Source organism: Pseudomonas mandelii (genome assembly GCF_024138395.1).
GTDB lineage: Bacteria > Pseudomonadota > Gammaproteobacteria > Pseudomonadales > Pseudomonadaceae > Aquipseudomonas > Aquipseudomonas mandelii_E.
This window is the reverse complement of the sequence record NZ_JAMYDU010000006.1, coordinates 171,437-228,495: the sequence shown is the minus strand read 5'-3', so window position 1 is coordinate 228,495 and position 57,059 is coordinate 171,437. Positions and strand designations below refer to the sequence as shown.

Genomic DNA, 57,059 nt, shown 5'->3' with positions numbered 1-57,059 from the left:
AGGACTACGCCCAGCTCGTCGCACTTGACCTTGGCATCCAGCATGTCCAGGGTAGGAATGCCTTCAGTGATGCAAACGATCAGCTTGATGCCGCCGAAGGCTGCTTCCAGGATGGAGTCCTTGCAGAAAGGAGCTGGAACGTAGATCACGCTGGCGGTGGCGCCAGTGGCAGCTACAGCGTCTTTCACGGTGTTGAACACTGGCAGACCCAGGTGCTCGGTGCCGCCTTTGCCTGGAGTTACACCACCAACCATCTTGGTGCCGTACTCGATGGCTTGCTGGGTGTGGAAACTACCTTGCGAACCGGTAATGCCCTGGCAGATAACTTTGGTGTCTTTATTGATCAGGACGCTCATTATTTGCCCTCCGCAGCTTTAACGACTTGTTGAGCAGCGTCGGTCAGGCTGGTAGCAGCGATGATGTTCAAACCGCTTTCTGCCAGTACTTTAGCGCCCAGCTCAGCGTTGTTGCCTTCAAGGCGAACAACAACCGGGATTTTCACGCCGACTTCTTTCACAGCGCCGATGATGCCTTCAGCAATCATGTCGCAACGAACGATGCCGCCGAAGATGTTGACCAATACTGCAGCGACGTTAGTGTCGGACAGGATGATCTTGAACGCTTCGGTAACGCGTTCTTTGGTAGCACCGCCGCCCACGTCGAGGAAGTTGGCTGGTTTGCCGCCATGCAGGTTGACGATGTCCATGGTACCCATGGCCAGGCCAGCACCGTTGACCATGCAGCCGATGTTGCCTTCCAGTGCTACGTAGTTCAGTTCGAACTTGGCAGCGTGCGCTTCGCGCGGATCGTCTTGCGACGGATCGTGGAAAGTCTTCAGCTTAGGCTGACGGTACATGGCGTTGGCGTCGATGTTGATCTTGGCATCGAGGCAATGCAGATCGCCGTCAGCCTTGATCACCAGCGGGTTCACTTCCAGCAGAGCCAGGTCGTGATCCTTGAACAGCTTGGCCAGACCTACGAAGATCTTGGCGAACTGAGCAACTTGCTTGCCTTCCAGACCCAGCTGGAATGCCAGCTCGCGACCCTGGAATGGCTGAGCGCCAACCAGTGGATCGATAGTGGCCTTGAGAATTTTCTCAGGGGTGTCGTGAGCGATTTTCTCGATGTCCACGCCACCTTCGGTGGAAGCCATGAACACGATGCGACGGCTCGAACGGTCAACGACAGCGCCCAGGTACAGCTCTTTAGCGATATCAGTGCACGACTCAACCAGGATCTTGGTGACTGGCTGACCATTGGCATCAGTCTGGTAAGTCACCAGACGCTTGCCCAACCACTGTTGAGCGAATGCTTTGGCGTCTTCTTTGCTGCGAACCAGCTTTACGCCGCCCGCTTTACCGCGACCACCAGCGTGGACCTGGGCTTTGACAACCCACTCGGTGCCGCCGATTTTGTCGCAAGCTTCTGCTGCTGCTTCCGGGGTGTCTACTGCGTAACCGGTCGAAACTGGCAGGCCGTATTCAGCGAACAGCTGCTTACCCTGATACTCGTGAAGATTCATGCTTATTACCGTCTTCGTTAGGTACTGCGCATTCGGTGCTGCACTTGTTCAAGTGCCGCACCACCTGTGACTGCTGCTTGCGTAACCTTTCCGGACAACCGGTGCAGCTACGCAAGACTGCGTCCAGCGGATATTCCGCGGTGAGTCTTGCATGCAAGGCTCACGACGGGCCATACCGCCGTGGTTTCTTATTGTCTTAACGCTTCTTGCGGTTGGCGATGTGGATGGCGCCGCCATTCACAGCCAAAGCTGCTTCGTGCAAGGCTTCAGACAGGGTCGGATGGGAGAAAACCATCATGCCCAGGTCTTCAGCGCTGGTGCCGAACTCCATACCGATCGCGCCCTGCTGAACCAGTTCTGCAGCGCTCGGGCCAATCACGTGGACGCCCAATACGCGGTCAGTCTTGGCATCGGCAATGACTTTCACGAAACCGCCGGTGTCGTTGGCTGCCATGGCACGGCCACTGGCTGCGAACGGGAAGGTGCCAACGTTAACTTCAACGCCTTCAGCCTTCAAGGTCTGCTCGGTTTTGCCGACCCACGCGATTTCCGGGTGAGTATAAATAACTGACGGGATCAAATCATAGTTCATCTGGGCTTTGTGGCCCTTGATGCGCTCAACGACCATGATGCCCTCTTCCGAGGCTTTGTGTGCCAGCATCATGCCGCGAACCACGTCACCGATGGCGTAAACGCCCGGTACGGTGGTGGCGCAGTGATCGTCAACGTGCACGAAACCGCGCTCGTCCAGGGTCACGCCGCAATCGGCAGCCAGCAGATCAGTGGTCACCGGACGGCGACCAACGGCTACGATCAGCTTGTCGAAAGTGATGTTCTGTTCGCCGTTGGCATCGGTGTAGTTCACAACGACTTCGTCGCCGTTCACTTTGGAACCGGTAACGCGAGCACCCAACTTGATGTCCAGACCTTGTTTGGTCAGGGTTTTCAGCGCTTCCTTGGAAACGGCGGCGTCAGCGGCCATCAGGAAGGTGTCCAGCGCTTCGAGAACGGTAACTTCTGCGCCCAGACGGGACCAGACCGAACCCAGTTCCAGGCCGATCACGCCAGCGCCAATCACGCCCAGACGTTTTGGAACCGATTGGAATTCCAGAGCGCCAGTGGAGTCGACGATCACATTCTGGTCGACCGGAGCCGGTGGAATGTCGATCGGACGCGAACCTGGAGCCAGAATCACGTTCTCGGCTTCAATGATTTCTACCGAACCGTCAGGCTTGGTGACTTCGACTTTCTTGCCGGCCAGCAATTTGCCGTGGCCCTGGATCGAGGTCACACCGTTAGCCTTGAACAGGGTGGCAACACCCGAGGTCAGGCCTTTGACGATGGTGGATTTGCGGCCGACCATCGCTGCCACGTCCATGGTCACGCCAGCGTGGTTGATACCGTGGATCGCGAAGCCTTCTTTGGCTTCCTTGTATTTCCAGGAGCTGTCCAGCAGCGCCTTGGATGGAATGCAGCCGACGTTCAGGCAAGTACCGCCGAGGGCCAGTTTGCCTTCCTTGTCGGTGTATTTCTCGATGCAGGCAGTGGAGAGGCCCAGTTGCGCTGCTTTAATGGCAGCCACGTAGCCGCCAGGGCCCGCGCCAATCACTACCACGTCGAATTTCTGAGTCATGTGTCATTCCTTCTCGAATCAAACCGGACGATCCCTTTTGAGGACCGTCGTGGGACGAAGCTGGTCATTACAGAAGAGCCGCTCATCACTGAACGGCCCGTGCAACGAAATCAGATATCCAGCAGCAAACGAGCCGGGTCTTCCAGCAGGTTCTTGATGGTAACCAGGAAGGTCACAGCTTCTTTGCCGTCGATCAAACGGTGATCGTAGGACAGAGCGAGGTACATCATCGGACGGATAACGACTTGACCGTTGATCGCCATAGGACGCTGCAGAATGTTGTGCATGCCCAGGATGGCCGCTTGTGGCGGGTTGACGATCGGGGTCGACATCATCGAACCGAAGGTACCACCGTTGGTGATGGTGAACGTACCACCGGTCATTTCGTCCATCGACAGCTTGCCGTCACGAGCCTTCTTGCCAAAGGTGGCGATGCCGCCTTCGATTTCAGCCAGGCTCATCAGTTCGGCGTTACGCAGAACCGGTACAACCAGGCCGCGGTCGCTGGAAACAGCAACACCGACGTCAGCGTAGCCGTGATAAACGATGTCAGCACCGTCGATCGACGCGTTGACAGCCGGGAAGCGTTTCAGCGCTTCGGTGGCAGCCTTGACGAAGAACGACATGAAGCCCAGGCGCACGCCGTTGTGGGACTTCTCGAACAGATCCTTGTACTTCGAACGCAGGGCCATGACTTCGGTCATGTCGACTTCGTTGAAAGTGGTCAGCATCGCCATGTTCGATTGAGCTTCAACCAGACGCTTGGCAACGGTGGCGCGCACGCGGGTCATCGGTACGCGTTTTTCTACGCGATCACCGGCAGCGAATACCGGGGCAGCGGCAGCAGGTGCAGCAGCCTTGGCAGGTGCGGCAGCCGGCGCGGCTTTCTTGGCGGCAACAGCTGCTACCACGTCTTCCTTGGTCACACGACCGCCTTTGCCAGTGCCGGCAACGGAAGCGATGTTGATGCCGTTTTCTTCAGCCAGCTTGCGAGCAGCCGGTGCAGCAACAGGATCTTCTTCGCCCGCTTCGGCTGGAGCAGCGGCAGCAGGTGCAGCAGCGGCGGCTGGAGCAGCGGCAGCAGCACTGCCCTCACCGATGGAGCCCAGAACTTCGTCGGACAGAACGGTGTCGCCTTCGTTCTTGACGATAGCGCCCAGCACGCCGTCAGCGGTAGCCAACACTTCCAGTACGACTTTGTCGGTTTCGATGTCGACGATCAGTTCGTCACGCTTGACGGCGTCGCCCGGTTTTTTGTGCCAAGTGGCAACGGTGCCATCGGCAACCGATTCCGGGAAAGTGGGGGCTTTGATTTCGATAGCCATTATCTGTGAGTCCTTAAATTCGGTTTCAGGTGCGCGAAGGCGTTAAACAGTAAAGGCGTCTTGCAGCAGTTGTTCCTGCTGCTCAGCGTGCATCGATGCGTAACCACAAGCAGGTGCAGCAGAAGCATCACGGCCCGCGTACTCAAGTACGAGAGACTTGTCGTGATTGCCAACGATGCGGCGCATGTGGTGTTGGCTGCAGTACCAGGCACCCTGGTTCATCGGCTCTTCCTGACACCAAACGATATGTTTGAGGTTGGTGTACGGAGCCAGGACTTCGTTCAAGTCGTCCTCAGGGAATGGGTACAGCTGCTCGATACGCACGATGGCGATGTCATCACGACCTTCGGCACGGCGTTTTTCCAGCAGGTCGTAGTAGACCTTGCCGCTACACAGAACAACGCGCTCGACCTTTTTCGGGTCCAGGGCATCGATTTCCGGGATAACAGTCTGGAACGAACCTTCGGCCAGATCTTCCAGGGTCGAGATGGCCAGTTTGTGACGCAGCAGCGACTTCGGAGTCAGAACGATCAACGGCTTGCGCAGCGGGCGAATCACCTGACGACGCAGCAAGTGGTAGATCTGAGCCGGCGTAGTCGGCACGGCTACCTGAATATTGTGCTCGGCGCACAGCTGCAGGTAACGCTCCAGACGAGCCGAAGAGTGCTCCGGACCCTGACCTTCATAACCGTGCGGCAGCAGCATGGTCAGACCGCAGAGACGACCCCACTTGTGCTCGCCACTGGTGATGAACTGGTCGATGACCACTTGGGCACCGTTGGCGAAGTCGCCGAACTGGGCTTCCCAGATCACCAGCGCCTCAGGCGTGGTGGTCGAGTAACCGTATTCGAACGCCAGCACGGCTTCTTCGGACAGGAACGAATCGTACAGGTCGAAACGTGGCTGGCCCTTGTACAGGTTTTGCAGAGGGACGTAGGTACCCGCGTCTTTCTGGTTGTGCAAGACAGCGTGACGGTGCGAGAACGTACCGCGACCGATGTCCTGACCCGTCATGCGAATCGGGTGACCTTCGAACGCCAGGGTCGCGTACGCCATGGTTTCGGCGTAACCCCAGTTGATCGGCAGGCCGCCGGCTTGCATTTTCTGACGGTCTTCGTAGATTTTCGAGACCTGGCGCTGAACCACGAAGCCTTCCGGAATTTCCAGCAGCTTGGCGGACAGTTCCTGCAAGGTTTTCAGATCGAAGCGAGTGTCATGACGCGCAGTCCAGGCGTGGCCCAGATACGGACGCCAGTCCACGAACAACTCTTTGTTCGGCTCTTTGACCAGGCTTTTTACTACGTGCAGACCGTTGTCCAGCGCATTGCGGTATTCGTCGACTTTCGCCTGAACACGCTCTGCGTCCAGCACACCGCCCTGGGTCAGACGATCGGCATACAGCTCACGGGTGGTGCGCTGTTTGGTGATCTGCTGATACATGATTGGCTGGGTGCCGCTAGGCTCGTCGGCCTCGTTGTGGCCGCGACGACGGTAGCAGACCAGGTCGATGACCACGTCACGCTTGAACTGCATGCGGTAGTCGATGGCCAGTTGGGTCACGAACAATACGGCTTCCGGATCATCACCATTTACATGGAGGATCGGCGCCTGGATCATCTTCGCAACGTCGGTCGCGTACTCGGTGGAGCGCGAGTCCAGCGGGTTGCTGATGGTGAAACCGACCTGGTTGTTGATCACGATGTGCACGGTGCCGCCGGTCTTGAAACCGCGGGTCTGCGACATCTGGAAGGTTTCCATCACCACACCCTGACCGGCGAATGCCGCGTCACCGTGGATGGAGATCGGCAGAACCTTCTCACCGGTAGGGTCGTTACGACGATCCTGACGGGCGCGAACCGAACCCTCGACCACCGGGGAAACGATTTCCAGGTGGGACGGGTTGAACGCCATGGCCAGGTGAACCTCACCGCCGGTGGTCATCACGTTGGACGAGAAGCCCTGGTGATATTTAACGTCACCGGAACCCAGCTCGACCTTCTTCTTGCCTTCGAACTCGTCGAACAGCTCGCGCGGGTTCTTGCCGAAGGTGTTGACCAGTACGTTCAGACGACCACGGTGGGCCATGCCGATGACGATTTCCTTGGTGCCGTAGGACCCGGAACGCTGGATCAACTCGTCGAGCATCGGAATCAGGCTCTCGCCGCCTTCCAGACCGAAACGCTTGGTACCCGGGTATTTGGTCCCGAGGTATTTTTCAAGACCTTCGCCGGCGGTGACGCGTTCGAGCAGGTGGCCCTTGATGTCGGCGGAGTACGTCGGACGGCCGCGCACGCTTTCCAGACGCTGCTGGAACCACTGGCGCTGCTCGGAATCGGTGATATGCGTAAATTCAGCGCCGATGGTGCGGCAATATGTCTGCTGCAACGCTTCGTGAATTTCGCGTAGGCTCGCCTCCTCTTTGCCGATGAACAGGTCGCCGGCACGGAAGGTCGTATCAAGATCGGCATTGGTCAAGCCGTAATGATTGATCGACAGGTCTGCAGGTGCAGGACGCTGCCACAGCCCCAGCGGGTCAAGCTGGGCTGCCTGGTGGCCACGCATACGGTAGGCCTGGATCAATCGCAGCACTTCAACTTGCTTCTTCTCGTGCTCACTGCTCACGCTGCCGGCGGAAACCGGTTGGGCGCGGCGCTGGTTCTTTGCCAGCAAGACGAAATGATCGCGAATTGTGGAGTGCGAAACATCAGTGGCAGGGTTGCCGTCAGCAGGCAACTTCTGGAAGTAGGTGCGCCATTCTTCTGGCACAGCGTTAGGGTCGTGCAGGTAGAGCTCGTAGAGCTCTTCCACATAGGCAGCGTTACTACCGGATAGGTAGGCGCTGTTCCACATGCGCTGCATCACGCTTTCTTGCATGCTTGGTCACCCTCGGTTAGGGGAACACCACCGGCGTCGACACCGAGCAAACTTGCAGAAGTCCGAATGCAGCGACTAAAACAAGCCACTTAGGATCACGCTGATAGTCCGGGTACCAGCCCGGATGCCCCTGCTTGTCTCATTTCTTCAAAATAAGAGCGGCAGCCTTTTAAGCTGCTGCCCAGGTTAAAACTACGGCGCCGGTTGAAGCCTGCGCCGCAGCATCTACGGTATTGCGGTCCTACGGGTACAGCAGCTGAATCACACGCCGCTTTGCAGCAACATGTTACGGATGTGACCGATAGCCCTAGTCGGGTTCAGGCCTTTCGGACATACGTTGACGCAGTTCATGATGCTCCGGCAGCGGAATACGCTGAACGGGTCATCCAGCGCAGCCAGACGTTCGGACGTCTTGGTGTCGCGGCTGTCGGCCAGGAAGCGGTACGCTTGCAGCAGGGCAGCTGGACCCAGGAACTTGTCCGGGTTCCACCAGAAGGACGGGCACGAAGTCGAGCAGCAAGCGCACAGGATGCACTCGTACAGACCGTCGAGTTTTTCACGCTCTTCAGGGGACTGCAGACGCTCGATGGCCGGAGCCGGCGTGTCGTTCTGCAGGTATGGCTTAACCTTTTCGTATTGCTTGTAGAAGATGCTCATATCGACGACCAAGTCACGGATAACCGGCAAACCTGGCAGAGGACGAACGATCAACTTGTTACCTTTTACAACGGCAGACAGCGGCGTAACGCACGCCAGGCCGTTCTTGCCGTTGATGTTCATGCCGTCGGAACCGCAAACACCTTCACGGCAAGAGCGACGATAGGAGAAACCTTCGTCCTGCTCTTTGATCAGGGCCAGCACGTCCAGCACCATCAGGTCTTTACCACCGGTATCAACCTGGAATTCCTGCATGAACGGCGCAGCGTCCTGATCAGGGTTGTAACGATAAACACTGACTTTCAACATGGCGGCCACCCTTAATAAGTCCGAATCTTGGGTTCAAAAGTCGGGACAGTTTTCGGCGAGAAGTTCACGGCACGCTTGGTAACGCGCTTGTCACCCGGGAAGTACAGGGTGTGGCACAGCCAGTTTTCGTCGTCACGGTCTTCGAAATCTTCACGGGCGTGAGCACCGCGGGACTCTTTACGCACTTCTGCAGCAATGGCGGTAGCTTCGGCCACTTCCAGCAGGTTCTGCAGTTCCAGCGCTTCGATACGCGCGGTGTTGAACGCCTGGCTCTTGTCATTGATCTTGACGTTGGCAATACGGCCACGCAGATCAGCCAGCTGAGCAATACCCTTCTGCATGTATTCGCCGGTGCGGAACACACCGAAGTAGTTCTGCATGCAGTTTTGCAGCTCGCGACGCAGGGTTGCGACGTCTTCACCTTCAGTACGCTCGTTCAGAGCGGACAGGCGTGCCAGAGCAGCTTCGATGTCGGCGTCGGTAGCGTCGTCGTATTCGATACCGTCGGTCAGCGCTTTTTCCAGGTGCAGGCCGGCAGCACGGCCGAATACCACCAGGTCGAGCAGCGAGTTGCCGCCCAGACGGTTGGCACCGTGAACCGATACGCAAGCCACTTCACCGACCGCGAACAGGCCTGGAATGATGGTGTCTACGCCGTCGGCGTCCTGAGTGATCGCCTGGCCATGAATGTTGGTGGCAACGCCGCCCATCATATAGTGGCAGGTCGGAACGACCGGAACCGGAGCGACCACCGGGTCGACGTGTGCGAAAGTCTTCGACAATTCGCAGATGCCTGGCAGGCGGCTGTGCAGCACTTCCTCGCCCAGGTGGTCGAGTTTGAGCATTACGTGGTCGCCATTCGGACCGCAACCGTTGCCGGCGATGATTTCTTTAACCATCGAACGGGCAACAACGTCACGACCGGCAAGGTCTTTGGCGTTCGGAGCATAACGCTCCATGAAACGCTCGCCGTGCTTGTTGATCAGGTAACCACCTTCACCACGGCAACCTTCAGTAACCAGTACACCGGCGCCGGCAATGCCGGTCGGGTGGAACTGCCACATTTCGATGTCTTGTACCGGTACGCCGGCACGCAGCGCCATACCAACGCCGTCACCGGTGTTGATCAGGGCGTTGGTGGTCGAAGCGTAGATACGACCTGCACCGCCGGTAGCCAGTACGGTGGCCTTGGCACGGATGTAGGTGGTTTCGCCAGTTTCGATGCAGATGGCAATCACGCCAACGAACTCGCCTTCGCCGTTCTTCACCAGATCGACAGCGTAGTACTCGTTCAGGAACACGGTACCGGCTTTCAGGTTGCCCTGATAAAGGGTATGCAGCAGCGCGTGACCGGTACGGTCGGAAGCGGCGCAGGTACGGGCGGCCTGGCCACCTTTACCGTAGTCCTTGGACTGACCACCGAACGGACGCTGATAGATACGACCTTGTTCGGTACGCGAGAATGGCATACCCATGTGGTCCAACTCGTATACGGCGGCAGGACCTTCCTGACACATGTATTCGATAGCGTCCTGGTCACCGATGTAGTCGGAACCCTTGACGGTATCGTACATGTGCCAGCGCCAGTCATCGTTCGGATCGGCAGACGCGATGGCGCAGGTGATGCCGCCCTGGGCCGATACGGTGTGCGAACGAGTCGGGAAAACCTTGGTGATCACGGCAGTCTTGTGACCGCCCTGCGCCAGTTGCAGCGCTGCGCGCATGCCGGCACCGCCACCACCAATGATGATGGCGTCGAAAGAAATCGTTGGAATGTTAGCCATGAATCAGATACCCCAGAGAATCTGCACACCCCAGACGAAGTAAGCGAACATCGCAACGCCGCATACTGCCTGGAAAAGGAAACGTACTGCAGTCGCGGACTTGCCCAGCGCCATTGGCGTCAGGTAGTCAGTCGCGATGGTCCACATGCCGACCCAGGCGTGAGCGCCGAGGGCTACAAGGGCCAGCAGACTGAAGATACGCATCCCGTTGTGGGCGAACAGGGCATGCCATTGGTCGTAGCCAATGCCTGGATTCGCAACGAGGTATCCGATCAGGAAGATGAAATAAGCCGCGAGAACGACCGCAGACACACGCTGTGCCATCCAGTCATAGAGGCCCGAACGCGAAAGGTTCGTAACGCTGGTTACCATATCCAAACTCCTGCCAGAACGATCAACACCGCAGACACGGCGATAATGATTTTCGAGCCCAGCGTGCCGCCTTCCAGCGTCTCACCGATGCCCATATCCATGATCAAATGGCGCACACCAGCTACCAGGTGATATAGAAGAGCGGACAGGAGGCCCCATGCTACGAACTTGGCCAGCGGACTGGTCAAGCATGCCTTCACGTCGGCAAAACCTTCCTCGGAACCCAGAGACTTGCCCAATGCATACAGCATGAAGCCAAGGCCCAGGAAGAGGATGATGCCGGAAACACGGTGAAGAAACGACGTAACGCCGGTGATGGGGAGTTTGATGGTCCTTAGGTCTAGGTTTACAGGTCGTTGGCTTTTCACGGCTTTTTTTTCACACTGAAGAGCCCCTAACAATCAGGGCAAAGTTGTTGGGGAGTGCACTGGTCAGGTAACCACCACCCAGGGATGCGACCCCCAATAAAGCAGGCCCAAAAGCCCCTGGCGGTCGGTGGCCGAGTATAGACAGTTAGGCTACTAATGACAACGCGTTCACCTTCCCCTAATAGCTGATTGCACAAGCGGGATAAAAGGCGTAAATGGCAGTCAATTTCGAGGAAAAAGTCCGGTTAAAGCCTTCTGGAGCAAGACTTTAGGCAAATTGACATTCGAATTTATCTCACTATAGTGGTGCGGGCCCTGCGTGGGGGGTCTGTCTGATGATTTCAAGCATAAATAGGAGGCCACATGGCTGACAAAAAAGCGCAGTTGATCATCGAGGGCGCAGCCCCCGTCGAGCTGCCCATTTTAACCGGCACCGTTGGTCCCGATGTTATCGACGTTCGGGGCCTGACGGCCACGGGCCGTTTCACCTTTGACCCTGGTTTCATGTCGACTGCCTCCTGCGAGTCGAAGATCACCTATATCGACGGCGACAACGGCATTCTGCTGCACCGCGGCTACCCGATCGAACAGCTGGCTGAAAAGTCGGACTACCTGGAAACCTGCTATCTGCTGCTCAACGGCGAATTGCCGACCGCAGAACAGAAGGCCCAGTTCGTCGGCACCGTGAAGAACCACACCATGGTTCACGAGCAGTTGAAGACCTTCTTCAACGGCTTCCGTCGCGACGCCCACCCGATGGCCGTCATGTGCGGCGTAGTGGGCGCCCTCTCGGCTTTCTACCACGACTCCCTCGACATCAATAACCCGCAGCATCGCGAAATCTCCGCGATCCGCCTGGTTGCCAAGATGCCGACCCTGGCCGCAATGGTTTACAAGTACTCCATGGGCCAACCCATGATGTACCCGCGCAACGATTTGTCGTACGCGGAAAACTTCCTGCACATGATGTTCAACACCCCGTGCGAGATCAAACCGATCAGCCCGGTACTCGCCAAGGCCATGGACCGGATTTTCATCCTCCATGCCGACCACGAGCAGAACGCATCGACCTCTACCGTGCGTCTGGCCGGTTCGTCGGGTGCCAACCCGTTCGCCTGTATCGCCGCCGGTATCGCTGCACTGTGGGGCCCTGCCCACGGCGGTGCGAACGAAGCTGTTCTGACCATGCTGGACGAGATTGGCGATGTTTCGAACATCGACACGTATATCGCCAAGGCCAAGGACAAGAACGATCCGTTCAAATTGATGGGCTTCGGTCACCGGGTTTACAAAAACCGCGACCCACGCGCCACCGTCATGAAGCAGACCTGCGACGAAGTACTGAAAGAACTGGGCATCACCAACGATCCGCAACTCGAACTGGCCATGCGCCTGGAAGAGATCGCCCTGACTGACCCGTACTTCATCGAACGCTCGCTGTACCCGAACGTCGATTTCTACTCGGGGATTATCCTCAAGGCGATCGGTATTCCGACCAGTATGTTCACCGTGATCTTCGCCCTGGCGCGGACTGTCGGCTGGATTTCCCACTGGAAGGAAATGCTCTCCAGCCCGTACAAGATTGGCCGCCCACGTCAGTTGTACACTGGCTATGAGTCGCGCGATATCATCAAGCTGGAAGATCGCGAATAAGAGCTGTCTTGCGATAATGTCTTGAGCTGTACCGGATACGGCCTCTATGTAGATAGGGGCCGTTTTTGTTTGTGGGCCTTGCGTGCCCCTCCCGGCTCTTTGGTCGTGTACATATCCATTTCTGCGGTCATGGCTTCTATTGGTTTCGCTTTTACAGCGAGTCACTTTCGAAAAGCGCGAAAGTAACCAAAGCGCTTTTGCCCCTGTCGTTCGGTGCCTCGCCTAGGCTCGGCATGCCCTCGCTCCGGCCCTGCTCCGTGGGCCCGCCGCGATCGGCCATCCATGGCCGTGCGCGGCTAACCCGGCATCCATGCCGGGTTGCCCACTGCGCAGAACCTCCACTCGGCCTCTCGAGGGGGCGGTGCATCAAGATCAAAAGCTGCAGGCGAGCTAACGCTCGGCCTGTTGAGTGGTGAAAAGCGCTGTCGTACGCCGATCTATTGTGGGAGCTGGCTTGCCTGCGATGGCAATCTGTCAGCCGACCCATCTTCGCCGGATGTACCCAACCCAACGGTGGGAGCGGGCTTGCTCGCGAAGCTGTTGATCTTGCCGTTGCCGTGGCTTTGGCTTTGGCTTTGGCTTTTGATCTTGATCTGCCGCCCCTTTCCCAGAGGCCGAACGCAGGTATTGCGTAGGGGGCACCGCGGCAAGGATGCCGCGGTAGCCGCCCCCGGCCATGGATGGCCGATGGCGGCGGGCCCCCGGAGCAATGCCGGAGTGAGGGCATGCCGAGCCTGGGCGAGGCACCGAATGGCGGGGCAAAGCCTTTTGGTTCCTTTTCGGCGTTTGGAAAAGGGACTCGCTGTAAGAGCGAAACCGCCAGCGGCCGTGACCGCAGAAACGGATATGTACACGATCAAAAATACCGGTCGGCTATCAAGACGCCTTCGCGGGCAAGCCTCGCTCCTACAAGGGGCGATAACCGCCCAATAAAAAATGCCCCGATCTCTCGACCAGGGCATTTTGTGTAGCTCAGCTTATATATAGAAACTCAAAGCCTCAGTGCGAAACCGCCCCACTCGCCCCCAACCCGGTCTGCGAACGAACAAACTGCGGGAAGAACAGCGCACGTTCGTTCACACCCTCGGCTGACTTATCGGTGATCGAGAAGAACCAGATCCCGACAAACGCAATGGCCATGGAGAACAGCGCCGGGTATTCATACGGGAAGATCGCCTTCTCGTGACCCATGATCTGTACCCAGATGGTTGGCCCAAGCACCATCAAGCCAACAGCACTGACCAGACCCAGCCATCCGCCGATCATCGCACCGCGAGTCGTCAGCTTCTTCCAGTACATGGAAAGCAGCAGCACCGGGAAGTTACAGCTCGCCGCGATAGAGAACGCCAGGCCCACCATGAACGCGATGTTCTGCTTCTCGAACAGAATGCCCAAGCCGATCGCCAGCACCGCCAGAGCGATGGTGGTGATTTTCGAGACACGGATCTCGTCCTTCTCGTTGGCCTTGCCCTTCTTGATCACACTGGCATACAGGTCATGGGACACCGCCGAAGCACCGGCCAGGGTCAGACCAGCGACTACCGCCAGGATGGTCGCGAACGCCACCGCCGAGATGAAGCCCAGGAAGATACTGCCCCCGACCGCGTTGGACAGGTGCACCGCCGCCATGTTGTTGCCGCCCAACAGCGCGCCAGCCGCATCTTTGAAGGCAGGGTTGGTGCTGACCAGCAGGATCGCGCCGAAGCCGATGATGAAGGTCAGGATGTAGAAGTAGCCAATGAAGCCGGTTGCATACAACACGCTCTTGCGAGCTTCTTTCGCGTCACTCACGGTGAAGAAGCGCATCAGGATGTGCGGCAGGCCAGCGGTACCGAACATCAGCGCCAGACCAAGGGAGAAGGCGGAGATCGGGTCTTTCACCAGACCGCCGGGGCTCATGATTGCCTCACCTTTAGGGTGAACCTTGATCGCCTCGGAGAACAGCGCGTTGAAGTCGAAGTTGACGTGTTTCATTACCATCAGCGCCATGAACGAGGCACCGGACAGCAGCAACACAGCCTTGATGATCTGTACCCAAGTGGTCGCCAGCATGCCGCCGAACAGCACGTAGGCGCACATCAGGATACCCACCAGGATCACCGCAACGTGGTAGTCCAGGCCGAACAGCAGCTGAATCAGCTTGCCGGCACCCACCATTTGCGCGATCAGGTAGAACGCCACCACCACCAGCGAACCGCATGCCGACAGCGAGCGAATCTGGGTTTGCCCAAGGCGGTAGGACGCCACGTCGGCAAAGGTGTACTTGCCCAGGTTGCGCAGGCGCTCGGCGATCAGGAACAGAATGATCGGCCAGCCTACCAGGAAGCCAATCGAGTAGATCAGGCCGTCGTAGCCAGAGGTGAACACCAGGGCGGAAATACCCAGGAAGGACGCCGCGGACATGTAGTCACCGGCAATCGCCAGACCGTTCTGGAAACCGGTGATCTTGCCGCCCGCCGCATAGTAGTCGGCGGCCGAGTTGTTTTTCTTGGAAGCCCAGTAAGTGATATATAAAGTCGCGCCGACGAACGCCACAAACATCAGGATCGCCGCGACGTTCAGGGGTTGTTTGGCCACTGCACCGGTCAAGGCGTCAGCCGCCCAGGCGCCAGGTGCAAAAGCCGCGATGCTCAATAGAGCCATTAGACGCCGGATCATTGCTGAGCCTCCTTGAGAATCGCATTGTTCAAGTCGTCGAATTCGCCGTTGGCGCGTCGCACGTAGATGCCCGTCAGGATAAAGGCCGAAATGATCAGCCCGACACCGATCGGAATGCCCCAGGTAATGGAGGACTCGGGGCTGATTTTCGCGCCCAGGATATGCGGCCCGTAAGCAATCAACAGGATGAATCCGGCGTACAGCCCAAGCATGATCGCTGAAAGAATCCAGGCGAATCGCTCTCTCTTGCTGACCAGCTCCTTGAAGCGCGAGCTGTTTTGAATCGAGAGGTAAATGCTGTCGTTCATTGTTTTTATCCTCGCAGCACAGATTTAGTTGGAACGGTATCCACTCTATGCGGCTGCCGGACAGGTTCCAGACGACCTTAGTATTAGAACGACATGACAGAGTCGCCATTTTTCAGCATGCAATAGACACATAAAAAAGCAAAAGGCCCCTTGGCATTTATGCCAAGAGGCCTCGAGAGGTGCTGACTAGACGCTTCAACTCAAATCATTTGATCCAGTCGGCAACGCGATCCGGGTGTTTGGCCACCCAATCCTTCGCTGCGGCTTCAGGCTTGGCGCCCTCCTGAATAGCCAACATGACTTCACCGATTTCGTCTTTCGACGCCCACTGGAAGTTCTTCAGGAACTTCGCAACTTCCGGCGCTTTGGCGTCCAGGCCTTTGCTGCCGATGCTGTTCACGGTTTCAGCCGCACCGTAAACGCCTTTCGGATCTTCCAGGAAACGCAGTTTCCACTTGGCGAACATCCAGTGCGGCACCCAACCGGTGACGGCAATGGATTCGTTTTTCTTCTCGGCACGGGTCAGCTCGGCAATCATGCCGGCGCCAGAACTGGCCTTGAGGGTGTAGTTGTCCAGACCGTAATCCTTGATGGCCTGATCGGTTTTGAGCATCACGCCTGAACCGGCGTCGATGCCGACGATACGATTCTTGAAGCTGTCGTCGGTTTTCAGATCCTCGATAGACTTGGCCTTGACGTACTCCGGCACGATCAGGCCGATTTTCGCATCCTTGAAGTTCGGTCCGTAATCGACGACCTGATCCTTGTTCTTGGTCCAGTATTCACCGTGAGTCACAGGCAGCCACGCCGACAGCATGGCGTCGAGTTTGCCAGTCGCCACACCCTGCCACATGATCCCGGTGGCAACGGCTTGCAGCTTCACGTCATAACCGAGCTTCTGCCGGATCACCTCGGCAGCCACGTTGGTCGTGGCGACACTGTCCGACCAGCCGTCTACATAACCGATCGTCACTGCCTTGCCTTCGGCGCTGGCCACCGTAGAACTGATCGCCAGCACCAAAGCGGCACCTGCGCCCAAGAGTCGTCGCATCTTCATCGTTACTTCCCCGAAAGTGCTGCGCTCGACGGATGCCGAGCCGCTCAACGTATTGTTATGGTGCACAGCGCCCCCATCACGCCTCACTGCAAACTCGTTCAAACATCAGCGGAGTACTGACGATTGGATGATCAACCTCACGCCCGCGATGACCTGCTCTGCCAGCGACCTCAAGGCATCGAGAAACGACATCAGAAGGCCATTAATTGCGACCGTCGCAAATCCATCCGCCACCCCGCCCGAACTTTGCATGTCAAAATTATGCAGGCCACCAAGCCCGGGACAAATGCAGGTAACATGCGCGGCTTTGTTCCCAGACGGCCTGACCATGCCCGCGACATCCCGCTTTACTTTTTTTGCTTATTTATTTGCCTGCCTGCTGGGGCTTTTTGCCCTCGGCGGCTTCTGGTATGGCCTCGGCAAACCGGTGATCTTGCCCGACGTGGCCAGCGCGACGCACAAGCTGCAATGCGCCTCCTACACCCCGTTCGACAAAGACCAATCGCCGTTCGATGTACCGTTCAAACTGCGCCCCGAGCGCATGGACGCCGACCTCGCGCTGCTGGCAACCCGTTTCGAATGCATCCGCACCTATTCCATGACCGGCCTCGAGGCCCTGCCCGATCTGGCACGCAAGCACGGCTTGAAGCTGATGATCGGCGCCTGGGTCAACGGCAACCCGGTAGACACCGCCAAGGAAGTCGACCTGCTGATCGCCTCGGCCAATGCCAACGCCGATGTCGTGACCTCAGTGATCGTAGGTAACGAAACCCTGCTGCGCAAGGAAGTCACCGGCGCACAGTTGGCGACGCTGATTAACAAGGTCAAAAGCCAGGTCAAACAACCGGTGACCTACGCCGACGTCTGGGAATTCTGGCTCAAGCACCCCGAAATCGCTCCGGCGGTGGACTTCCTGACCATCCATTTGCTGCCGTACTGGGAAGACGATCCGTCGAACATCGACGCGGCACTGCAGCATGTGGCCGAAGTGCGTCAGGTGTTCGGCAACAAATTTGCGCCCAAAGACGTGATGATTGGCGAAACCGGCTGGCCCAGCGAAGGCCGTCAGCGCGAAACCGCTTTGCCGAGCCGGGTCAATGAAGCCAAGTTCATTCGCAGCTTTGTGATCATGGCCGAACAGCAAGGCTGGCATTACAACCTGATCGAGGCATTCGATCAGCCTTGGAAACGCGCCAGCGAAGGCGCGGTCGGGGGTTACTGGGGTTTGTTCGACGCCGATCGTCAGGATAAGGGCGTGCTCGCCGGGCCGGTCTCGAACGTGCCGTACTGGTCGCAATGGCTGGCGGTGGGTGGTTTGATCTTCATCGGCACGCTGCTTCTGGGCGGTCGCGTTCGCAGCACCCGCGCGGCGTTGGTGCTGCCACTGCTCGGCGCGTTGGCGGCCTGCTCGATTGGCGCTTGGGGCGATCTGGCCCGTGTCACGACACGGTTTGCCAGTGAATGGCTATGGGTCGCCTTGCTGACGGGGTTGAATCTGTTGGTGCTGGCGCATGCCGCGCTGACCTTGAGCGCTCGTACCGGCTGGCGTGAACGCGCCTTCAATGCACTGGAGCGTAGAGCCGGCTGGTGGTTGGCAGCGGCAGGTTTTGCCGCGGCGGTGACGATGCTGGAGCTGGTGTTCGATCCGCGTTATCGCAGCTTCCCGAGTGTCGCGTTCATCCTGCCGGCGCTGGTGTACCTGTGCCGCCCGGTGAGCGTACCGCGTCGGGAAATTGCCCTGCTGACCTTCATTATCGGCGCCGGCATTGCGCCGCAACTGTATCAAGAAGGTTTGCAGAACCAGCAGGCCTTGGGTTGGGCGCTGGTGAGTGTGTTGATGGTGGCGGCGTTGTGGCGCAGCTTGCGGGTTCGCAAGGGCTGATCTTTAGCGTGCTTGCGGGCCTCTTCGCGGGCAAGCCTCGCTCCTACAATTTGAGTCGTTCATAAATAATGAAACCGACACAACCCTGTAGGAGCGAGGCTTGCCCGCGAAGACTGACCATCAGGCGCGACGAGAAGCCCGGACCAGACGCAAAGCAGCAATCACCACCGCAAACACCGCCAACGTGGTGTTGTACAACGCCAGTGCCGGAAATCCGAATACCAGCGCCAGCACCGCCAGCCACCACCCCGCTCGCCCCGGCAACACAAAACCGATCACGGCGGCGGCCAATGCCGTCCAACCCAATACCTTGAAATGAATCATCAGGCCTAGATTTGACCGGACCTGACATTCCCAGCGACTGGCCTCATCAACGCAGATGCCGACCCATTGAGCATCCTCCATGAAGCCATAACGCGCGCCATAACTGGCAGCCAGCCATAATGGCAGAAGAACGAGCAACAGGATCACGGGCAGACGGCGGGACATGAAGCACTCCAATAAACGAAATCGGCGGCCAGCTTAATCTCCCGCCTGCGGTAAGCAAGTGACATCAACAGATAACTGTTCATGAAATAGCTGCAAAGTGTATCGTCCGCTACCGTTGCTCCGAAATCAGGCCTGTTTGCTGTCCATCATGGCACTTTGGCGCAAATCCGATGGTCATAGGGTGCGAACTTCATTCCGCACCTTCCTCTAAGGGATCTAGTCATGCTCCGTTCCTTGCGCTGCGCCGCCCTGTTTGGCGGCTTGATTTTAAGTGCGTCCGCACTGGCGGCCGACATTGATGCCGCCAGTTACGGCTACCCTCTGACCAACCCGTTCGAGGCGACCATCGCCACGACACCGCCGGAGTTACGCCCGGAATTACCGCTGGACGACGACATCAATCAGTCGGACCGCAGCGTCACGATGCGCCCCGAGCGTGAATTCAGCCTGCCGGACAACTTCTGGCCGGTGAAGCAACTCACCTACCGCATCGCCACGCAAGATCAAGCGGCACCGTTGATCTTCCTGATTTCCGGCACCGGCGCACGCTATGACAGCACCCTCAATGAGTACCTGAAAAAGCTCTACTACAAAGCCGGCTATCACGTGGTGCAGCTGTCGTCGCCGACCAGCTTCGACTTCATGACCGCTGCTTCGCGTTTCGCCACCCCCGGCGTGACCAAGGAAGATGCCGAAGACATGTACCGGGTGATGCAGGCCGTGCGGGCGCAAAACCCGAAACTGCCGGTCACCGACTATTACCTGAGCGGCTATAGCCTCGGTGCCCTGGATGCGGCCTTTGTGGCGCATCTGGATGAAACCCGTCGCAGCTTCAATTTCAAGAAAGTCTTGCTGCTCAACCCGCCGGTCAACCTTTACACCTCGATCACCAACCTGGACAAGCTGGTACAAACAGAGGTGAAGGGCATCAACAACAGCACCACCTTCTATGAGCTGGTGCTGGACAAACTGACCCGCTACTTCCAGCAGAAGGGCTACATCGACCTCAACGATGCCTTGCTCTATGACTTCCAGCAGTCCAAGCAGCACTTGAGCAACGAGCAGATGGCCATGCTGATCGGCACTTCGTTCCGTTTCTCGGCGGCGGACATTGCCTTTACCTCGGACCTGATCAACCGCCGCGGCCTGATCACCCCACCGAAATACCCGATCACCGAAGGCACCACCCTCACGCCGTTCCTCAAACGCGCGCTGCAATGCGACTTCGACTGCTACCTGACCGAACAGGTCATTCCGATGTGGCGCGCCCGCACCGACGGCGGCAGCCTGCTGCAACTGATCGATCAGGTCAGCCTGTATGCACTCAAGGACTACCTGCACGACAGCCCGAAAATCGCCGTCATGCACAACGCTGACGACGTGATCCTCGGCCCTGGCGACCTGGGGTTTCTGCGTCGGACCTTCGGCGACCGTTTGACTGTTTATCCATTGGGCGGCCATTGCGGCAACCTCAACTATCGCGTCAACAGCGACGCCATGCTGGAGTTTTTCCGTGGCTAAATACCCCCTGCTGATCGCAGCGTTACTCTGTGCAGGCGTCGCCAACGCCGACAACAGCAAAGCCAATGCACCTGTGGTGGTCGATAGTGACGGCTTCAAGGAACCGCTGAGCAAACTCAAATTCAACCCGGGGCTGGATCAGCGCGAGTTCGAACGCTCGACGCTCAACGCGTTGAACGTCTACGACCCGCTGGAAGAGTGGAACCGCCGCGTCTACCACTTCAACTACCGTTTCGACCAATGGGTGTTCCTGCCCGTGGTCAACGGCTATCGCTACATCACTCCCAGTTTCCTGCGCACCGGCGTCAGCAACTTCTTCAACAACGTCGGCGATGTACCGAACCTGATGAACAGCCTGCTGCAATTCAAGGGGCAGCGTTCGATGGAAACCACCGCGCGCCTGCTGCTCAACACCACCATCGGTGTCGCCGGCCTGTGGGATCCGGCCACCTCCATGGGGCTGCCACGCCAGAGCGAAGACTTCGGTCAGACATTGGGCTTTTACGGCGTACCGGGCGGCGCCTACTTCGTGCTGCCGATCCTCGGCCCATCGAACTTGCGTGACACTGCGGGTCTGGCGGTCGATTACACGGCCGAATCGGCGATCAACTTCCTGAACGTTGCCGAAGTCAGCTCCAACCACCCGGAAGTCTTGGCATTGCGCACCATCGACAAGCGCTATCAGACCAGCTTCCGCTACGGCCAGCTGAACACGCCGTTCGAGTACGAGAAGGTGCGTTACGTGTACACCGAGTCGCGCAAGCTGCAGGTTGCCGAGTAATTCCGACGGCGACAAAAAAGGCCATTCGATTTGCGTCGAATGGCCTTTTTTATGCGCGATGTCTCAAACACCACCAATCCCTGTAGGAGCGAGGCTTGCCCGCGATAGCGGTGTGTCAGTCGACATCAATATTGAAGGTGATATCGCCTTCGCGGGCAAGCCTCGCTCCCACAGGTTCAGGCCTTTACCGTTTTCCAAACCTTGCTGACAGCCATCACCCCAACCAACACCGCCGCACCCGCCACAATCCCGGCCACCGCATTCAGCAACGTCGGCACGATAAACCCGCCACCACCGGCACTCGCACTGACACTTTCGATCCAGTGATGAACCACCGGCACGCCATGGGTCAGAATCCCGCCGCCGACCAAAAACATCGCCGCGGTACCGATCACCGACAGGCTTTTCATCATGTACGGCGCCGCACGCAGAATCCCGCCGCCGACGCTTTTGGCCATCTGGCCGGGCTTCAGGGCCAGCCACTGACCGAGGTCGTCGAGTTTGACGATGCCGGCCACCAGGCCGTAGACGCCGATGGTCATAACGATGGCGATGCCCGAGAGCACGATCACTTGCTGGGTCAGCGAAGCCTCAGCCACGGTGCCCAGGGTGATGGCGATGATTTCCGCCGAGAGGATGAAGTCGGTACGGATTGCCCCCTTGATCTTGTCCTTTTCGAACGCCACCAGATCGACCGCAGGGTTGGCTACTGCTTCGACCAATTCTGCGTGTTCGGCCTGATCTTCAGCTTTGCTGTGCAGAAATTTGTGGGCGAGTTTCTCGAAGCCTTCGAAGCACAGGTAAGCGCCACCGACCATCAACAACGGCGTGACCAGCCACGGAATGAACGCGCTGATAGCCAAGGCCGACGGCACCAGGATCAGCTTGTTGAGGAACGAACCCTTGGCCACCGCCCACACCACCGGGATTTCCCGCTCGGCACGCACGCCGGAAACCTGCTGGGCGTTGAGCGCCAGATCGTCGCCAAGCACGCCGGCGGTTTTCTTCGCGGCCATTTTGGTCATCAACGCCACATCGTCCAGTACGGTGGCGATGTCGTCGATCAGCACCAACAAACTGCTTCCAGCCATGAATCAGGTTTCCTTTTTGAATGAATGGTGCGCAGCATAGCGCGACCCGAGGCCAGACGGGGCATTCTTGAGCGCTGCGCGAGGCCGGTGCTACCATGCGCAACCGCCAGAACAGGCAAGGAACTCCTTGGTTTATGAGCACCATCCGCGAGCGCAACAAAGAACTGATCCTGCGTGCCGCCAGTGAAGAATTTGCCGACAAGGGCTTCGCTGCGACCAAAACCAGTGACATCGCGGCCAAAGCCGGGCTGCCCAAGCCTAACGTCTATTACTACTTCAAATCCAAGGAAAATCTCTACCGCGAGGTCCTGGAAAGCATCATCGAGCCGATCCTGCAGGCCTCGACGCCGTTCAACGCTGATGGCGTGCCCAGCGAAGTGCTGAGCGGTTACATTCGCTCGAAGATCCGCATCTCCCGTGACCTGCCCTTCGCCTCCAAGGTGTTCGCCAGCGAAATCATGCACGGCGCCCCGCACCTGAGCCCCGACCTGGTCGAGCAGCTCAACAGCCAGGCCAGGCACAACATCGACTGCATCCAGACCTGGATCGACCGCGGCCAGATCGCCCCGATCGACCCCAACCACCTGATGTTCAGCATCTGGGCCGCGACCCAGACCTACGCCGACTTCGACTGGCAGATCTCCGCGGTTACCGGCAAGGCCAAGCTGGATGAGGCCGACTATGAAGCGGCGGCGCAGACGATTATCCGGTTGGTGCTTAAGGGGTGTGAGTTGGATCGGTAGACCGCGGTGCGGCCATTCGCGAGCAAGCCCGCTCAAACATTGGATCTAAGTACGACGCTATCCCCTGTGGGAGCGAGCTTGCTCGCGATAGGGACGACTCGATTTCTGATCAAACCCAAATAGCATCCCACAGCGGATACTCGCCAAGCCGCTCTACCAACCCTGCCCGCAGTGGGTTGGCGACTACATAACGAGCCAACCCTACCAAGTCCTCCTCTCGCCGCAGCGCTCGATCGTGATAGCCCTGCTGCCAAAGACTGCCCTTGCGACCAGAGGACATGTTCACCGCTTGTGTACTCAATGATTTGGTTTTTTGCATCAGTTCGCTCAATGATCCCTGCTGCAACTCGATCAACCAATGAAAATGATCCGGCATGACTACCCAGGCCAACGAATTTGCCCAACCCTGATCCTGCGCGCTTCGAAATTGATCAACGATCAATCTGCCCAAAAAGTAATCATAAAAAACCGGTTCTCGACCGAGTGTGTTGGTAGTAAGAAGATAAATGCGGTTTTGCTCCGCATAGCGACCAATGCGCAAGCGATGTGAAGCAGGTAAATCAGGCATTCCTTTGCCCCTTTCTTGATCAAGTCATGAAGAAGGCTAGACCTGTGAATGCTTGTGGATGGGGCAAACCTTTAGCTGGATGTGTCTGGCAGATAGTCATCGCGAGCAAGCTCGCTCCCACACGGGATCTCTGTCATTCAGATAATCCCTTGCCCGCGATGACATTCGATCAGACGCTGAAGATCAACCAGCCACCCCCGCATCCGCCCTCAACCCCTGCGCCTCGATCGCCCTGATCGCACACTGCTCATCAACATCAGACAAATCACCGCTGATACCGACCGCTCCCAACACACTCCCATCCTGATCCCGAATCAACACGCCGCCCGGTACCGGGACGACGCTGCCCTGCCCCAGGCTATTCAATGCGGCGAAGAAGGCCGGGCGTTGTTGGGCGTCTTGGGCCAACAGGCGTGAGCCCTTGCCCAGGGCGATCGCCCCCCAGGCTTTGCCAATGGCGATCTGCGGGCGCAGCAGGCTCGCACCGTCTTCGCGTTGCAGCGTTATCAAGTACCCGCCGGCATCCAGCACGGCAACGGTTAAGGGCGCGGCGGAGATTGCACGACCTGCGGAGATGGCCTGATTGGCCAGGTTGACTGCGACGTTCAAGGTTAAAGCGCTCATGGTGCCGTCCTCATTTTGTTATTGGAAAGCCGTTGGATTGCTTTCTGTTGCGCAATCCGATGAAACAAATAGAACACAATGAATTATTTTTTTGTATACAATAATTATCGAAAAGCGCCACATGCGACGAAAAGCCACAGTCCTTCGGGCATCCGACGAATGAAACAGCTGCTTGAGAAAATGGATTGACCTGCGCCGTCCGCCGTGAATACACTCTGCGCAAAGCCACTTGTATACAATTACAAAACGTAAGAGGCACAAAACCATGAGCAAAATGAGAGCAATCGAAGCCGCCGTTCTGGTGATGCGCCGTGAAGGGGTTGATACCGCTTTTGGCATCCCCGGCGCCGCGATCAACCCGCTGTACTCCGCCTTGCAGAAGGTCGGTGGCATCGATCACGTCCTCGCTCGCCACGTTGAAGGCGCCTCGCACATGGCCGAGGGCTACACCCGCACCAAGGCCGGTAATATAGGCGTGTGCATTGGCACCTCCGGCCCGGCCGGCACCGACATGGTCACCGGGCTCTACAGCGCCTCGGCCGACTCGATCCCGATCCTGTGCATCACCGGCCAGGCACCGCGGGCGCGGATGCACAAGGAAGATTTCCAGGCCGTCGACATCACCAGCATAGTCAAGCCGGTCACCAAGTGGTCGACCACCGTTATGGAGCCGGGCCAGGTGCCTTACGCGTTCCAGAAAGCCTTCTATGAAATGCGCTCCGGTCGCCCAGGCCCAGTGCTGATCGACCTGCCGTTCGACGTGCAGATGGCTGAAATCGAATTCGACATTGACGCTTATGAGCCGCTGCCGCTGGCCAAGCCGACCGCTAACCGCGTGCAAATCGAGAAGGCCCTGGCCATGCTCGATCAGGCTGAACGTCCATTGCTGGTGGCCGGTGGCGGCATCATCAATGCCGACGCCAGCGAGTTGCTGGTGGAGTTCGCTGAGCTGACCGGCATTCCAGTGATCCCGACCCTGATGGGCTGGGGCACCATCCCGGACGATCACCCGCTGATGGTTGGCATGGTCGGTCTGCAAACCTCGCACCGTTACGGCAACGCGACGATGCTGAAGTCGGACGTGGTGCTGGGCGTCGGTAACCGTTGGGCCAACCGTCACACCGGTTCGGTCGACGTTTACACCGAAGGCCGCAAGTTCATTCACGTCGACATTGAACCGACGCAGATCGGCCGCGTGTTCACCCCGGACCTGGGCATCGTGTCCGACGCCGCTGCCGCGTTGACCGTGTTCATCGAAGTCGCTCGCGAATGGCAAGCCGCCGGCAAGCTGAAAAACCGCAGCGCCTGGCTGCAAGACTGCCAGCAACGCAAAGCCAGCTTGCAGCGCAAGACTCACTTCGACAACGTTCCGGTCAAACCGCAGCGCGTTTATGAAGAGATGAACCAGGTCTTCGGTAAGGATACCTGCTACGTCAGCACCATCGGTCTGTCGCAGATTGCCGGCGCGCAGTTCCTGCACGTCTACAAACCGCGTCACTGGATCAACTGCGGTCAGGCCGGCCCGCTGGGCTGGACCATTCCGGCGGCGCTCGGCGTGGTCAAGGCTGATCCGACCCGCAAGGTGGTGGCGCTCTCGGGCGACTACGACTTCCAGTTCATGATCGAAGAACTGGCGGTGGGGGCGCAGTTCAAGCTGCCGTACATCCACGTTGTGGTGAACAACTCGTACCTGGGTCTGATCCGTCAGGCTCAGCGGGGTTTCGAGATGGACTATTGCGTGCAACTGTCCTTCGACAACCTCAACGCTCCGGAACTCAACGGTTACGGTGTCGACCACGTCGCTGTCGCCGAAGGTCTGGGTTGCAAGGCGCTGCGGGTGTTCGAACCGGATCAGATCCAGCCTGCCCTGCGCAAGGCTCAGGAACTGATCGAGGAGTTCAAGGTGCCGGTGATCGTCGAGATCATTCTGGAGCGCGTGACCAACATTTCCATGGGCATCGAGATCAACGCCGTCAACGAATTCGAAGACCTGGCGCTGGTCGGCAACGATGCGCCAACGGCGATTTCGTTGCTCGATTAAGAATGACCTGACACCTGTAGCAGCTGCCGAGGTACGAGGCTGCGTTGCGTGTCCGCAGGACCGCCGTGGGGGGCCGCTTCGCGACCCAACGCAGCCTCGTGCCTCGGCAGCTGCTACAGGGACTTATATTTACGGGAGACCACCATGCCGCGTTTCGCAGCCAACCTGTCCATGCTGTTCACCGAGCAGGATTTTCTTGCCCGTTTCGACGCTGCCGCCAAGGCCGGCTTCAGTGGTGTCGAATACCTGTTTCCCTACGATTTCAGTTCCGCCGAAATCAAGGCCAAGCTCGATGCCAATGGCTTGACCCAGGTGCTGTTCAACCTGCCGGCCGGTGACTGGGCCAAGGGCGAACGCGGTATCGCGTGCCTGCCGGATCGGGTCGAAGAGTTCCGCGCCGGTGTCGATCTGGCCATCGCTTACGCCAAAGTGCTGGGCAATACCCAGATCAACTGCCTGGCCGGTATTCGTCCACAAGGCGTCGACGATGCCACCGTGGAAAGGACCTTCGTCGCCAACCTCAAGTACGCGGCCGACAAGCTGCAAGCGGCGGGCATCAAACTGGTGATGGAAGCGATCAACACCCGTGACATCCCGGGCTTCTACCTGAACAACACGGCGCAAGCCCTGTCGATTCGCGAGCAGGTCGGCAGCGCCAACCTGTTCCTGCAATACGACATCTATCACATGCAAATCATGGAGGGCGACCTGGCCCGCACCATGGCCGCGCACCTGGGCGAGATCAACCACATCCAGTTGGCCGACAACCCGGGACGCAACGAACCGGGTACCGGTGAAATCAATTACCGCTTCCTGTTCGAACACTTGGACCGCATCGATTATCAGGGTTGGATTGGCTGCGAATACAAGCCGCTGACTACCACTGAAGCGGGTCTTGGCTGGTTGAAAACCCATAACGCGATTTGATCTGACACCGAGTTATCGTTCTTCGCGGGCAAGCCTCGCTCCTACGGGGGGGGCCAGAATTGTCTGTAGGAGCGAGGCTTGCCTGCGAAGGCGTCCTCGCTGTCACCCCACGAATTTTGCGAACAGAGCAATAAAAACAAGAGGATTTTCTCATGGCTAAAATCGGATTTATCGGCACCGGCATCATGGGCCACCCAATGGCGTTGAACCTGCAGAAAGCCGGTCACAGCCTGTTCCTGTCGGCACACCACGACCCAGCCCCTGCCGACTTGGTTGCCGGCGGCGCCGTCGCCCTGGCGAACCCGAAAGAAGTCGCTCAGGAAGCTGAATTCATCATCGTCATGGTACCGGATACCCCGCAGGTCGATGACGTACTGTTCCGCGCCGATGGTGTTGCAGCGGGCGTGAGCAAGGGCAAAGTCGTGATCGACATGAGCTCGATCTCGCCAACCGCCACCAAAGCCTTCGCTGCCAAGATCAACGAGAAAGGCGCGCAGTACCTCGACGCGCCTGTGTCCGGCGGTGAAGTCGGCGCCAAGGCTGCGACCTTGAGCATCATGGTCGGTGGCGATGCCGATGCGTTCGAACGCGCCCTGCCGCTGTTCCAGGCCATGGGCAAGAACATCACTCTGGTCGGTGGCAACGGCGACGGTCAAACCGCGAAAGTGGCGAACCAGATCATCGTCGCCCTGAACATCCAGGCCGTGGCCGAAGCATTGCTGTTCGCCTCGAAAAACGGTGCTGACCCGGCCAAGGTGCGTGAAGCGCTGATGGGCGGTTTCGCGTCATCGAAGATCCTTGAAGTTCACGGCGAACGCATGATCAAGGGTACTTTCGACCCGGGCTTCCGCATCAGCCTGCACCAGAAGGACTTGAACCTCGCCTTGGCCGGCGCTCGCGAACTGGGCATCAACCTGCCGAACACCGCCAATACCCAGCAAGTGTTCAGCACCTGCGCGGCTATCGGTGGCAGCAACTGGGATCACTCGGCGCTGATCAAGGGTCTGGAACACATGGCGAATTTCTCGATTCGCGATAAATAACACCGATCTGAAACCGGCTCGGTTCCTGTGGGAGCTGGCTTGCCTGCGATGGCATCGACTCGGTCCGCCTGTAAAACCGTGTCGCCTGAATCGCAGGCAAGCCAGCTCCCACAGGACCGCGTCGCAACACCTGCTTTCGCTTTATCCCAATAACAAGAATTCCGGGAGCCCGCCATGTCGGTCGATCCGCAACAACTGCTGCGCGAGCTGTTTGCCACAGCCATCGACGCGGCGCATCCGCAGCACGTCCTTGAAGCCCACTTGCCCAAAGATCGCAGCGGTCGGGTGATCGTCATCGGCGCAGGTAAAGCCGCCGCCGCCATGGCCCAGGTGGTCGAGCGCTGCTGGCAGGGCGAAGTGTCCGGCCTGGTGGTGACCCGTTACGGTCACGGCGCCCCGTGCGAAAAAATCGAAGTGGTCGAAGCCGCGCACCCGGTGCCGGATGCGGCTGGTCTGGCTGTCGCGAAACGGGTGCTGGAACTGGTCAGCGACTTGAGCGAAGACGACCGCGTGATCTTCCTGCTCTCGGGCGGTGGCTCTGCCCTGCTCGCCTTGCCCGCCGCTGGTATCACTCTGGCCGACAAACAGTCGATCAATAAAGCCCTGCTCAAATCTGGCGCAACCATCGGCGAGATGAATTGCGTGCGCAAGCACCTCTCGGCAATCAAGGGCGGACGTCTGGGCAAAGCCTGCTGGCCGGCCACGGTTTATACCTATGCGATTTCCGATGTACCAGGCGACCTCGCCACGGTCATCGCCTCCGGCCCCACTGTGGCCGACCCGAGCACCTCGGCCGAAGCGCTGGCGATCCTCAAGCGCTATGGCATTGAGGTCCCGGCCTCGGTGCGCAACTGGCTGCAAAACCCGGAATCTGAAACGGTCAAACCTGGCGATCCGAGCCTGGCCCGCAGTCACTTCCAATTGATCGCCCGCCCGCAGCAATCGCTGGAAGCGGCGGCGGTGAAGTGCCGTCAGGCCGGTTTCAGCCCGTTGATTCTCGGCGACCTGGAAGGCGAATCCCGTGATGTGGCGAAAGTCCACGCCGGCATTGCGCGGCAGATCGTCCAGCACGGCCAGCCACTGGCAGCGCCGTGCGTGATTCTCTCCGGCGGCGAAACCACCGTCACCGTACGCGGCAATGGCCGTGGCGGACGCAACGCCGAATTCCTGCTGAGCCTGACCGACAGCCTCAAAGGCCTGCCCGGTGTCTACGCGCTGGCCGGTGACACCGACGGGATCGACGGCTCCGAAGACAACGCCGGCGCCATCATGACCCCGGACAGTTACGCCCGCGCCGCGGCCCTCGGCCTTGCTGCCTGCGATGAACTGGACAACAACAATGGCTACGGCTATTTCGCCGCGCTGGATGCGCTGATCGTCACCGAGCCGACCCGCACCAACGTCAACGACTTCCGCGCCATCCTGATTCTCGAGAGCCCTAAACATGACGCCTGACAAGAAGGTCAAAATCCTCGCCACCCTTGGCCCGGCCACCAACGGGATCGACGACATCCGTGAGCTGGTGCAGGCCGGGGTCAATATCTTTCGCCTGAACTTCAGCCACGGCGATCATGCCGACCACGCCCAGCGCTATCAGTGGATTCGTGAAGTCGAGCGCCAGCTGAATTACCCGCTGGGGATTCTGATGGACCTGCAAGGCCCGAAACTGCGGGTCGGCAAATTCGCCCAAGGCAAAGTGCAGCTGCATCGCGGTCAGGCCTTGCGTCTGGACCTGGACCCGACGCCGGGCGATGAGCGCCGGGTCAACTTGCCTCACCCGGAAATCATCGCAGCGCTGGAGCCAGGCATGGACCTGCTGCTGGACGATGGCAAGTTGCGCCTGCGAGTGGTGACCAAATATGCCGACGCCATCGACACCACGGTGCTCAATGGCGGCGAGCTGTCGGATCGCAAAGGCGTCAACGTGCCACAAGCGGTGCTCGACCTGAGCCCGTTGACCGCCAAGGATCGTCGCGACTTGAGCTTCGGCCTGGAGCTGGGGGTGGATTGGGTCGCGCTGTCGTTCGTGCAACGTCCGGAAGACATTCGCGAAGCCCGCGCACTGATCGGCGACAAGGCGTATTTGATGGCGAAGATCGAGAAGCCATCGGCCGTGACGCAACTGCGGGAGATCGCCGAACTGAGCGATGCGATCATGGTCGCTCGCGGTGACCTGGGCGTGGAAGTGCCGGCCGAAAGCGTGCCGCAGATTCAGAAAAACATCATCAGTACCTGCCGCCAACTCGGCAAACCGGTGGTGGTGGCGACGCAGATGCTGGAGTCGATGCGCTTTTCCCCGGCCCCGACTCGCGCCGAAGTCACTGACGTCGCCAACGCGGTGGCCGAAGGCGCGGACGCAGTGATGCTGTCGGCGGAAACCGCGTCCGGCGAGTACCCGCTGGAAGCTGTGCAGATGATGAGCAAGATCATCCGCCAGGTGGAAAACGGCCCGGACTATCAGGCCCAACTCGACGTGAGCCGACCAAAAGCCGAGGCCACGGTGTCGGACGCGATCAGTTGCGCCATCCGCCGCATCAGCAATGTGCTGCCGGTGGCGGTGCTGGTGAATTACAGCGAGTCTGGCACCTCGAGTCTGCGGGCGGCGCGGGAACGGCCGACGGTGCCGATCCTCAACCTGACGCCGAACCTGCAAACCGCGCGGCGTTTGACGGTGGCGTGGGGCGTGCACTCGGTGGTCAATGATCGGCTGCGGCAGGTGGATGAAGTGTGCTCGACGGCGCTGGAGATTGCCCAGGCACAGGGCATGGCTCAGCGCGGGGATACGTTGTTGATTACTGCGGGAGTGCCGTTTGGGCAGCCGGGGTCGACCAATTCTCTGCGCATCGAGACGTTGGTTTAGCGCCTGTACTGGCCTCTTCGCGGGCAAGCCTCGCTCCTACAGGGACAGCGCATTCCTGTAGGAGCGAGGCTTGCCCGCGAAGAACGATTACACGGTTCCTCTGACACACAGACCTAAAATGCCCGCCAACCACTTCAACACCCACTGCCCCGACTGGGCCACTGCCCTGCTCAATGGCTTCAGCCAAATTTATCTCCAGCGTCATCCGCTGTGCGGTCTGCTGTGTTTGTTGGCGATTCTGTTCAGCGCGCCGGCCTTGCTCGGCGGTGCGTTGCTGGGAGGGGTCGCCGGGTTGCTCACCGCGCAACGTCGCGGGTACGCCAAGGCTGATCGTCAGGCCGGGCTGTTCAGTTACAACGGTATTCTGCTTGGCCTGCTGCTGAGCCTTTATTTCCCATGGTCAGCGCTGTTGCCACCGCTGATTATTGCCGCTGGCGGCCTGAGTGCGATGCTCACTCAGCAATGGCTCAAGCATTCGCGCGATCATCATTGCCTTCCCGCCTACACCGCGCCCTTCGTTGGGATAAGTTGGTTGCTTCTATCGTTTGCCGCACCCCAGCAACCCGTATCGCTGATCGAAATAACCACACCCAACCTGCTCGCCGCGTCATTGAAAGGACTCGGTCAGGTGCTGTTTCTCGCGCATCCACTGGCCGGCGCACTGATTGCCGTCGGATTACTGATCGCCGACCGCCGCGCTTTCCTATGGGCATTGCTAGGCTCCGCTGCCGGCCTCGGATTCGCCCTTTTGCATCACGAAACATCAACCGCGCTTCTGGGTTTGAGCGGCTATAACCCCGTGCTCGCCGCCCTCGCCTTCAGCCAGAATCGTCGCCAGCCTTGGCTGCCATTGTTGGGAATCCTGCTGGCGGTGTTGCTCACGCCGGGCTTCGCCGCACTGGGGATGGCAACGCTGACGGCGCCCTTCATCCTCGCCTGCTGGCTGATTCGCGCAGGCATTCGGGTGTTGCGTCAGGCCGCCATGGACAGCGCGCCTTGCGCTACCGGGGAGAATCGACCTAGGCTTCGCTGATTCTGGGTTCAGGCGTTTTCCATGGACAGCAATAAAAACTGGCGTGAAGACCTTTACGTCATCATCTTCCAATCCGATACCCCGGCCGGCCGGCGCTTCGACAGCATTCTGCTGTTGATCATTCTGGCGAGCCTGGTGATCGTGATACTGGACAGCATCGACACCGTTCATCAGAACTACGCCGACCTACTGGCGTACATCGAATGGGGCTTCACCGTCGTTTTCGCCATCGAATACGGCCTGCGCCTGTACTGCTCGCCCAAGCCGTTGCGTTACGCGTTCAGCTTCTATGGGCTGGTGGATTTGCTGGCGATCGTGCCTGGCATTCTCGCGCTGTATTACAGCGATGCGCAGTACCTGCTGATCATCCGGATCATTCGGATGCTGCGGATTTTCCGCGTGCTCAAGCTCAGCCCGTATCTGAAGCAAGCCAATTACTTGATGACGGCGTTGCGCGGCAGCAAGCAGAAGATCGTGGTGTTTCTGCTCAGCGTCAGCACTCTGGTAACCGTGTTCGGCACTTTGATGTACGTGATCGAAGGCCCGGAGCACGGCTTCACCAGCATCCCCAAGGGCATCTATTGGGCCATCGTCACACTGACCACCGTAGGCTTCGGCGACATCGTGCCCAAGACGCCGTTGGGACAGGTGGTTTCGTCGCTGGTGATGATCACCGGTTACTCGATCATCGCTGTGCCAACGGGGATTTTCACCGCGGAACTGGCCAACGCCATGCGCGGCGAACAACTGCACACGATTGCCCGACCTGCAAGAAAAACAGCCACGAACACGGCGCAGCCTTTTGCTCGCGTTGCGGCAATGCACTGTTCAAGAAACTGGAATAAGCAAAGTGCTTTTTAATCTTTAAAGGACTATGCGAGCCCGGCTATAGTCGCCGGCAAAATGGTGGCAACACCGCTTCGATGACTGACAACTAACCCGTAGGAGCTGCCGCAGGCTGCGATCTTTTGACTTTGATTTGTGTCGGCTATTTAAGATCAACAACGAAATCAAAAGATCGCAGCCTCCGGCAGCTCCTACAAAAAAACAAGGAATGCGCAGTGAAAAAACTCTTTGGCGCCTCATTTCTAGCCGCTGGCCTGGCCTTGGGCAGCATGGCTCAGGCTGCACCGACCCTGCTGAACGTTTCCTACGACGTGATGCGAGATTTCTACAAGGACTACAACGCTGCCTTCCAGAAACACTGGCAAGCCGAGCACAACGAAAACATCACGCTGCAAATGTCCTTCGGCGGCTCCAGCAAACAGGCGCGCTCAGTGATCGATGGCCTGCCGGCTGATGTCATTACCATGAACATGGCCACCGACATCAACGCCTTGGCGGACAACGGCAAACTGGTCCCGGACAACTGGGTCACGCGGCTGCCGAACAACAGTGCGCCGTTCACGTCGGCCACCGTGTTCATCGTGCGCAAAGGCAACCCGAAAGCCCTGAAAGACTGGCCGGACCTGCTCAAGGACGGCGTGCAAGTGATCGTCCCCAACCCGAAAACCTCGGGCAACGGCCGCTACACCTACCTCTCGGCCTGGGGCTATGTGCTGAAAAACGGCGGCGACGAGAACAAGGCCAAAGCCTTCGTCGGCAAACTGTTCAAACAAGCACCGGTGCTGGATACCGGCGGCCGTGCAGCGACCACCACGTTCATGACCAACCAGATCGGCGACGTGCTGGTGACCTTCGAAAACGAAGCGGAAATGATTGCGCGTGAGTTTGGTCGTGATCAGTTTGAAGTGATTTACCCGAGTGTTTCCGCTGAAGCTGAACCGCCGGTGTCCGTGGTCGACAAAGTGGTCGAGAAAAAAGGCACTCGCGCCGCCGCCGAAGAATATTTGAAGTACCTGTGGTCACCTGAAGGTCAGGAGATTGCGGCGGCCAACTACCTGCGTCCGCGTGATCCGGCGGTATTGGCCAAGTACACCGATCGCTTCCCGAAAGTGGATTTCCTTTCGGTGGAGAAGACCTTTGGTGACTGGCGCACTGTGCAGAAGACCCACTTCAATGATGGTGGGGTTTTTGATCAGATTTACAGCGGTCAGTAATTTCTGACTCCAATGAAAAGGCGACCTATGAAGGTCGCCTTTTTTTTCTGGGGTTTGCGTCATGCAATTACATTGGCGGGGTTATGCCGTCCTTGCCGGCCGCGATGAATTGAGCGGTCAGTGTCCCTTCGGCGCTTTGGGTGACGAACGTCACGATCTTCACGCCCACTTTCAACAAGCTCCGATCCCCCGGCATCAGTTTCACGATAGGCACATCCTCCGGCACCAGAATCTTCTGCTGGCCGCCCTTGTAGTTGACGGTCAGAACCCGGCCGTTGCTAACCACCAGATCGCCCACGCTGCCATTTGTCATGCTGCTGCCCTTGACCAGATCATAGGGCCGATGGCCGTCGCCGCTGCCAGCTAATTCCGGTGGGAACACGTGGACTTCCAGAGCCTTGAGAGAGCCATCTTCCTGCGGCACGGCAGCCGAGCCGATGTAACTGCCGGGTTTGATGTCTTCGATATTGGCCACGGTAACGGCGCGGACTTTGGTGTCCTTGGTCAGGTTGATCACCACGTCTTCGCCGCTGTTGACATGGACTTTCAGAATGTCAGCGCTTATACCGATAATCTCGCCGCGTACACCGATACGCATACCCGGTGCGTCCTGGGCTTGAGCCAAGGTTATCGTGAACACAGTGATCAAGGTGACTGCTGAAACGCCGCGGATCAGGTGACGGAACATCGCATTCATGAAAGTGCCTTCCGTTTTATGAAGCATTAAGAGAGAACATAAGCACGCTATCGAGCAACATGTAAGTGAATGTATCATCGGACGCGACAATGGGGACCGAGGATTCAAAGGTGCAAATGAACGGCTCTCTCAATCATTCTTCAGAGGCATGATTACTATCACCCTATTCCCTCTTCCGCCGCTCTAGCCCGCCGATTAGCCTCCCCGCATTCCTTTCTGTTCAACGAGATCCGTTATGAATCCAACGACTCAGGCGCCCCACGGTGCCGCGACAATGACCCGAGGCATGGTGCCGCTCTTCGCCTTCTGCTGCGGCGCCATCGTGGCCAACATCTACTACGCCCAGCCGATCATAGACCTGATCGCACCGGACATTGGCCTGACCGACACCATGGCCAGCCTGATCGTTTCGCTGACGCAGATTGGTTATGCGCTGGGTCTGTTCTTCCTGGTGCCGTTGGGTGATCTGCTGGAAAACCGTCGCTTGATGATCATCACCACCGTAGTGGCGATTGCCAGTCTGTTGGGCGCGGCATTCACCGATCAGCCGAATGTGTTTCTGCTGATCTCGTTGCTGGTGGGGTTCAGCTCGGTGTCGGTGCAGATCCTGATTCCACTGGCCGCCCACCTGGCGCCGGAAGAATCCCGGGGCCGCGTGGTCGGCGGCATCATGGGTGGTTTGCTGCTGGGGATTCTGCTGGCTCGACCAGTGTCCAGCGTAGTAGCCGACCACTTCGGCTGGCGCGCGATGTTCGTCATTGCAGCAATGTTGATGGCGGCGATCAGCATCGTGCTGGCCCTGACCATCCCCAAGCGCCAGCCTGATCACAGCGCATCTTATGGCCAGTTGTTGGGTTCGCTCTGGACGCTGTTGCGTCAGCAGCCGGTGTTGCGTCAACGGGCGTTTTATCAAGCCTGCATGTTCGCCACCTTCAGCCTGTTCTGGACTGCAGTGCCGCTGGAACTGTCGCGCAATCATGGCTTGTCGCAAACCCAGATCGCGATCTTCGCCCTGGTCGGCGCCATCGGCGCGATTGCCGCCCCTATCGCCGGTCGACTGGCCGATGCCGGCCATACCCGCATCGCTTCGCTACTGGCCCTGCTATTCGCCAGCCTGAGCTTCCTGCCCGCCTTCATCCACCCGGTCTACAGCGTGATTGGCTTGGCGGTGACTGGGGTGGTGCTGGATTTCTGCGTGCAAATGAACATGGTCCTCGGCCAACGCGCGGTCTACACCCTCGACGCTAAAAGCCGCGGCCGCCTGAATGCGCTGTACATGACCAGCATCTTCATCGGCGGCGCATTCGGTTCTTCGGTGGCCAGCGCGGTGTATGAGCATGGCGGCTGGTTGTGGATCGTGATTGTGGGTAGTGCGTTTCCGCTGTTGGCGTTGTTGCGGTTTTTGAGTGTTTCAGACAGGCGTTCGTTGGCAACGGTATAAGCCGCCAAAAGCATCGCGGGCAAGCCCGCTCCCATAGGTTTACGCAATTCCTGTGGGAGCGGGCTTGCCCTAATGCCTGTCAGTTAAGGCGGAATCTGTAGGAGCGAGGCTTGCCCGCGAAGAACGATGACGCGTAATACCTGAAAAACCGCGGTGCATTCTTCGCGGGCAAGCCTCGCTCCTACAGAAATTTCGCTTAACTGACCGGCATTGGGGCTTGCCCGCGATAACGGTGGCACTGACTCCACTCAATGCCGAACCAGCTTCTCCATCGCCGCATCCGCGAGAAAGGAGGAGCGGCTTTTGACATTGTGCTCTCGAACATAGCGGTCAATGCGCTGGATCACGTAGCCAGGCAGCGTCACATTGACCTTCTCGGTCTTGCCCAGATAGGGCGAGATGTCGAGTTCCAGCATCCCCCACCCCATGTCGGCAAATTCCGGATTCTCGCGGTGCGCAGCCGCTGAGGTTGGCATCGGGATTGATTGCCCGTCTGCCATGATCTCCTGCAGCATGATGTGGGCAATTTCGACCGCCGCGTTGTAAGCGTCTTCAAACGTATCCCCGGCCGTAACGGCACCCGGAATATCGGGGATCTGAATACCGATGGCGGTGTTCTCGTCGCCCCACTCGATACAGATTGGGTATTGCATTATGGATCTCCTGCCAAACTGGCTCCCGGGCAATAAAGCCCGGCTCGCCTCCTGATGCTTTTAACCGTCCCGACCGGCAAATCCTTCTTCGGATGAGGGACAGGTAGCGTGTAAGGGTTGTAACGGTGAGTGAAGATGTGATGACTGCCAGTGACCCGGTCCAGTGCCCAGCCCGCCTCTATCAGTTCCTTGATCAATAACCTGCTCTGCACCACCAGCCTCCTTGCTCCGGCCCAACAAAAAATAACCCTAGAGTTACTTTTACTCAAGCACAAAAATCCGGATCGCGACGCTCGGTTGTTTTACAGGGTGTGATTTTGATCGGACCTACGAAGGCTCGGTCGTTTGTCGATTACGTCCAGACTTGCTGCAAAGGAGCCTTAAACAGGCTTTTGTTTCGTTTATTGCGATTTTCGTTTGATTCGAATAGCCTTCCAGCATCGCTACTCAGAATGTAGGAATTCATCATGTCACTAGTCATCCACCCACCGATCAACCTGCCCATCGCGCGCGAAGTTCAGGCCGCTATCGAAGGCCAGCGCGCGCTCGCCGCCTATCTCGCGACTCAATTCGAAACCCAACGCATCCAGATTTTCGACGAGCAAAATGAAGCTCACAGCGTCGAACTGCCCACTTCAGCCCTTCGATTGCTGGTCGACATCCTCGCTGCATTGGCTGAAGGCAATGCGGTAAAGGTCGTCCCGGTTCACGCGGAACTGACCACCCAGGAAGCGGCGGACTTACTCAATGTCTCACGCCCGCACCTGATCAAACTGCTGGAGTCCGGCGAGTTGTCCTACCACAAAACCGGCAAGCACCGACGTGTGCGCTTTGCCGATTTGATGGACTATAAAAACCGGCGCGACACCGCCAGCGAGCAAGCAATGGCGCTTCTCGCTGAGCAAGCACAAGCGTTAAGGACAGGATACGAGTGAGGCATTCCCCTTTTACCGCTGTATATGACGCATGTGTTTTGTACTCAGCTCCCTGAGCTACACAATCAAGATCAAAAGATCGCAGGCTTCGCCAGCTCCTACATTTGCGTACACCCGCCGTTCATCGTCGTACGCGATCCTGTAGGAGCTGGCGAAGCCTGCGATCTTTCAGACGTCAAAAAGCAAAACGGCGATCCTCAGATCGCCGTTTCTATTCACTGCCCGAATTTTCTGCCTAACCCACCCGGCACGCCATTAATGTCCGTCTCTTCCCACGGCCCGTTGGGGCTGATCGAGCGGCTCCAACCGTTGTTCCAGCGGTAGTAGGTGCGCTGGCGGTAGAAGGTGTTGGTCTGATCATCGAGGACGTAAACCCCGAGTTTCGCGTCCCAATGGCTGTTGCCCCCCGGTGGCGGGGCGAAGCTGGCGGAGGTACGTGGAATCGACTTCGAAGGTTTGACCGGGGTACTCGGTTTGCTCGGTACCGTCGGCGGAGGCGGTTTGGTGCTTGGCCCCGAAGGCGGGATTGGCGGCAGCCGTGTGGGCTCGGGCTGCTGGACCGCACAAGCGCTTAACCCCAAAACCATACTGAGGAGAGTGATACGAGCGATGGCGGTCATGGTGGCGTTTCCTGTTATTTATCCGGGCTGTCGATGATCAGTTTTTGTTGCGCGGTGGTGCTGGTGGCCAAGGGTTGGCTGCGACCGATCCATTCGCCGGCAGTCGGTTGGCCGGCGCGGGAGATGCGCGCAACCAGTTGGACTTCGGGGAAGTTCGACAGTTTCAACTGCGGCATCATGGCATCGGCATCACCCAGTTCGACGGTTGCCGGCAAGTCGGCGACGGTCAGTCGCTTGGCGGCCAGCGGCGCGGGCGGGCCGGAGATGGCGCGGGCGAAGATGAACACGCTGTCACCCGGCAGGACCTTGGCTTTGAGCTCGGGCGCCAGATCGACTTGCACTTTGAGCAGTGCCGCAGCTTTGGCCGCAGGCGCCTGGGCAACCTTGCCACCGCTGGCTTCGAGCTTCTCGGCGGCGCGAGTGATGCCGCCTTGCAGCGCAGCGCGGGATTTATCATCCGGCGGAAGTTGCGCCAGCAGGCGATTCCAGTAGTCAATGGCGTCCTGGTAACGCTCGCCTTCGAAGGCCGCGATACCCAGCAGGCCGAGGCTGGTGACTTCTTTCGGATCAGCTTTCAGCGCTTCGTCGGTCAGGGCCTGAACCTTGTCCGACCACTTCTTGCCATCGGCGAAATATTGCGCCTGAGCCCATTGCCCGAGCAGTTCCGGCTGACGACCGGCCAGTGCTACGGTGCGTTCGAAGATCTTCGCCGCATCGCCCGGACGATCCTGAGCCATGTAAGTACGGCCAAGGAAGTACAGGCCTTCAGCCGAATCCGGTTGGGCGGCAACCGCACGCTCCAGACGACGGGTCATCTCTTCCATCGACTGCGGCGCCTGGGCGAACTCGCGGGTCAGCTCGACTTTGTCGCTGGCGCCAAAATGCAGGTACAACGCAAGGCCCAGCACCGGCACCAGAATCGCCGCCAGCAATGGCAATGGCTTGCCCAGACGCGACACACGCGGCGCCTCGACGCCTTCGGTGTCGGCGAGCAGTTCACGGGCGGCTTCAGCGCGACCGGTGTCCATTTGTTCGGCGTTGAGCACGCCCTCTTCCTGCTGAGTCTGCAACTCAGCCACGCGCTCCTGATAAAGTGCGACGTTCAGTGCCGTGCGGTCTTCTTCCAACTGAGCGCGGCGACCACGCAGAACGGGGATCAGCAGAAAACTCAGGGCAATCAGGAGCAGCAGGCCTGCAGCGAGCCAGAAATCAATCATGCTTGGTTTTATCCAACAGGTGGTCGAGGCGCTCGCGCTCCTCGGCAGAAAGCGTGTCCGGGGAGTCAGTGCGTTGCACGCGACGACGGCGGACGATCACGGCGATGATCACAAAACCGCCCAGCAGCAGGCCGGCGGGGCCGAACCAGAGCAGTGCGGTTTTGGCGTTGAGGGCAGGTTTGTAGCGGACGAAGTCACCATAGCGGTCGACCATGAAATCGATGATCTGCTGATTGTCCTTGCCCTCGCCGAGCATGCGGAAAATCTCTTTGCGCAGGTCGGCGGCAATCGGTGCGTTGGAATCGGCGATGTCCTGATTCTGGCACTTGGGGCAACGCAGTTCCTTGGTCAGCTCGCGAAAACGCTCACGGTCGCCTTCTTTGGCGAACTCATAGGTGTCGATGGCCGCATGGGCCACACCGGCCATGCTCAAGCCCAGAACGGCGGCGGCGATCCAGCGCTTCATGGCTTGGCCTCATCGACCAGCGCCTGATACTTGGCCGCCAGTTTTTCGCGCCAGACTTGTTCATCGATCACACCGACGAATTTGTCGCGGATGATGCCCTTGGCGTCGATGAAGAAAGTTTCCGGGGCACCGTACACGCCGAGGTTCAGGCCTAGGGTGCCGGCATCGTCACGGATGTCCAGTTGATAGGGGTTGTGGAACTCGGCCAGCCACTTCAAGGCGTCGGCGTTGACGTCCTTGTAGTTGATGCCGTAGATCACCACGCCCTTCTCGGCCAGTTTGTTCAGCACCGGGTGCTCGACCCGGCAGGAAATGCACCAGGTGCCCCAGACGTTGACCAGTGCCGGTTTACCCAGAAGATCCGCTTTAGTCAGGGTCTTGTCACCCTGCACCGAGGGCAGCGAAAACTCCGGGAACGGTTTGTTGATCATCGCCGAAGGCAGCTCGGTCGGGTTCAGGTACAGACCCCGATACAGAAAAACAGCGACCACCAGAAAAATCGCCAGTGGCAACAGCATCAACCAACGTCTCATGCGGTGGCTCCCGTCATGCCGAGCGCTTCACGCACGCGGCTTTTCACCTTGACCCGATAACGACGATCCAGCGCCGCCAGCAACCCGCCGAGCCCCGTGAGCAACCCACCGAACCAGATCCAGCGCACGAAGGGTTTGACGTGAACGCGGACAGCCCAGGCGCCCTCGCCCAGCGGCTCGCCCAGTGCGACGTAAAGGTCACGGGTGAAACCGGCGTCGATCCCGGCTTCGGTCATCACCGAGTTCTGCACGGTGTACAGGCGTTTTTCCGGGTGCAGCACGCTGATTTCCTTGCCATTGCGGATCACCCGGATGGTGCCCTTGTCGGACGTGAAGTTCGGCCCTTCGTAGTGCTTGGCGCCTTCGAACACAAATTGATAACCCGCCAGGCTCATGGACTCACCCGGCGCCAGGCGCAGATCACGCTCGGCACTGTTCTGGCTGGACAACACGACACCCAGCGCGCACACGGCAATGCCCAAATGCGCGACTTGCATGCCCCAATAGCTGCGGGTCAAAGTCGGCAGACCTTTGATCAGGCCTTTGTGACGGGTCTTGTCGAAGATATCCCGCACACCGGCCAGCAACACCCAGGCAGCCAGCATGAACGTCGCCAGCACCGCCCAGTTGAAATCGCCGTAGGCGACACCGGCCACCACGGCCAGCGCAGCGCTGCCGAGCAACACCGGGGTCAACATGCCTATAAGCCATTTGACCGGAGTGTCTTTCCAGCGCACCAGCATGCCGACCGCCATCACCACCATCAGTATCGCCATCAACGGAATGAACAGCGCGTTGAAGTACGGCGGGCCGACCGACAGTTTAGCGCCGGTCATCGCGTCGAGAATCAGCGGATACAAGGTGCCGAGCAGGATCATCGAAGCGGCCACCACCAGCACCAGGTTATTGCCCAGCAGCAGGGTTTCCCGGGACCAGAGATTGAAGCCGACATGGCTCTTGACCACGGGCGCGCGCAGGGCGAACAACGTCAGCGAACCACCGACCACAAACAGCAGGAAGATCAGGATGAACACACCGCGCTCAGGGTCGGAGGCAAAGGCGTGAACCGAGGTCAGCACGCCGGACCGTACCAGGAAGGTCCCGAGCAAGCTCAACGAGAACGCGGCGATGGCCAACAACACGGTCCAACTCTTGAACACGCCACGTTTCTCCGTGACCGCCAACGAGTGAATCAACGCCGTGCCCACCAGCCAAGGCATGAAGGATGCGTTTTCTACCGGATCCCAGAACCACCAGCCGCCCCAGCCGAGTTCGTAATAGGCCCACCAGGAGCCCAGCGTGATACCGATACCGAGGAAGGCCCAGGCGACGATGGTCCAAGGACGGGACCAGCGCGCCCACGCCGCATCGAGACGACCACCCAGCAACGCGGCGATGGCAAAAGCGAAGGCCACGGAGAAGCCGACATAGCCCATGTACAGCATCGGCGGGTGAACGATCAGACCGATGTCTTGTAGCAGCGGATTAAGGTCGCGCCCATCCGTCGGCATCTGCGGCAGGATTCGGGTGAACGGGTTGGACGTCAGGATCAGGAACAGCAGAAAGCCGATGCTGATCATGCCCATCACTGCCAATACGCGAGCCAGCATCACTTGCGGCAATTGTCGGGAGAACACCGACACCGCGAAGGTCCAGCCGCCGAGGATCAATGCCCACAGCAGCAACGAACCTTCGTGAGCGCCCCAGACGGCGCTGAATTTGTAGTACCACGGCAAGGCGCTGTTGGAGTTGCTGACCACATAAGCGACGGAGAAGTCGTCCGCCATGAACGCGTAAGTCAGGCAACCGAAAGCGAACAGCAGAAACGCGAACTGCCCCCACGCGGCCGGCTGGGCCAGGCTCATCCACAACCGATCGCCGCGCCAGGCACCGAGCAGTGGCACCACGGCCTGCACTAGCGCGAAACACAGCGCGAGAATCATGGCCAGGTGGCCGAGTTCGGGGATAAAGATTCCGGACGTCATCGATCAACCCTCCTTCGCGGGCGTTGGAGCAGATTGACCGCTATCTTTCAGCGCCTTGGTCACTTCCGGCGGCATGTACTTTTCATCGTGCTTGGCCAGCACTTCGTCGGCCACCACCACGCCGTCAGCGTTGAGCTTGCCGAGGGCGACGATGCCCTGCCCTTCGCGGAACAGATCCGGCAGGATGCCGCGGTAGCTGATGGTCACGGATTTGTTGAAATCGGTGACGATGAATTTCACGTCCAGGGAATCGCCGGAACGCTGCAGCGAGCCAGCCTCGACCATGCCGCCCGCACGAATGCGCGTGCCTTGCGGCGCTTCGCCATTGGCGATCTGGGTCGGGGTGTAAAACAGATTGATGTTCTGCTGCAGGGCGCTCAGGGCCAGGCCGACGGCAGCGCCGACACCGACCAGGATCGCGAGAATGATGATAAGACGCTTTTTACGCAGCGGATTCACTGGCCGTTCTCCCGGCGCAGACGACGCGCCTCTTGTTGCAGATACCGCTTGCGGGCCAGGATCGGCGCCGCCACGTTGAGAGCCAGCACCGCCAGGCATATGCCATAGGCTGACCAGACATACAGGCCGTGATGGCCCATGGCGAGAAAGTCGCCGAATGAAGCGAAACTCATCGAGCGGCCTCCAGACTGTTCTGCACTTCGGTTTTCACCCAGCTCGCCCGGGCTTCGCGCTTGAGCACTTCAAGGCGCATGCGCAGCAACAGCACCGCGCCGAAGAAACAGTAGAAACCCAGCACCGTCAGCAGCAGTGGCAGCCACATCTCGGCGGGCATCGCCGGTTTTTCGGTGAGGGTGAAGGTCGCGCCCTGGTGCAGGGTGTTCCACCACTCCACCGAGTATTTGATGATCGGGATGTTGATCACGCCGACGATCGCCAGCACCGCACAGGCCTTGGCCGCACTGTCACGATTGCTGATGGCGTTGCCCAGCGCAATAAGACCGAAGTACAGAAACAGCAGAATCAGCATGGACGTCAGTCGCGCATCCCAGACCCACCACGAACCCCAGGTCGGTTTGCCCCAGATCGCGCCGGTGACCAGCGCCACGGCGGTCATCCAGGCACCGATCGGCGCGGCGCATTGCAGGGCGACGTCGGCCAGTTTCATTTTCCAGACCAGCCCGACGATGCCGCACACGGCCAGCATCACGTAGATGGACTGCGCCAGCATGGCGGCGGGAACGTGGATATAGATGATCCGAAAGCTGTTGCCTTGCTGATAGTCCGGCGGCGCGAAGGCCAGCCCCCAAACCACGCCGACGCTAATCAGCAGCAACGCCGCGACGCTCAGCCACGGCAACAGTTTGCCACTGATACCGTAAAACCATTTGGGTGAGCCGAGCTTATGAAACCAGGTCCAGTTCATTGCTGTTTCCATCACGGGAGCTCTTCGCTTTGAAGAACCAAGGGTCTGCCTTTCTTTCAAAAGAAAGCGATCAAAATTTGATCAGACCTCATTATTATTCGCCGACGCTGATCTTCAGGCCAGCAGCTATTGCAAAAGGTGTCAGGGTTATCGCCAGGGCGGTCAGGCTGCCAAGCCACAAGAGATAACCGGTCGCCGGCATGCCCTGCAATGCCGCCTGCAAAGCGCCACTGCCGAGAATCAACACCGGGATGTACAGCGGCAGAATCAACAGCGCCAGTAACAGGCCACCGCGCTTCAATCCTACCGTCAGCGCCGCGCCCACCGCGCCGAGCAGGCTCAGCACCGGTGTACCCAGCAATAAAGAAAGCAGCAACACCGGCAGACAGGCGGCAGGCAAACCCAGCATCAACGCCAGCAAGGGTGCGAGCAAAACCAGCGCCAGTCCGGAAAACGCCCAGTGTGCCAGCACCTTGGCCAAAACCAGAATAGGCAGGGGGTGCGGCGAAAGGACCCACTGCTCAAGCGATCCGTCTTCGAAATCACTGCGGAAGAGCCCGTCCAGCGAGAGCAAGACCGATAAAAGTGCTGCCACCCAGACCAACCCCGGGGACAAGGTTTGCAACAATTGAGGCCCGGCACCGACCGCCAATGGGAACAAAGAGACGACGATGGCGAAGAACACCAGCGGATTCGCCAATTCGGCAGGACGACGGAACAGCAAACGTGCCTCGCGGGCGACCAACAGGCCGAAAACACTCATACGGCCCAGTTCCCCAAATCAATATCGCGATAGCCGGCCGGCATCCGGGTCAGGGTGTGGTGAGTGGTCAGGACCACCATGCCACCTCGCTCGCAGTGCGCAGCCAGGTGTTCTTCGAGTTGCGCCACGCCTTGTTTGTCGAGCGCGGTGAACGGTTCGTCGAGGATCCACAGCGGCGGGCTGTCCAGGTATAACCGCGCCAAGGCCACGCGACGTTGCTGGCCCGCTGATAGAGTGTGGCAGGGAACATCCTCGAAACCGCGCAGCCCCACCGCCGTCAGCGCCTGCCAGATCGCCTCATGGGAGGCCGGTTGATGCAGGGCGCAGAGCCAACTGAGGTTTTCCTCGGGGGTCAGCAAGTCCTTGATCCCGGCGGCATGGCCGATCCACAACAGGTTGCGCGCCAGTTCGCTGCGCTGCTCATGCAATGGCTGGCCGTTTAGCAGTACTTGACCGGCGGTCGGGTGCATCAAACCGCAAAGCAGACGTAAAAGGCTGGTCTTGCCACTGCCGTTGGGGCCGCTGATTTGCAACATGTCGCCACTGGCCAGTCTCAATTCGAGATTTTCGAAGAGCAGCCGAAGGTCTCGCTCACAGGCAAGGGCAACGGTTTGCAGGACAGGACTGGTCAAGAGATCACGGGCCTTATACGGTTCAAGTCGGCTCTGGCGCGGCCGTTAAAGAGATGCAGAATAGATGTATTGGCGGCCCGTACTAGAGAGCTGCGTCAAATAATTGCAATGTTTCTGGCACTCTGTATACAACGGGGCAGCATTATACATGCCATCTCCTACTCTCAAGAGTGCAATTTCCCCAGGTTGTGACCGCGTATGACAGGCGAAATGAACATCCTCCCCCTACCACAGACCACACCGGCGACCACGCGTCCGCTGGCGGTCAATGGCGAATTGCTCAAGCTGCTGACGCCGATGGAGGGCCTGATTACGGCAGGTCAAACCGCCAAGGCTGAAGTGCTGTCGCTCAAGCAGGCGGATCAGACTTTTCAACTGTTGCTCAAGGTGACCCTCGACAACGGTCGCCAGACCACGGTCCAGGCCACCAGTACTCAGCCGTTGCCCCAAGGCACCAGCCTGGCGATCACTCAGCCATCGGCGGGTAACTTGGCGGTCACGGTGCCGCAGGCCATCGCCTCCAGCGTCGCCACCCTCACCCGCATCGACACCGCGCAACTGCCGGTCGGCACCTTGTTGCAAGGCAAAGTGCTGACCTCTCAGGTAATGCCGCAGGTGCCAGGCCAGCCGATGGTGTTTCGCTCGATGGTGAGCCTGCTCAACACGGCGCTGAGTGGCAGCACGCTGGGCATCGACAGCCCGACGCCACTGCGCATCGGCACCTTGCTCAGCGCCTTGGTGCAGGACACCCAGACCCTGAAATTCGTCCCGTTGAGCAGCCGTCAGGAACAGTTGGCGGTGACGCAACAATTGGTCAGCCAGCAAAGTCGCCAGGGTTCTCTGGATGGCTTGCTCAAACTCCTGCAAAACCTGCCGCCGCAATCGTCGGACCAGACCTCCATGGATATTCGCGTTGCCGTGGAAAAACTGCTCGCCGGCCTGCCGGATGTTCAGCAACTGAGTACACCCAAAGGCCTGGCCCAAGCGTTGGCCAACAGCGGCGTTTTTCTCGAAGCCAAATTGCTGACGGGGCAGAACCCTACGCTAACGCCTGACATGAAAGGCGACCTGCTCAAGCTGATCGCACAACTGACTCCGGCCCTGCCGACCAATACCAATCTCAACGCAATCATCGCCGCCAACACACTGGCCCAAGCCATGCCGAACTTCGTGCGCAGCGCTCTCGGCATGCTGGGGCAAGTTAGCGCCAAACCGTTACCCACCAGTTTCCCGCTCCCCGAGCGCCTGCTGCAAAGTCAGGACGGTGAAGGCGATCTGGAACACTTGCTACGTCTGGCAGCAGCGGCCGTCTCGCGCTTGCAAAGCCATCAACTGTCGAGCCTGGAACAGACCGGCCTCACCGACGACGGTCGCCTGCTCAGCACCTGGCAACTGGAAATCCCCATGCGCAACCTGCAAGACATCGTGCCGTTGCAGGTCAAATTCCAGCGCGAAGAAGCGCCCGAAAAAGAACAACCGCAGGAACGCCGCGACGAACGCGAGCCGAAACAACAACTGTGGCGCGTGGATCTGGCGTTCGATATGGAGCCGTTAGGGCCGTTGCAGATTCAGGCGCAGTTGATCAAAGGCAGCCTCTCCAGTCAGCTGTGGGCCGAGCGGCCGTACACCGCGAGCCTGATCGAAAGCAATCTGGCCGGGCTGCGCGAACGTCTGCTGGCGTCAGGCCTGAACGTCGGTGATCTGGATTGCCACCTCGGCACACCGCCTCAAGGCCCTCAAACCCGTCTCGAACAACGCTGGGTCGATGAAACCGCATGAACAAATCCACCGCACCGCGCCAGGCCATCGCCCTCAAATACGACGGCAGCCACGCCCCAACCCTCACCGCCAAGGGCGATGAGGAACTGGCGGAAGCCATTCTGCAGATTGCCCGCGATTACGAAGTGCCGATCTACGAAAACGCCGAGCTGGTGAAACTGCTGGCGCGGATGGAATTGGGGGAGAGTATTCCGGAAGAGTTGTATCGCACGATTGCCGAGATTATTGCGTTTGCGTGGAATTTGAAGGGTAAGTTTCCGGCAGGGCATGATCCGCATGCGGTGATAGTGGAGAAGGACATCTCCGACCGCGGGGATGATTATTGATCTTTGTTAAACGCAAAAAGATCGCAGCCTCGTTTCACTCGACAGCTCCTACATTGGGATGGTGCACGCCCTGTAGGAGCTGTCGAGTGAAACGAGGCTGCGATCTTTTGATCTTCTCAGTTCTTGTGCAACTTACTCATCAACTCCGCCTCAGCCTGGGTCAACCCGCAGGACTGAGTCAGTTCATCGACGCTGGCCCCCATCCCCACCAGGCGTGCTGCCTGAGCGAATGAAAGACTCGACGGATCTCGTTGCTCCAGCTGAGCCAGTTTGTCCGGCAACGGGCCGACGACGGCGCGCAGTTCGTGCAGGTCTTCACCCATGCGCACGTTGCCGTTCTGGTAGTCGTCGACGCGTTTGGCCAGGTCCTTGATGCGCTGATCGCGCAGCGCATCGCCCTTGGCCTGTTGCGCGGCGATCTGCCGCTGAGCGCGGATGTACGCCAGGAACATCGCCAGCGTGCCTGCCCAGAAGAGAAACAGGACAATGACAGCTACCTCAAGAATCAATCAGATACTCTCCAGTTCCGACCATTCTTCTTCGCTCATCATCTTGTCCAGCTCGACCAGGATCAGCAGTTCGTTGTTCTTGTTGCACACGCCTTGAATGAACTTGGCGGATTCTTCGTTACCGACGTTCGGCGCGGTCTCGATTTCCGACTGACGCAGGTAAACCACTTCAGCCACGCTGTCGACCATGATCCCGACCACTTGCTTGTCGGCTTCGATGATGACGATACGGGTGTTGTCGCTGATCTCGGCGTTCATCAGGCCGAAGCGCTGACGGGTGTCGATCACGGTGACCACGTTACCGCGCAGGTTAATGATGCCCAGCACGTAGCTCGGGGCACCCGGGACCGGGGCGATTTCGGTGTAGCGCAGGACTTCCTGAACGCGCATCACGTTGATGCCGTAGGTTTCGTTGTCCAGCTTGAAGGTTACCCATTGCAGGATCGGATCTTCGGAACCCTTTGCAGCTGTCGCCTTATCATTCATACCCTGACCCCTCAAAAAACCGCCCTGGCGGTGTGTGTTCTGTGCGACGGCACTGAATGCCGTCGCGTGTCTGTTATGCAGCTTTATGTCGGTTTATGGGTCGGCTTGCCGCCGCCCATGTGCTTTGCCCCACCGCTGGCAATCAGCTCGGCCAGCGCGGAAACATCGAGCAAGGCACACATGTGTTCAATCACCGTGCCCGCCAGCCATGGCCGTTGACCCCGGTGGCTGCGCCATTTGATTTCGTTCGGGTCCAGGCGCAATGAGCGGCTGACCTGATGCACCGCCAGCCCCCACTCGTAGCCCTGAACCGAAATAACGTATTGCAGGCCCTGACGGAAATCATCGCGATAACGATCCGGCATGACCCAGCGTGCGGTATCCAGCACTTTCAGGTTGCCGGCCTGGCTTGGCAGGATCCCGAGGAACCATTCCGGTTGACCGAACAACGGCGTCAGCTCGTGACCGGCCAGGGAATAAATCGAACCCAGGCACACCAGCGGCACTGCCAGGGTCAGCCCGGCGACGTCGAACAACAGGCATTCGAACGGCTCGGCAGCCCATGCCGGACGACCGTCGGTTTCCACCGGTGGCGGCGTGTTGCTTGGCGGCAGATGAACTTCGACCACCGGCGGCACCAACGCTTGCAGCAGTGGTGCAATCGTCGACACGGGCGCCAGAATCGGTGCCGGCGCTTCGATCACGGCCACGGGTGCTTTCACCATTGGCGCAACGATGGGTGCAGCGGTCACGGCCGGTTTCTGCGCATCGCGGGCCTGTTCTTCAAGCACGGCGGCCTGGAACTCATCCAGCGCAGCTTCAACCTCGACAACCTCGGGCAGCGACTCGACTTCTGGCGGCAACTCTTCGGTTGCGTCTTGCAGCAAATTGTCCAGATAAGACTGGAGGGCCAGTTGCGGACGTGAGGTGATCTTCACCGGCCGAGTCATGCGCGCACCTTTGTAGGAGCGAGGCTTGCCCGCGAAGAACGATAACTCGGTATAGCTGCCAAGACTGCGGCGTCTGCTTCGCGGGCAAGCCTCGCTCCTACAGGGATTGAGTTCATCTCAAGCCACCGCCGGAACAAGTTGCGCCGCCAGCAGATGCTTGAGCAGTGCGCGGTACGCGAGAACGCCACGGCTCTTGCCGTCGAATTGCGAAGGCGTCAGCCCTGCCCGGCTCGCGTCTCGCAAGCGGGTGTCGATCGGGATGTAGCCTTGCCAGATTTCTTCCGGGTACTTGTCGCGCAGCACGCGAAGAGTGCCGAGAGATGCTTGGGTGCGGCGGTCGAACAGGGTCGGCACAATGCTGAACGGCAGCGCCTGTTTGCGTGAGCGGTTGATCATCGCCAGGGTGTTGACCATGCGTTCCAGGCCTTTGACGGCCAAGTGTTCGGTCTGCACCGGGATCACCAACTGCTGGCTGGCCGCCAAGGCGTTGACCATCAGCACACCGAGCAACGGCGGGCTGTCGATCACGGCGTAATCGAAGTCCTGCCAAAGTTGCGCCAGGCTCTTGGCGATCACCAGGCCCAAACCACTCTGCCCCGGCGACTGACGCTCAAGGGTTGCCAGCGCGGTGCTCGATGGCAACAGGGAAATGCGTTCATCACTGGTGGGCATCAGCAACTGTCCGGGCAAACCTTGCGGCACGCTGCCCTTGTGCAGAAACAGGTCGTAGCTGCTGTGTTCCAGGCTGTCGGGGTCGTAACCGAAGTAGCTGGTCATGGAGCCGTGGGGGTCGAGATCGACCACAACCACGCGCTTGCCCGCCTCAGCCAGCAAACCGGCTAAAGCGATGGAGGAAGTGGTTTTACCGACACCACCCTTTTGATTGGCGACTGCCCAGACTCTCATTCGGATTGTTCCTCCCGGTCGAAAAGGTCGACCGAGAAATAGCTCAACGTATTAATGCGGGTGACGGAGAATTGACGGAGCTCTCTCGTCCCGGCGACTTGACCGGAGCCGGTGCAGTTTGTGTGCCAGCCCGCTTCAACGCGGCATCCGGTTGTGCATGAGCGGTTCCGGTACCGGTGAGGCTGCGGCGTACATCGAGATTTCGTGAAACCACCAGCACCACCCGACGGTTTCGCGCCCGGCCTTCGGCGGTGGCGTTATTGGCTACCGGCTGAAACTCGCCGTAACCCACCGACGCCAGACGACCGGGGTTCACACCCTGCATCGCCAGCATGCGCACGATGCTTGCCGAACGGGCCGAGGACAGCTCCCAGTTGGTCGGGTATTGCGCGGTGCGGATCGGTTGATCGTCAGTGAAGCCTTCGACGTGGATCGGGTTGTCGAACGGCCTCAGGATCGCGGCGACCTTGTCGATAATGCTGAATGCGATGTCGCTGGGCATGGCATCGCCACTGCCGAACAACAGGCTGGAATTGAGCTCGATCTCGACCCACAACTCGTTGCCGCGCACGGTCATCTGGTTGGAGCTGATCAGGTCGCCAAACGCCGCGCTGATGTCATCGGCAATGCTCTTGAGTGGATCGTTGGCGCCGGCGATACCGGCATCGATCTGTTCGCTGTCCTTGACCAGTGGCTTGGCCGGGGTCACGGTTTTTGGTCGCTCGTCACCAATCGGAATCGGCTTGAGGGCGCGATCGGAATCGGTAAACACTCCGATCAACGCCTCGGAAATGACTTTGTACTTGCCTTCGTTGATCGAAGAAATCGAGTACATCACCACGAAGAAAGCGAACAGCAACGTAATGAAGTCGGCGTAGGAAACGAGCCAGCGTTCATGGTTTACGTGTTCTTCAGGTTGCCTGCGACGTGCCATGGTTCATTTCCCCCATCAATCCATGAAGCCCTGAAGCTTCAACTCGATAGAGCGAGGGTTTTCACCTTCGGCGATCGACAGAATGCCTTCCAGCAACATCTCGCGATAACGCGACTGCCGCAACGCGATGGACTTGAGCTTGGCGGCAATCGGCAGCAGCATCAGGTTGGCACTGGCCACGCCATAGATGGTGGCAACAAAGGCAACGGCAATGCCGCTGCCCAATTGCGATGGATCGGCGAGGTTGCCCATGACATGGATCAGGCCCATCACCGCACCGATGATGCCGATGGTCGGCGCGTAGCCGCCCATGCTTTCAAAGACTTTGGCAGCTTCGATGTCGCGGCTTTCCTGGGTGTAGAAATCCACTTCCAGAATGCTGCGAATCGCTTCCGGCTCAGCGCCGTCCACCAGCAATTGCAAGCCTTTGCGCGAATAGCTGTCGGGTTCGGCGTCGGCCACCCCTTCCAGACCGAGCAAACCTTCCTTGCGGGCGGTCAGGCTCCAATTCACCACGCGATCCACGCCGCCGGCCAGGTCCACGCGAGGTGGAAACAGGATCCAGCCAAGAATCTGCATGGCGCGCTTGAAGGCACTCATCGGCGATTGCAGCAGCGCCGCGCCGATGGTCCCACCGAGTACGATCAACGCCGCCGGGCCGTTGGCCAGCGCGCCGAGGTGCCCGCCTTCGAGGTAGTTGCCGCCGATGATGGCGACGAACGCCATGATGATGCCGATCAGGCTGAGCACATCCATCAGACGCACGCCTCGACCAGATGCCGGCCAATATCGTCCAGGCTATAGACCGCGTCCGCGAGTTCGGCTTTGACGATCGCCATTGGCATGCCGTAGATCACGCAGCTGGCTTCATCCTGAGCCCAAATCGCACTGCCGCCCTGCTTGAGCAGACGCGCGCCTTCGCGACCGTCGGCGCCCATGCCGGTGAGTACCACCGCCAGAACTTTGTCGCCGTAGGATTTGGCCGCGGAACCGAAGGTGATGTCCACGCACGGTTTGTAGTTCAGACGCTCGTCGCCCGGCAGGATTTTTACCGCGCCACGGCCGTCGATCATCATTTGCTTGCCACCCGGCGCCAACAGCGCCAGGCCCGGACGCAGGATGTCGCCATCCTCGGCTTCCTTGACGCTGATGCGGCACAGCTTGTCCAGACGCTCGGCGAAGGCCTTGGTGAAGGCGGCCGGCATGTGCTGGATCAACACGATCGGTGCCGGGAAGTTGGCCGGCAACTGGGTCAGAACCCGTTGCAGGGCAACCGGGCCACCGGTGGAGGTGCCGATGGCGACCAGTTTATAGGCTTTGCGTTTCGGTGCCGGAGACGACGGCGTTGCAGCATGGCTGCGAGCCGGAATCGGTGCAGGTGCCGGACGCGCAGGCGCACTGCTGCCGTAGCTGCTGACACTCGAAGGCGCAGGTGTCGGGGTTGGTGCGGCCACGGGAGCCGGAGCGCTGTAAGTACTGGCGCGACGGTTACTGCGCGAGATGCTGAGAATCTTCTCGCACAGCAGCTGCTTGACCTTCTCCGGGTTACGCGAGATGTCTTCGAAATTTTTCGGCAGGAAGTCCACCGCGCCGGCGTCCAGCGCATCGAGGGTGACCCGCGCGCCTTCGTGCGTCAGCGAGGAGAACATCAACACCGGGGTCGGGCAGCGCTGCATGATGTGCCGCACTGCCGTGATGCCGTCCATCATTGGCATCTCGTAGTCCATGGTGATCACGTCTGGCTTGAGGGCCAGCGCCTGATCGATCGCCTCTTTGCCATTGGTCGCCGTACCGACGACCTGGATATTCGAATCCGCTGAAAGAATTTCCGAGACGCGGCGGCGGAAAAACCCCGAATCGTCCACCACCAGGACTTTGACTGCCATAAACACTCCGTTAGACGGGGCGAGGCTCAGTCGCCCCGCTCCCCCAGAATCAAATACGCCGTGCGGCGTAACGCTTGAGCATGCTCGGAACATCGAGAATCAGTGCAATGCGGCCGTCACCGGTGATGGTGGCGCCGGACATGCCCGGGGTTCCCTGGAGCATTTTGCCCAATGGCTTGATGACCACTTCTTCCTGACCCACCAGTTGATCGACGACGAAGCCGATCCGCTGAGTGCCCACCGAAAGAATCACCACATGGCCTTCGCGCTGCTCTTCGTGAGCGGCGGAGCTGACCAGCCAGCGTTTGAGGTAGAACAGAGGCAGCGCCTTGTCCCGCACGATCACCACTTCCTGGCCGTCCACCACGTTGGTGCGCGACAGGTCGAGGTGGAAGATCTCGTTGACGTTCACCAGCGGGAACGCGAACGCCTGGTTGCCGAGCATGACCATCAGCGTCGGCATGATCGCCAAGGTCAACGGGACCTTGATGACGATCTTCGAGCCCTTGCCCTTGGTCGAGTAGATATTGATGGTGCCGTTGAGCTGGGCGATCTTGGTTTTCACCACGTCCATGCCCACGCCGCGCCCGGAGACGTCGGAAATTTCGGTCTTGGTCGAGAAGCCCGGCGCGAAGATCAGGTTGAAGCAATCCGACTCGCTGAGACGGTCCGCCGCATCCTTGTCCATCAGACCTTTCTTCACGGCGATACCGCGCAGAACATCAGCGTCCATGCCTTTGCCATCATCGGAGATGGACAGCAGGATGTGGTCGCCTTCCTGTTCCGCGGACAGGATCACCTTGCCGCTGCGAGGCTTGCCCATCGCTTCGCGCTCAGCCGGCTCTTCAATACCGTGGTCGACCGAGTTGCGCACCAAGTGGACCAGCGGGTCGGCCAAGGCCTCGACGAGGTTCTTGTCGAGGTCGGTTTCTTCGCCAACCAGCTCCAGGTTGATCTCTTTCTTGAGCTGGCGAGCCAGGTCGCGAACCAGACGCGGGAAGCGCCCGAAGACTTTCTTGATCGGCTGCATCCGGGTCTTCATGACCGCGGTTTGCAGGTCGGCCGTGACCACGTCGAGGTTCGACACAGCCTTGGACATGGCTTCGTCGCCGCTGTTGAGGCCCAGACGGACCAAGCGGTTACGCACCAGTACCAACTCGCCGACCATGTTCATGATTTCGTCGAGACGCGCGGTATCGACCCGCACGGTGGTCTCGGCTTCGCTGGCCGGTTTTTCCGGTGGCGGCGCAGCCGGGGCACGAGCAGGCGCCGGTGCAGCAGCGGCGGCAGGCTTGGGTGCTTCGGCTTTTGGCTCGGGCGCTTTGGCGACAGGTGCCGGTGCCTTGGCGACTGGGATTGCTACTGCGGAAGCAGCAGCACCTGTGCCCACTTCAGTGAACTTGCCCTTGCCATGCAATTCGTCGAGCAGCGATTCGAACTCGTGATCGGAGATCAGATCGCCGCCGGCCGCTTTAGCGGTTGGCGCAGCCGGGGCCGGGGCCGAAGCAATCGCCGATTCCAGCGCATCGACTGCAAAGTTGCCTTTGCCGTGCAACTGATCGAGCAGTGCTTCGAACTCGTCGTCGGTGATGTCGGAGCTGTCGCCTGCCGCTTTCGGGGCAGCCGGTGCGGCGGGCGCCGCGACTACTGCATCGGCGGCGAACTGGCCTTTGCCGTGCAATTGATCGAGCAACGACTCGAACTCGGCATCGGTGATTTCGTCGCTGGTGGCCGCATCGCTGGTCGGCGCCGGTGCAGAAACAGCGGCTGGCGCCTCGGCCTGAGCCTTGACGGCATTCAGCGAGTCCAGCAATTGTTCGAATTCGTTATCGGTGATGTCGCCTGATTCGCTTTCGGCGGCTGGTGCTTGCACCGCTTCAGCGACAGGTGCCGCTTCGTCGGCGGTTTGCGGCTCGGCCAAACGGGCCAACGCTGCAAGCAACTCAGGCGTGGCAGCCGTGATCGGGCTGCGTTCGCGGACTTCGCTGAACATGCCGTTCACCGCGTCCAATGCTTCGAGAACCACGTCCATCAGTTCCGAGTCGACGCGTCGTTCACCCTTGCGCAGGATGTCGAACACGTTCTCGGCGATGTGACAGCACTCCACCAGCTCGTTGAGCTGGAGGAAGCCGGCGCCCCCTTTTACAGTGTGAAAACCGCGAAAAATTGCATTGAGCAAATCCGCATCATCCGGTCGGCTTTCAAGCTCGACCAGCTGTTCGGACAGTTGCTCTAGAATCTCGCCGGCCTCAACCAGGAAATCCTGAAGGATCTCTTCATCGGCGCCGAAGCTCATTAAGGGGGTGCTCCTACAGGTCTAAAAACCTAAAAAACCTAAAACTCTAAAATTTAGAATCCCAGGCTGGATAGCAAATCGTCCACATCGTCCTGACCGGACACAACGTCTTCTCTTTTATCGGCATGAATCTGCGGACCTTCACCCTGAGAGAGATGTTTTTGCGGATCTTTTTCAGCCAGCATCGCTTCACGGTCATGTTCGATACCCGCAAAGCGGTCGACCTGACTGGCCATGAGCACGAGCTTGAGCAGGTTGCTTTCTACTTCGGTGACTAATTGGGTCACGCGCTTGATCACCTGACCGGTGAGGTCCTGGTAATCCTGGGCCAGCAGAATGTCGTTGAGGTTGCTCGACACGATGCGGTTGTCTTCGCTGCTGCGTGTCAGGAAACCGTCGACCCGCCGGGCCAGTTCACGGAACTCTTCAGCCCCGACTTCGCGACGCATGAACCGTCCCCAATCCGTGCTCAGCGCCTGAGCTTCGTCGCTCAGGCTGTTGATCAGCGGCGTGGCGTTTTCCACCAGGTCCATGGTGCGGTTGGCCGCGGCCTCGGTCAGCTTGACCACATAACCCAGGCGCTCGGTGGCATCCGTGATCTGAGACACTTCCTCGGCTTGCGGCATGTGCGGGTCAATCTGGAAATTGACGATCGCGCTATGCAGCTCGCGGGTGAGCTTGCCCACTTCCTGATACAGGCCGCGGTCACGGGTCTGGTTGAGCTCATGGATCAGTTGCACAGCGTCGCCGAACCTGCCTTTTTCAAGGCTTTCGACCAGTTCGACCGCGTGTTTTTTCAGGGTCGACTCGAAATCGCCCTGTGAAGATTCGTTTTGCTCCATAGCTCCCCCGTGACGGACTGGCTTTGCACATCAACCGATGCGTTCGAAGATCTTTTCAATCTTGTCTTTCAACGCTTGAGCCGTGAATGGCTTGACCACATAGCCGTTCACACCCGCCTGAGCGGCTTCGATGATTTGCTCGCGCTTGGCTTCGGCCGTAACCATCAACACCGGCAGGTGTTTGAGTTTTTCATCGGCACGCACGTGGCGCAGCAGATCGATACCGGTCATGCCGGGCATGTTCCAGTCCGTTACCAGAAAGTCGATGCTCCCGCTGTTGAGGACCGGAATCGCGGTAATACCGTCATCCGCCTCGACCGTGTTGGTGAACCCAAGGTCACGCAACAGGTTTTTTATGATCCGCCGCATCGTCGAGAAGTCATCAACGATGAGGATTTTCATATTCTTGTCCAATTCGACCTCCAAGCAGTCTTAAAACGCGCGCAGCACCTGAACGCGCCGTTCAATCAATTCGGCGTAACACTCAACAGTTGTATGGATTACAACGGGCCGTGGCTGATGCAGCAAAATGCCGTACCAACCTCGTTCGCAGTGTCCCCACACTGCCTGTCAGCGCGCTCGCCACTCCCCCAAACGCCCCCGCAAACGGGCCGCGCACTGGCTGTGTAACTGGCT

General features: G+C 59.1%; 56 protein-coding genes and 1 pseudogene (2 of these 57 running past the window's edge). 17 read left to right on the top strand and 40 right to left on the bottom strand.

Annotation, left to right across the window (positions count from 1 at the left end; translation table 11 throughout):
- From sucD to sdhC, 9 genes are all read right to left on the bottom strand, one after another.
- Nucleotides 1-356 carry the beginning of a succinate--CoA ligase subunit alpha gene (gene sucD / locus NHU87_RS13125; RefSeq protein WP_007898976.1) on the bottom strand. The gene continues 526 nt to the left of window position 1, outside the view, so 356 of the gene's 882 nt are visible here — the first part of the coding sequence; its start codon is at nt 354-356; its stop codon lies beyond the left edge, outside the window.
- Nucleotides 356-1,522 carry an ADP-forming succinate--CoA ligase subunit beta gene (gene sucC / locus NHU87_RS13120; protein ID WP_007898980.1) on the bottom strand — a complete coding sequence of 389 codons (1,167 nt, stop codon included), beginning with the start codon at nt 1,520-1,522 and terminating at the stop codon, nt 356-358. Before sucC ends, sucD begins: the two co-directional genes overlap by 1 nt.
- 196 nt (nt 1,523-1,718) lie before the next feature.
- On the bottom strand, nt 1,719-3,155 hold the full coding sequence (gene lpdA, locus NHU87_RS13115) for a dihydrolipoyl dehydrogenase (protein WP_030131724.1): 1,437 nt from the start codon (nt 3,153-3,155) through the stop codon (nt 1,719-1,721).
- 110 nt (nt 3,156-3,265) lie between these two features.
- Nucleotides 3,266-4,480, bottom strand: a complete 1,215-nt coding sequence (odhB, locus tag NHU87_RS13110; RefSeq protein ID WP_253548911.1) for a 2-oxoglutarate dehydrogenase complex dihydrolipoyllysine-residue succinyltransferase — start codon at nt 4,478-4,480, stop codon at nt 3,266-3,268.
- 42 nt (nt 4,481-4,522) lie between these two features.
- A complete protein-coding gene (locus NHU87_RS13105; RefSeq protein WP_253548910.1) occupies nt 4,523-7,354 on the bottom strand; it encodes a 2-oxoglutarate dehydrogenase E1 component in 2,832 nt (943 codons plus the stop codon).
- Between the two features lie 261 nt (nt 7,355-7,615).
- On the bottom strand, nt 7,616-8,320 hold the full coding sequence (locus NHU87_RS13100; RefSeq protein ID WP_253548909.1) for a succinate dehydrogenase iron-sulfur subunit: 705 nt from the start codon (nt 8,318-8,320) through the stop codon (nt 7,616-7,618).
- An 11-nt stretch (nt 8,321-8,331) separates the two neighbouring features.
- Nucleotides 8,332-10,104, bottom strand: a complete 1,773-nt coding sequence (gene sdhA / locus NHU87_RS13095; RefSeq protein WP_253548908.1) for a succinate dehydrogenase flavoprotein subunit — start codon at nt 10,102-10,104, stop codon at nt 8,332-8,334.
- A gap of 3 nt (nt 10,105-10,107) precedes the next feature.
- Nucleotides 10,108-10,476, bottom strand: a complete 369-nt coding sequence (gene sdhD / locus NHU87_RS13090) for a succinate dehydrogenase, hydrophobic membrane anchor protein (protein WP_008071469.1) — start codon at nt 10,474-10,476, stop codon at nt 10,108-10,110.
- On the bottom strand, nt 10,470-10,844 hold the full coding sequence (gene sdhC, locus NHU87_RS13085) for a succinate dehydrogenase, cytochrome b556 subunit (RefSeq protein WP_253548907.1): 375 nt from the start codon (nt 10,842-10,844) through the stop codon (nt 10,470-10,472). Before sdhC ends, sdhD begins: the two co-directional genes overlap by 7 nt.
- A 363-nt stretch (nt 10,845-11,207) precedes the next feature.
- Here sdhC and gltA point away from each other — a divergent pair, with 363 nt between their 5' ends.
- Nucleotides 11,208-12,497 carry a citrate synthase gene (gene gltA / locus NHU87_RS13080; RefSeq protein WP_253548906.1) on the top strand — a complete coding sequence of 430 codons (1,290 nt, stop codon included), beginning with the start codon at nt 11,208-11,210 and terminating at the stop codon, nt 12,495-12,497.
- Between the two features lie 999 nt (nt 12,498-13,496).
- Here gltA and NHU87_RS13075 read toward each other — a convergent pair.
- The 3 genes from NHU87_RS13075 to NHU87_RS13065 form a co-directional block, all read right to left on the bottom strand.
- Nucleotides 13,497-15,155 (bottom strand): cation acetate symporter, encoded by a 1,659-nt coding sequence (locus tag NHU87_RS13075; protein WP_253548905.1) that lies wholly within the window; start codon nt 15,153-15,155, stop codon nt 13,497-13,499.
- Nucleotides 15,152-15,463 (bottom strand): DUF485 domain-containing protein, encoded by a 312-nt coding sequence (locus NHU87_RS13070; RefSeq protein ID WP_253548904.1) that lies wholly within the window; start codon nt 15,461-15,463, stop codon nt 15,152-15,154. Before NHU87_RS13070 ends, NHU87_RS13075 begins: the two co-directional genes overlap by 4 nt.
- A 205-nt stretch (nt 15,464-15,668) precedes the next feature.
- On the bottom strand, nt 15,669-16,520 hold the full coding sequence (locus NHU87_RS13065; protein ID WP_253548903.1) for a glycine betaine ABC transporter substrate-binding protein: 852 nt from the start codon (nt 16,518-16,520) through the stop codon (nt 15,669-15,671).
- A gap of 286 nt (nt 16,521-16,806) precedes the next feature.
- Here NHU87_RS13065 and NHU87_RS13060 point away from each other — a divergent pair, with 286 nt between their 5' ends.
- Nucleotides 16,807-18,402, top strand: coding sequence for a beta (1-6) glucans synthase (locus NHU87_RS13060; RefSeq protein ID WP_253548902.1), 1,596 nt, complete (start codon nt 16,807-16,809; stop codon nt 18,400-18,402).
- Nucleotides 18,403-18,522: 120 nt separating this feature from the next.
- Here NHU87_RS13060 and NHU87_RS13055 read toward each other — a convergent pair whose 3' ends face one another.
- A complete protein-coding gene (locus tag NHU87_RS13055) occupies nt 18,523-18,891 on the bottom strand; it encodes a hypothetical protein (protein WP_253548901.1) in 369 nt (122 codons plus the stop codon).
- 222 nt (nt 18,892-19,113) lie between these two features.
- Here NHU87_RS13055 and NHU87_RS13050 point away from each other — a divergent pair, with 222 nt between their 5' ends.
- Nucleotides 19,114-20,412, top strand: coding sequence for a serine/threonine protein kinase (locus NHU87_RS13050; RefSeq protein ID WP_253548900.1), 1,299 nt, complete (start codon nt 19,114-19,116; stop codon nt 20,410-20,412).
- Entirely contained in the window at nt 20,405-21,193 is a 789-nt protein-coding gene (locus NHU87_RS13045; RefSeq protein WP_253548898.1) for an MlaA family lipoprotein, read from the top strand. Before NHU87_RS13050 ends, NHU87_RS13045 begins: the two co-directional genes overlap by 8 nt.
- Before the next feature lie 176 nt (nt 21,194-21,369).
- Here the strand turns inward: NHU87_RS13045 and NHU87_RS13040 are convergent, their stop codons facing one another.
- Nucleotides 21,370-22,284, bottom strand: coding sequence for a DUF808 domain-containing protein (locus NHU87_RS13040; protein WP_253548896.1), 915 nt, complete (start codon nt 22,282-22,284; stop codon nt 21,370-21,372).
- A 134-nt stretch (nt 22,285-22,418) separates the two neighbouring features.
- Here NHU87_RS13040 and NHU87_RS13035 point away from each other — a divergent pair, with 134 nt between their 5' ends.
- Nucleotides 22,419-23,027: a TetR/AcrR family transcriptional regulator gene (locus NHU87_RS13035; RefSeq protein WP_253548894.1), complete on the top strand. Its 609-nt coding sequence runs from the start codon at nt 22,419-22,421 to the stop codon at nt 23,025-23,027.
- A gap of 109 nt (nt 23,028-23,136) precedes the next feature.
- On the opposite strand, the gene NHU87_RS13030 is transcribed toward NHU87_RS13035, so the two are convergent.
- Both NHU87_RS13030 and NHU87_RS13025 read right to left on the bottom strand, forming a co-directional pair.
- The gene (locus NHU87_RS13030; protein WP_253548892.1) at nt 23,137-23,595 is read right to left on the bottom strand and encodes an REP-associated tyrosine transposase; all 459 of its coding nucleotides are present in this window, start codon (nt 23,593-23,595) and stop codon (nt 23,137-23,139) included.
- Between the two features lie 183 nt (nt 23,596-23,778).
- Nucleotides 23,779-24,219 carry a GlcG/HbpS family heme-binding protein gene (locus tag NHU87_RS13025; RefSeq protein WP_253548890.1) on the bottom strand — a complete coding sequence of 147 codons (441 nt, stop codon included), beginning with the start codon at nt 24,217-24,219 and terminating at the stop codon, nt 23,779-23,781.
- A gap of 265 nt (nt 24,220-24,484) precedes the next feature.
- On the opposite strand from NHU87_RS13025, the gene gcl reads away from it, so the two are divergent.
- From gcl to NHU87_RS12985, 8 genes and pseudogenes are all read left to right on the top strand, one after another.
- Nucleotides 24,485-26,260 (top strand): glyoxylate carboligase, encoded by a 1,776-nt coding sequence (gene gcl / locus NHU87_RS13020; RefSeq protein ID WP_253548888.1) that lies wholly within the window; start codon nt 24,485-24,487, stop codon nt 26,258-26,260.
- Between the two features lie 144 nt (nt 26,261-26,404).
- Complete coding sequence (hyi, locus tag NHU87_RS13015) at nt 26,405-27,187, top strand: hydroxypyruvate isomerase (protein ID WP_253548886.1); 783 nt, start codon at nt 26,405-26,407, stop codon at nt 27,185-27,187.
- 152 nt (nt 27,188-27,339) lie between these two features.
- A complete protein-coding gene (locus NHU87_RS13010) occupies nt 27,340-28,230 on the top strand; it encodes a 2-hydroxy-3-oxopropionate reductase (protein WP_253548884.1) in 891 nt (296 codons plus the stop codon).
- 174 nt (nt 28,231-28,404) lie between these two features.
- The gene (locus NHU87_RS13005; RefSeq protein ID WP_253548882.1) at nt 28,405-29,685 is read left to right on the top strand and encodes a glycerate kinase type-2 family protein; all 1,281 of its coding nucleotides are present in this window, start codon (nt 28,405-28,407) and stop codon (nt 29,683-29,685) included.
- Entirely contained in the window at nt 29,675-31,090 is a 1,416-nt protein-coding gene (pyk, locus tag NHU87_RS13000; protein ID WP_253548880.1) for a pyruvate kinase, read from the top strand. Before NHU87_RS13005 ends, pyk begins: the two co-directional genes overlap by 11 nt.
- Before the next feature lie 118 nt (nt 31,091-31,208).
- A complete protein-coding gene (locus tag NHU87_RS12995; protein ID WP_253548878.1) occupies nt 31,209-32,123 on the top strand; it encodes an urea transporter in 915 nt (304 codons plus the stop codon).
- Between the two features lie 21 nt (nt 32,124-32,144).
- Nucleotides 32,145-32,968: pseudogene (locus NHU87_RS12990) on the top strand (ion transporter).
- 216 nt (nt 32,969-33,184) lie between these two features.
- Nucleotides 33,185-34,183 (top strand): sulfate ABC transporter substrate-binding protein, encoded by a 999-nt coding sequence (locus NHU87_RS12985; protein ID WP_253548876.1) that lies wholly within the window; start codon nt 33,185-33,187, stop codon nt 34,181-34,183.
- A gap of 67 nt (nt 34,184-34,250) precedes the next feature.
- Here the strand turns inward: NHU87_RS12985 and NHU87_RS12980 are convergent, their stop codons facing one another.
- Nucleotides 34,251-34,880: a hypothetical protein gene (locus tag NHU87_RS12980; protein WP_253548874.1), complete on the bottom strand. Its 630-nt coding sequence runs from the start codon at nt 34,878-34,880 to the stop codon at nt 34,251-34,253.
- A 235-nt stretch (nt 34,881-35,115) separates the two neighbouring features.
- Here NHU87_RS12980 and NHU87_RS12975 point away from each other — a divergent pair, with 235 nt between their 5' ends.
- Nucleotides 35,116-36,321 carry an MFS transporter gene (locus tag NHU87_RS12975; protein WP_253548872.1) on the top strand — a complete coding sequence of 402 codons (1,206 nt, stop codon included), beginning with the start codon at nt 35,116-35,118 and terminating at the stop codon, nt 36,319-36,321.
- A gap of 248 nt (nt 36,322-36,569) precedes the next feature.
- Here the strand turns inward: NHU87_RS12975 and NHU87_RS12970 are convergent, their stop codons facing one another.
- Nucleotides 36,570-36,974 carry a type II toxin-antitoxin system HicB family antitoxin gene (locus tag NHU87_RS12970; RefSeq protein ID WP_253548870.1) on the bottom strand — a complete coding sequence of 135 codons (405 nt, stop codon included), beginning with the start codon at nt 36,972-36,974 and terminating at the stop codon, nt 36,570-36,572.
- Complete coding sequence (locus NHU87_RS12965) at nt 36,974-37,186, bottom strand: type II toxin-antitoxin system HicA family toxin (protein WP_253548963.1); 213 nt, start codon at nt 37,184-37,186, stop codon at nt 36,974-36,976. The genes NHU87_RS12970 and NHU87_RS12965 overlap by 1 nt, the downstream gene beginning before the upstream one ends.
- A 255-nt stretch (nt 37,187-37,441) precedes the next feature.
- Between NHU87_RS12965 and NHU87_RS12960 the strand changes: the two genes are divergently transcribed.
- Complete coding sequence (locus tag NHU87_RS12960) at nt 37,442-37,909, top strand: helix-turn-helix domain-containing protein (protein WP_253548868.1); 468 nt, start codon at nt 37,442-37,444, stop codon at nt 37,907-37,909.
- 215 nt (nt 37,910-38,124) lie between these two features.
- Here NHU87_RS12960 and NHU87_RS12955 read toward each other — a convergent pair whose 3' ends face one another.
- From NHU87_RS12955 to ccmA, 10 genes are all read right to left on the bottom strand, one after another.
- Nucleotides 38,125-38,529 carry a hypothetical protein gene (locus NHU87_RS12955; RefSeq protein WP_253548866.1) on the bottom strand — a complete coding sequence of 135 codons (405 nt, stop codon included), beginning with the start codon at nt 38,527-38,529 and terminating at the stop codon, nt 38,125-38,127.
- A gap of 14 nt (nt 38,530-38,543) precedes the next feature.
- The gene (gene ccmI, locus NHU87_RS12950) at nt 38,544-39,746 is read right to left on the bottom strand and encodes a c-type cytochrome biogenesis protein CcmI (protein ID WP_253548864.1); all 1,203 of its coding nucleotides are present in this window, start codon (nt 39,744-39,746) and stop codon (nt 38,544-38,546) included.
- Nucleotides 39,739-40,212, bottom strand: coding sequence for a cytochrome c-type biogenesis protein (locus NHU87_RS12945; protein ID WP_253548862.1), 474 nt, complete (start codon nt 40,210-40,212; stop codon nt 39,739-39,741). Before NHU87_RS12945 ends, ccmI begins: the two co-directional genes overlap by 8 nt.
- Nucleotides 40,209-40,745: a DsbE family thiol:disulfide interchange protein gene (locus NHU87_RS12940; protein ID WP_253548860.1), complete on the bottom strand. Its 537-nt coding sequence runs from the start codon at nt 40,743-40,745 to the stop codon at nt 40,209-40,211. The genes NHU87_RS12945 and NHU87_RS12940 overlap by 4 nt, the downstream gene beginning before the upstream one ends.
- A complete protein-coding gene (locus tag NHU87_RS12935) occupies nt 40,742-42,730 on the bottom strand; it encodes a heme lyase CcmF/NrfE family subunit (protein ID WP_253548858.1) in 1,989 nt (662 codons plus the stop codon). Before NHU87_RS12935 ends, NHU87_RS12940 begins: the two co-directional genes overlap by 4 nt.
- 3 nt (nt 42,731-42,733) lie before the next feature.
- Nucleotides 42,734-43,189, bottom strand: coding sequence for a cytochrome c maturation protein CcmE (gene ccmE / locus NHU87_RS12930; RefSeq protein ID WP_253548856.1), 456 nt, complete (start codon nt 43,187-43,189; stop codon nt 42,734-42,736).
- Nucleotides 43,186-43,362: a heme exporter protein CcmD gene (gene ccmD / locus NHU87_RS12925; protein WP_007939192.1), complete on the bottom strand. Its 177-nt coding sequence runs from the start codon at nt 43,360-43,362 to the stop codon at nt 43,186-43,188. The genes ccmE and ccmD overlap by 4 nt, the downstream gene beginning before the upstream one ends.
- On the bottom strand, nt 43,359-44,114 hold the full coding sequence (locus NHU87_RS12920; protein ID WP_253548854.1) for a heme ABC transporter permease: 756 nt from the start codon (nt 44,112-44,114) through the stop codon (nt 43,359-43,361). The genes ccmD and NHU87_RS12920 overlap by 4 nt, the downstream gene beginning before the upstream one ends.
- 94 nt (nt 44,115-44,208) lie before the next feature.
- On the bottom strand, nt 44,209-44,877 hold the full coding sequence (gene ccmB, locus NHU87_RS12915; RefSeq protein ID WP_008072659.1) for a heme exporter protein CcmB: 669 nt from the start codon (nt 44,875-44,877) through the stop codon (nt 44,209-44,211).
- Entirely contained in the window at nt 44,874-45,509 is a 636-nt protein-coding gene (gene ccmA, locus NHU87_RS12910) for a cytochrome c biogenesis heme-transporting ATPase CcmA (protein WP_253548852.1), read from the bottom strand. The genes ccmB and ccmA overlap by 4 nt, the downstream gene beginning before the upstream one ends.
- A 198-nt stretch (nt 45,510-45,707) precedes the next feature.
- Between ccmA and NHU87_RS12905 the strand changes: the two genes are divergently transcribed.
- Nucleotides 45,708-47,288, top strand: coding sequence for a flagellar hook-length control protein FliK (locus NHU87_RS12905; RefSeq protein ID WP_253548850.1), 1,581 nt, complete (start codon nt 45,708-45,710; stop codon nt 47,286-47,288).
- Nucleotides 47,285-47,614, top strand: coding sequence for an EscU/YscU/HrcU family type III secretion system export apparatus switch protein (locus NHU87_RS12900; protein WP_253548849.1), 330 nt, complete (start codon nt 47,285-47,287; stop codon nt 47,612-47,614). The genes NHU87_RS12905 and NHU87_RS12900 overlap by 4 nt, the downstream gene beginning before the upstream one ends.
- A 116-nt stretch (nt 47,615-47,730) precedes the next feature.
- Here NHU87_RS12900 and NHU87_RS12895 read toward each other — a convergent pair whose 3' ends face one another.
- The 11 genes from NHU87_RS12895 to fliA all read right to left on the bottom strand — a co-directional run.
- A complete protein-coding gene (locus NHU87_RS12895) occupies nt 47,731-48,123 on the bottom strand; it encodes a DUF2802 domain-containing protein (RefSeq protein ID WP_253548846.1) in 393 nt (130 codons plus the stop codon).
- Nucleotides 48,124-48,609, bottom strand: coding sequence for a chemotaxis protein CheW (locus NHU87_RS12890; protein WP_007980742.1), 486 nt, complete (start codon nt 48,607-48,609; stop codon nt 48,124-48,126).
- A gap of 83 nt (nt 48,610-48,692) precedes the next feature.
- Nucleotides 48,693-49,559, bottom strand: coding sequence for a CheW domain-containing protein (locus tag NHU87_RS12885; protein WP_253548844.1), 867 nt, complete (start codon nt 49,557-49,559; stop codon nt 48,693-48,695).
- 117 nt (nt 49,560-49,676) lie between these two features.
- The gene (locus NHU87_RS12880) at nt 49,677-50,465 is read right to left on the bottom strand and encodes a ParA family protein (RefSeq protein ID WP_192345724.1); all 789 of its coding nucleotides are present in this window, start codon (nt 50,463-50,465) and stop codon (nt 49,677-49,679) included.
- A 43-nt stretch (nt 50,466-50,508) separates the two neighbouring features.
- Nucleotides 50,509-51,399, bottom strand: coding sequence for a flagellar motor protein MotD (gene motD, locus NHU87_RS12875; RefSeq protein ID WP_253548842.1), 891 nt, complete (start codon nt 51,397-51,399; stop codon nt 50,509-50,511).
- 15 nt (nt 51,400-51,414) lie between these two features.
- On the bottom strand, nt 51,415-52,155 hold the full coding sequence (locus tag NHU87_RS12870) for a flagellar motor protein (RefSeq protein WP_253548840.1): 741 nt from the start codon (nt 52,153-52,155) through the stop codon (nt 51,415-51,417).
- Nucleotides 52,155-53,285 (bottom strand): protein-glutamate methylesterase/protein-glutamine glutaminase, encoded by a 1,131-nt coding sequence (locus NHU87_RS12865; protein WP_253548838.1) that lies wholly within the window; start codon nt 53,283-53,285, stop codon nt 52,155-52,157. The genes NHU87_RS12870 and NHU87_RS12865 overlap by 1 nt, the downstream gene beginning before the upstream one ends.
- Nucleotides 53,286-53,334: 49 nt before the next feature.
- Nucleotides 53,335-55,581: a chemotaxis protein CheA gene (locus NHU87_RS12860; RefSeq protein ID WP_253548836.1), complete on the bottom strand. Its 2,247-nt coding sequence runs from the start codon at nt 55,579-55,581 to the stop codon at nt 53,335-53,337.
- Nucleotides 55,582-55,634: 53 nt separating this feature from the next.
- A complete protein-coding gene (locus NHU87_RS12855; RefSeq protein ID WP_253548834.1) occupies nt 55,635-56,423 on the bottom strand; it encodes a protein phosphatase CheZ in 789 nt (262 codons plus the stop codon).
- 30 nt (nt 56,424-56,453) lie between these two features.
- Nucleotides 56,454-56,825, bottom strand: coding sequence for a chemotaxis response regulator CheY (locus tag NHU87_RS12850; protein ID WP_008072643.1), 372 nt, complete (start codon nt 56,823-56,825; stop codon nt 56,454-56,456).
- A gap of 168 nt (nt 56,826-56,993) precedes the next feature.
- On the bottom strand, nt 56,994-57,059 hold the 3' portion of the coding sequence (gene fliA, locus NHU87_RS12845) for an RNA polymerase sigma factor FliA (protein WP_007894214.1). The gene runs 675 nt beyond the window's last position; only the last 66 of its 741 coding nucleotides appear in the window; its start codon lies off the right edge, out of view; its stop codon occupies nt 56,994-56,996.

Bases quoted from the DNA above. Each gene is read 5' to 3' on its own strand.
- NHU87_RS13105 (WP_253548910.1), bottom strand. From the start codon at position 7,354: ATGCAAGAAAGCGTGATGCAGCGCATGTGGAACAGCGCCTACCTATCC.
- NHU87_RS12865 (WP_253548838.1), bottom strand. From the start codon at position 53,285: ATGGCAGTCAAAGTCCTGGTGGTGGACGATTCGGGGTTTTTCCGCCGC.
- gltA (WP_253548906.1), top strand. From the start codon at position 11,208: ATGGCTGACAAAAAAGCGCAGTTGATCATCGAGGGCGCAGCCCCCGTC.
- NHU87_RS13005 (WP_253548882.1), top strand. From the start codon at position 28,405: ATGTCGGTCGATCCGCAACAACTGCTGCGCGAGCTGTTTGCCACAGCC.
- NHU87_RS12955 (WP_253548866.1), bottom strand. From the start codon at position 38,529: ATGACCGCCATCGCTCGTATCACTCTCCTCAGTATGGTTTTGGGGTTA.
- NHU87_RS12850 (WP_008072643.1), bottom strand. From the start codon at position 56,825: ATGAAAATCCTCATCGTTGATGACTTCTCGACGATGCGGCGGATCATA.
- sdhA (WP_253548908.1), bottom strand. From the start codon at position 10,104: ATGGCTAACATTCCAACGATTTCTTTCGACGCCATCATCATTGGTGGT.
- NHU87_RS12900 (WP_253548849.1), top strand. From the start codon at position 47,285: ATGAACAAATCCACCGCACCGCGCCAGGCCATCGCCCTCAAATACGAC.
- sucC (WP_007898980.1), bottom strand. From the start codon at position 1,522: ATGAATCTTCACGAGTATCAGGGTAAGCAGCTGTTCGCTGAATACGGC.
- NHU87_RS12905 (WP_253548850.1), top strand. From the start codon at position 45,708: ATGACAGGCGAAATGAACATCCTCCCCCTACCACAGACCACACCGGCG.
- odhB (WP_253548911.1), bottom strand. From the start codon at position 4,480: ATGGCTATCGAAATCAAAGCCCCCACTTTCCCGGAATCGGTTGCCGAT.
- NHU87_RS12980 (WP_253548874.1), bottom strand. From the start codon at position 34,880: ATGAATGCGATGTTCCGTCACCTGATCCGCGGCGTTTCAGCAGTCACC.
- NHU87_RS12855 (WP_253548834.1), bottom strand. From the start codon at position 56,423: ATGGAGCAAAACGAATCTTCACAGGGCGATTTCGAGTCGACCCTGAAA.
- NHU87_RS13040 (WP_253548896.1), bottom strand. From the start codon at position 22,284: ATGGCTGGAAGCAGTTTGTTGGTGCTGATCGACGACATCGCCACCGTA.
- motD (WP_253548842.1), bottom strand. From the start codon at position 51,399: ATGGCACGTCGCAGGCAACCTGAAGAACACGTAAACCATGAACGCTGG.
- NHU87_RS12860 (WP_253548836.1), bottom strand. From the start codon at position 55,581: ATGAGCTTCGGCGCCGATGAAGAGATCCTTCAGGATTTCCTGGTTGAG.
- NHU87_RS12970 (WP_253548870.1), bottom strand. From the start codon at position 36,974: ATGCAATACCCAATCTGTATCGAGTGGGGCGACGAGAACACCGCCATC.
- NHU87_RS12870 (WP_253548840.1), bottom strand. From the start codon at position 52,155: ATGGATGTGCTCAGCCTGATCGGCATCATCATGGCGTTCGTCGCCATC.
- NHU87_RS12880 (WP_192345724.1), bottom strand. From the start codon at position 50,465: ATGAGAGTCTGGGCAGTCGCCAATCAAAAGGGTGGTGTCGGTAAAACC.
- ccmB (WP_008072659.1), bottom strand. From the start codon at position 44,877: ATGAGTGTTTTCGGCCTGTTGGTCGCCCGCGAGGCACGTTTGCTGTTC.
- NHU87_RS13030 (WP_253548892.1), bottom strand. From the start codon at position 23,595: ATGCCTGATTTACCTGCTTCACATCGCTTGCGCATTGGTCGCTATGCG.
- NHU87_RS13035 (WP_253548894.1), top strand. From the start codon at position 22,419: ATGAGCACCATCCGCGAGCGCAACAAAGAACTGATCCTGCGTGCCGCC.
- NHU87_RS12920 (WP_253548854.1), bottom strand. From the start codon at position 44,114: ATGAACTGGACCTGGTTTCATAAGCTCGGCTCACCCAAATGGTTTTAC.
- NHU87_RS12995 (WP_253548878.1), top strand. From the start codon at position 31,209: ATGCCCGCCAACCACTTCAACACCCACTGCCCCGACTGGGCCACTGCC.
- NHU87_RS13065 (WP_253548903.1), bottom strand. From the start codon at position 16,520: ATGAAGATGCGACGACTCTTGGGCGCAGGTGCCGCTTTGGTGCTGGCG.
- NHU87_RS12935 (WP_253548858.1), bottom strand. From the start codon at position 42,730: ATGACGTCCGGAATCTTTATCCCCGAACTCGGCCACCTGGCCATGATT.
- NHU87_RS13025 (WP_253548890.1), bottom strand. From the start codon at position 24,219: ATGAGCGCTTTAACCTTGAACGTCGCAGTCAACCTGGCCAATCAGGCC.
- NHU87_RS12975 (WP_253548872.1), top strand. From the start codon at position 35,116: ATGAATCCAACGACTCAGGCGCCCCACGGTGCCGCGACAATGACCCGA.
- NHU87_RS12940 (WP_253548860.1), bottom strand. From the start codon at position 40,745: ATGAGACGTTGGTTGATGCTGTTGCCACTGGCGATTTTTCTGGTGGTC.
- ccmD (WP_007939192.1), bottom strand. From the start codon at position 43,362: ATGAGTTTCGCTTCATTCGGCGACTTTCTCGCCATGGGCCATCACGGC.
- lpdA (WP_030131724.1), bottom strand. From the start codon at position 3,155: ATGACTCAGAAATTCGACGTGGTAGTGATTGGCGCGGGCCCTGGCGGC.
- NHU87_RS12885 (WP_253548844.1), bottom strand. From the start codon at position 49,559: ATGACTCGGCCGGTGAAGATCACCTCACGTCCGCAACTGGCCCTCCAG.
- NHU87_RS13060 (WP_253548902.1), top strand. From the start codon at position 16,807: ATGCAGGTAACATGCGCGGCTTTGTTCCCAGACGGCCTGACCATGCCC.
- NHU87_RS12890 (WP_007980742.1), bottom strand. From the start codon at position 48,609: ATGAATGATAAGGCGACAGCTGCAAAGGGTTCCGAAGATCCGATCCTG.
- gcl (WP_253548888.1), top strand. From the start codon at position 24,485: ATGAGCAAAATGAGAGCAATCGAAGCCGCCGTTCTGGTGATGCGCCGT.
- NHU87_RS13070 (WP_253548904.1), bottom strand. From the start codon at position 15,463: ATGAACGACAGCATTTACCTCTCGATTCAAAACAGCTCGCGCTTCAAG.
- ccmI (WP_253548864.1), bottom strand. From the start codon at position 39,746: ATGATTGATTTCTGGCTCGCTGCAGGCCTGCTGCTCCTGATTGCCCTG.
- NHU87_RS13075 (WP_253548905.1), bottom strand. From the start codon at position 15,155: ATGATCCGGCGTCTAATGGCTCTATTGAGCATCGCGGCTTTTGCACCT.
- NHU87_RS12945 (WP_253548862.1), bottom strand. From the start codon at position 40,212: ATGAAGCGCTGGATCGCCGCCGCCGTTCTGGGCTTGAGCATGGCCGGT.
- sdhD (WP_008071469.1), bottom strand. From the start codon at position 10,476: ATGGTAACCAGCGTTACGAACCTTTCGCGTTCGGGCCTCTATGACTGG.
- NHU87_RS13055 (WP_253548901.1), bottom strand. From the start codon at position 18,891: ATGTCCCGCCGTCTGCCCGTGATCCTGTTGCTCGTTCTTCTGCCATTA.
- NHU87_RS13100 (WP_253548909.1), bottom strand. From the start codon at position 8,320: ATGTTGAAAGTCAGTGTTTATCGTTACAACCCTGATCAGGACGCTGCG.
- NHU87_RS13010 (WP_253548884.1), top strand. From the start codon at position 27,340: ATGGCTAAAATCGGATTTATCGGCACCGGCATCATGGGCCACCCAATG.
- NHU87_RS13050 (WP_253548900.1), top strand. From the start codon at position 19,114: ATGCTCCGTTCCTTGCGCTGCGCCGCCCTGTTTGGCGGCTTGATTTTA.
- NHU87_RS12960 (WP_253548868.1), top strand. From the start codon at position 37,442: ATGTCACTAGTCATCCACCCACCGATCAACCTGCCCATCGCGCGCGAA.
- hyi (WP_253548886.1), top strand. From the start codon at position 26,405: ATGCCGCGTTTCGCAGCCAACCTGTCCATGCTGTTCACCGAGCAGGAT.
- pyk (WP_253548880.1), top strand. From the start codon at position 29,675: ATGACGCCTGACAAGAAGGTCAAAATCCTCGCCACCCTTGGCCCGGCC.